The sequence below is a fragment of the Enterobacter dykesii genome (assembly GCF_008364625.2).
In the GTDB taxonomy this organism is placed as follows: domain Bacteria; phylum Pseudomonadota; class Gammaproteobacteria; order Enterobacterales; family Enterobacteriaceae; genus Enterobacter; species Enterobacter dykesii.
Map to the genome: position 1 here is coordinate 3,149,991 of NZ_CP126604.1, position 56,866 is coordinate 3,206,856.

The 56,866-nt window shown below is 54.9% G+C and carries 56 protein-coding genes and 1 pseudogene (2 of these 57 only partly in view); 12 read left to right on the forward strand and 45 right to left on the reverse strand.

Annotated features, from left to right (window positions below; translation table 11 throughout):
* The 12 genes from nuoL to lrhA form a co-directional block, all read right to left on the reverse strand.
* Positions 1 to 835: the beginning of an NADH-quinone oxidoreductase subunit L gene (gene nuoL / locus F0320_RS14980; RefSeq protein ID WP_014884634.1), read on the reverse strand. It extends 1,007 nt beyond the left edge of the window; only the first 835 of its 1,842 coding nucleotides appear in the window; it begins with the start codon at positions 833 to 835; its stop codon lies beyond the left edge, outside the window.
* On the reverse strand, positions 832 to 1,134 hold the full coding sequence (gene nuoK, locus F0320_RS14985; protein ID WP_003861496.1) for an NADH-quinone oxidoreductase subunit NuoK: 303 nt from the start codon (positions 1,132 to 1,134) through the stop codon (positions 832 to 834). The genes nuoL and nuoK overlap by 4 nt, the downstream gene beginning before the upstream one ends.
* On the reverse strand, positions 1,131 to 1,685 hold the full coding sequence (gene nuoJ / locus F0320_RS14990; protein ID WP_023312534.1) for an NADH-quinone oxidoreductase subunit J: 555 nt from the start codon (positions 1,683 to 1,685) through the stop codon (positions 1,131 to 1,133). The genes nuoK and nuoJ overlap by 4 nt, the downstream gene beginning before the upstream one ends.
* Positions 1,686 to 1,695: 10 nt before the next feature.
* The gene (nuoI, locus tag F0320_RS14995) at positions 1,696 to 2,238 is read right to left on the reverse strand and encodes an NADH-quinone oxidoreductase subunit NuoI (RefSeq protein WP_003861491.1); all 543 of its coding nucleotides are present in this window, start codon (positions 2,236 to 2,238) and stop codon (positions 1,696 to 1,698) included.
* A 13-nt stretch (positions 2,239 to 2,251) separates the two neighbouring features.
* Entirely contained in the window at positions 2,252 to 3,229 is a 978-nt protein-coding gene (gene nuoH / locus F0320_RS15000; RefSeq protein WP_008500211.1) for an NADH-quinone oxidoreductase subunit NuoH, read from the reverse strand.
* Positions 3,226 to 5,949: an NADH-quinone oxidoreductase subunit NuoG gene (gene nuoG / locus F0320_RS15005; RefSeq protein WP_126329793.1), complete on the reverse strand. Its 2,724-nt coding sequence runs from the start codon at positions 5,947 to 5,949 to the stop codon at positions 3,226 to 3,228. The genes nuoH and nuoG overlap by 4 nt, the downstream gene beginning before the upstream one ends.
* A gap of 55 nt (positions 5,950 to 6,004) precedes the next feature.
* Positions 6,005 to 7,342 (reverse strand): NADH-quinone oxidoreductase subunit NuoF, encoded by a 1,338-nt coding sequence (gene nuoF / locus F0320_RS15010; protein ID WP_023312536.1) that lies wholly within the window; start codon positions 7,340 to 7,342, stop codon positions 6,005 to 6,007.
* Positions 7,339 to 7,839 carry an NADH-quinone oxidoreductase subunit NuoE gene (gene nuoE, locus F0320_RS15015; RefSeq protein ID WP_006176513.1) on the reverse strand — a complete coding sequence of 167 codons (501 nt, stop codon included), beginning with the start codon at positions 7,837 to 7,839 and terminating at the stop codon, positions 7,339 to 7,341. The genes nuoF and nuoE overlap by 4 nt, the downstream gene beginning before the upstream one ends.
* Positions 7,840 to 7,841: 2 nt before the next feature.
* Complete coding sequence (gene nuoC, locus F0320_RS15020) at positions 7,842 to 9,644, reverse strand: NADH-quinone oxidoreductase subunit C/D (protein ID WP_126329795.1); 1,803 nt, start codon at positions 9,642 to 9,644, stop codon at positions 7,842 to 7,844.
* Between the two features lie 89 nt (positions 9,645 to 9,733).
* The gene (nuoB, locus tag F0320_RS15025; protein WP_003861482.1) at positions 9,734 to 10,408 is read right to left on the reverse strand and encodes an NADH-quinone oxidoreductase subunit NuoB; all 675 of its coding nucleotides are present in this window, start codon (positions 10,406 to 10,408) and stop codon (positions 9,734 to 9,736) included.
* A gap of 15 nt (positions 10,409 to 10,423) precedes the next feature.
* Positions 10,424 to 10,864 (reverse strand): NADH-quinone oxidoreductase subunit NuoA, encoded by a 441-nt coding sequence (gene nuoA, locus F0320_RS15030; protein WP_006176516.1) that lies wholly within the window; start codon positions 10,862 to 10,864, stop codon positions 10,424 to 10,426.
* Positions 10,865 to 11,495: 631 nt separating this feature from the next.
* The gene (gene lrhA, locus F0320_RS15035) at positions 11,496 to 12,434 is read right to left on the reverse strand and encodes a transcriptional regulator LrhA (protein WP_047174162.1); all 939 of its coding nucleotides are present in this window, start codon (positions 12,432 to 12,434) and stop codon (positions 11,496 to 11,498) included.
* Between the two features lie 937 nt (positions 12,435 to 13,371).
* Here lrhA and alaA point away from each other — a divergent pair.
* Entirely contained in the window at positions 13,372 to 14,586 is a 1,215-nt protein-coding gene (alaA, locus tag F0320_RS15040) for an alanine transaminase AlaA (protein WP_008500204.1), read from the forward strand.
* A gap of 94 nt (positions 14,587 to 14,680) precedes the next feature.
* On the forward strand, positions 14,681 to 15,280 hold the full coding sequence (yfbR, locus tag F0320_RS15045; protein WP_126329797.1) for a 5'-deoxynucleotidase: 600 nt from the start codon (positions 14,681 to 14,683) through the stop codon (positions 15,278 to 15,280).
* A 40-nt stretch (positions 15,281 to 15,320) separates the two neighbouring features.
* Here the strand turns inward: yfbR and F0320_RS15050 are convergent, their stop codons facing one another.
* The 4 genes from F0320_RS15050 to yfbV all read right to left on the reverse strand — a co-directional run bounded on the left by F0320_RS15050 (position 15,321) and on the right by yfbV (position 18,941).
* Positions 15,321 to 17,153 (reverse strand): SLC13 family permease, encoded by a 1,833-nt coding sequence (locus F0320_RS15050; RefSeq protein WP_126329799.1) that lies wholly within the window; start codon positions 17,151 to 17,153, stop codon positions 15,321 to 15,323.
* A gap of 75 nt (positions 17,154 to 17,228) precedes the next feature.
* Complete coding sequence (locus F0320_RS15055) at positions 17,229 to 17,888, reverse strand: sugar phosphatase (RefSeq protein WP_126329801.1); 660 nt, start codon at positions 17,886 to 17,888, stop codon at positions 17,229 to 17,231.
* 11 nt (positions 17,889 to 17,899) lie between these two features.
* Entirely contained in the window at positions 17,900 to 18,394 is a 495-nt protein-coding gene (locus tag F0320_RS15060; RefSeq protein WP_059446224.1) for a YfbU family protein, read from the reverse strand.
* Positions 18,395 to 18,485: 91 nt separating this feature from the next.
* Positions 18,486 to 18,941: a terminus macrodomain insulation protein YfbV gene (gene yfbV, locus F0320_RS15065; protein ID WP_023312543.1), complete on the reverse strand. Its 456-nt coding sequence runs from the start codon at positions 18,939 to 18,941 to the stop codon at positions 18,486 to 18,488.
* A 337-nt stretch (positions 18,942 to 19,278) separates the two neighbouring features.
* Here yfbV and ackA point away from each other — a divergent pair, with 337 nt between their 5' ends.
* Entirely contained in the window at positions 19,279 to 20,481 is a 1,203-nt protein-coding gene (gene ackA, locus F0320_RS15070) for an acetate kinase (RefSeq protein WP_023312544.1), read from the forward strand.
* Positions 20,482 to 20,557: 76 nt separating this feature from the next.
* A complete protein-coding gene (gene pta / locus F0320_RS15075; protein ID WP_047652569.1) occupies positions 20,558 to 22,699 on the forward strand; it encodes a phosphate acetyltransferase in 2,142 nt (713 codons plus the stop codon).
* 74 nt (positions 22,700 to 22,773) lie between these two features.
* On the opposite strand, the gene F0320_RS15080 is transcribed toward pta, so the two are convergent.
* The 5 genes from F0320_RS15080 to F0320_RS15100 form a co-directional block, all read right to left on the reverse strand.
* Positions 22,774 to 23,727 (reverse strand): transketolase family protein, encoded by a 954-nt coding sequence (locus tag F0320_RS15080; RefSeq protein WP_023312546.1) that lies wholly within the window; start codon positions 23,725 to 23,727, stop codon positions 22,774 to 22,776.
* A complete protein-coding gene (locus F0320_RS15085; RefSeq protein ID WP_045354309.1) occupies positions 23,720 to 24,550 on the reverse strand; it encodes a transketolase in 831 nt (276 codons plus the stop codon). The genes F0320_RS15080 and F0320_RS15085 overlap by 8 nt, the downstream gene beginning before the upstream one ends.
* On the reverse strand, positions 24,547 to 25,938 hold the full coding sequence (locus tag F0320_RS15090; protein WP_023312548.1) for a PTS ascorbate transporter subunit IIC: 1,392 nt from the start codon (positions 25,936 to 25,938) through the stop codon (positions 24,547 to 24,549). Before F0320_RS15090 ends, F0320_RS15085 begins: the two co-directional genes overlap by 4 nt.
* Positions 25,939 to 25,959: 21 nt before the next feature.
* Complete coding sequence (locus F0320_RS15095; RefSeq protein WP_023336413.1) at positions 25,960 to 26,232, reverse strand: PTS sugar transporter subunit IIB; 273 nt, start codon at positions 26,230 to 26,232, stop codon at positions 25,960 to 25,962.
* Positions 26,233 to 26,312: 80 nt separating this feature from the next.
* Positions 26,313 to 26,756: a PTS sugar transporter subunit IIA gene (locus tag F0320_RS15100; protein WP_047060619.1), complete on the reverse strand. Its 444-nt coding sequence runs from the start codon at positions 26,754 to 26,756 to the stop codon at positions 26,313 to 26,315.
* A gap of 234 nt (positions 26,757 to 26,990) precedes the next feature.
* Here F0320_RS15100 and F0320_RS15105 point away from each other — a divergent pair, with 234 nt between their 5' ends.
* Positions 26,991 to 28,010 (forward strand): LacI family DNA-binding transcriptional regulator, encoded by a 1,020-nt coding sequence (locus F0320_RS15105; RefSeq protein ID WP_126329804.1) that lies wholly within the window; start codon positions 26,991 to 26,993, stop codon positions 28,008 to 28,010.
* Positions 28,011 to 28,013: 3 nt separating this feature from the next.
* On the opposite strand, the gene yfcD is transcribed toward F0320_RS15105, so the two are convergent.
* From yfcD to yfcF, 3 genes are read right to left on the reverse strand one after another with little or no spacing between them, the layout of a single operon-like run.
* Complete coding sequence (gene yfcD / locus F0320_RS15110; RefSeq protein WP_023312551.1) at positions 28,014 to 28,568, reverse strand: NUDIX hydrolase YfcD; 555 nt, start codon at positions 28,566 to 28,568, stop codon at positions 28,014 to 28,016.
* A 55-nt stretch (positions 28,569 to 28,623) separates the two neighbouring features.
* Positions 28,624 to 29,175, reverse strand: a complete 552-nt coding sequence (gene yfcE / locus F0320_RS15115) for a phosphodiesterase (protein WP_045354313.1) — start codon at positions 29,173 to 29,175, stop codon at positions 28,624 to 28,626.
* A 56-nt stretch (positions 29,176 to 29,231) separates the two neighbouring features.
* Entirely contained in the window at positions 29,232 to 29,876 is a 645-nt protein-coding gene (gene yfcF, locus F0320_RS15120; RefSeq protein ID WP_028016228.1) for a glutathione transferase, read from the reverse strand.
* Positions 29,877 to 30,016: 140 nt separating this feature from the next.
* Between yfcF and yfcG the strand changes: the two genes are divergently transcribed.
* The 3 genes from yfcG (at position 30,017) to F0320_RS15135 (ending at position 32,003) form a co-directional block, all read left to right on the forward strand.
* Positions 30,017 to 30,646, forward strand: a complete 630-nt coding sequence (yfcG, locus tag F0320_RS15125) for a GSH-dependent disulfide bond oxidoreductase (protein ID WP_126329806.1) — start codon at positions 30,017 to 30,019, stop codon at positions 30,644 to 30,646.
* Positions 30,647 to 30,721: 75 nt separating this feature from the next.
* On the forward strand, positions 30,722 to 31,090 hold the full coding sequence (gene folX / locus F0320_RS15130; protein WP_023312555.1) for a dihydroneopterin triphosphate 2'-epimerase: 369 nt from the start codon (positions 30,722 to 30,724) through the stop codon (positions 31,088 to 31,090).
* Between the two features lie 13 nt (positions 31,091 to 31,103).
* Positions 31,104 to 32,003 carry a TIGR01777 family oxidoreductase gene (locus F0320_RS15135; protein WP_126329808.1) on the forward strand — a complete coding sequence of 300 codons (900 nt, stop codon included), beginning with the start codon at positions 31,104 to 31,106 and terminating at the stop codon, positions 32,001 to 32,003.
* Between the two features lie 33 nt (positions 32,004 to 32,036).
* Here F0320_RS15135 and F0320_RS15140 read toward each other — a convergent pair whose 3' ends face one another.
* Both F0320_RS15140 and F0320_RS15145 read right to left on the reverse strand, forming a co-directional pair.
* A complete protein-coding gene (locus tag F0320_RS15140) occupies positions 32,037 to 34,787 on the reverse strand; it encodes an HD domain-containing protein (RefSeq protein ID WP_149323829.1) in 2,751 nt (916 codons plus the stop codon).
* A gap of 34 nt (positions 34,788 to 34,821) precedes the next feature.
* Positions 34,822 to 35,067 carry a helix-turn-helix transcriptional regulator gene (locus tag F0320_RS15145; protein WP_126329812.1) on the reverse strand — a complete coding sequence of 82 codons (246 nt, stop codon included), beginning with the start codon at positions 35,065 to 35,067 and terminating at the stop codon, positions 34,822 to 34,824.
* 122 nt (positions 35,068 to 35,189) lie between these two features.
* Between F0320_RS15145 and F0320_RS15150 the strand changes: the two are divergent.
* Together F0320_RS15150 and F0320_RS15155 are read left to right on the forward strand one after the other, a co-directional pair.
* Positions 35,190 to 35,378 (forward strand): annotated as a pseudogene (locus F0320_RS15150) (helix-turn-helix domain-containing protein); the annotation flags it as partial.
* 155 nt (positions 35,379 to 35,533) lie between these two features.
* Complete coding sequence (locus F0320_RS15155; RefSeq protein ID WP_126329814.1) at positions 35,534 to 36,043, forward strand: GNAT family N-acetyltransferase; 510 nt, start codon at positions 35,534 to 35,536, stop codon at positions 36,041 to 36,043.
* Positions 36,044 to 36,079: 36 nt separating this feature from the next.
* Here F0320_RS15155 and hisP read toward each other — a convergent pair whose 3' ends face one another.
* The 15 genes from hisP to pdxB all read right to left on the reverse strand — a co-directional run bounded on the left by hisP (position 36,080) and on the right by pdxB (position 50,101).
* Positions 36,080 to 36,853, reverse strand: a complete 774-nt coding sequence (gene hisP / locus F0320_RS15160) for a histidine ABC transporter ATP-binding protein HisP (protein ID WP_023312558.1) — start codon at positions 36,851 to 36,853, stop codon at positions 36,080 to 36,082.
* Between the two features lie 8 nt (positions 36,854 to 36,861).
* Positions 36,862 to 37,578 (reverse strand): ABC transporter permease, encoded by a 717-nt coding sequence (locus tag F0320_RS15165; protein ID WP_008502590.1) that lies wholly within the window; start codon positions 37,576 to 37,578, stop codon positions 36,862 to 36,864.
* Positions 37,575 to 38,261, reverse strand: a complete 687-nt coding sequence (locus F0320_RS15170; protein ID WP_023336422.1) for a histidine ABC transporter permease HisQ — start codon at positions 38,259 to 38,261, stop codon at positions 37,575 to 37,577. Before F0320_RS15170 ends, F0320_RS15165 begins: the two co-directional genes overlap by 4 nt.
* An 88-nt stretch (positions 38,262 to 38,349) precedes the next feature.
* A complete protein-coding gene (gene hisJ / locus F0320_RS15175; protein ID WP_023336423.1) occupies positions 38,350 to 39,132 on the reverse strand; it encodes a histidine ABC transporter substrate-binding protein HisJ in 783 nt (260 codons plus the stop codon).
* A gap of 226 nt (positions 39,133 to 39,358) precedes the next feature.
* Complete coding sequence (gene argT / locus F0320_RS15180) at positions 39,359 to 40,141, reverse strand: lysine/arginine/ornithine ABC transporter substrate-binding protein ArgT (RefSeq protein ID WP_126329816.1); 783 nt, start codon at positions 40,139 to 40,141, stop codon at positions 39,359 to 39,361.
* Positions 40,142 to 40,432: 291 nt separating this feature from the next.
* Positions 40,433 to 41,002: a UbiX family flavin prenyltransferase gene (locus F0320_RS15185; RefSeq protein WP_126329818.1), complete on the reverse strand. Its 570-nt coding sequence runs from the start codon at positions 41,000 to 41,002 to the stop codon at positions 40,433 to 40,435.
* Positions 41,003 to 41,091: 89 nt separating this feature from the next.
* Positions 41,092 to 42,609 (reverse strand): amidophosphoribosyltransferase, encoded by a 1,518-nt coding sequence (purF, locus tag F0320_RS15190; protein ID WP_021241570.1) that lies wholly within the window; start codon positions 42,607 to 42,609, stop codon positions 41,092 to 41,094.
* 33 nt (positions 42,610 to 42,642) lie between these two features.
* A complete protein-coding gene (gene cvpA, locus F0320_RS15195; RefSeq protein ID WP_000262116.1) occupies positions 42,643 to 43,131 on the reverse strand; it encodes a colicin V production protein in 489 nt (162 codons plus the stop codon).
* A gap of 165 nt (positions 43,132 to 43,296) precedes the next feature.
* Positions 43,297 to 43,995: a cell division protein DedD gene (dedD, locus tag F0320_RS15200; RefSeq protein WP_047652580.1), complete on the reverse strand. Its 699-nt coding sequence runs from the start codon at positions 43,993 to 43,995 to the stop codon at positions 43,297 to 43,299.
* Positions 43,985 to 45,253, reverse strand: coding sequence for a bifunctional tetrahydrofolate synthase/dihydrofolate synthase (gene folC / locus F0320_RS15205; protein ID WP_126329820.1), 1,269 nt, complete (start codon positions 45,251 to 45,253; stop codon positions 43,985 to 43,987). Before folC ends, dedD begins: the two co-directional genes overlap by 11 nt.
* Before the next feature lie 70 nt (positions 45,254 to 45,323).
* A complete protein-coding gene (gene accD, locus F0320_RS15210; protein WP_003861408.1) occupies positions 45,324 to 46,229 on the reverse strand; it encodes an acetyl-CoA carboxylase, carboxyltransferase subunit beta in 906 nt (301 codons plus the stop codon).
* Between the two features lie 154 nt (positions 46,230 to 46,383).
* Positions 46,384 to 47,043, reverse strand: a complete 660-nt coding sequence (locus F0320_RS15215) for a DedA family protein (protein WP_039263236.1) — start codon at positions 47,041 to 47,043, stop codon at positions 46,384 to 46,386.
* Positions 47,044 to 47,071: 28 nt separating this feature from the next.
* Positions 47,072 to 47,884 carry a tRNA pseudouridine(38-40) synthase TruA gene (gene truA, locus F0320_RS15220; protein ID WP_008502600.1) on the reverse strand — a complete coding sequence of 271 codons (813 nt, stop codon included), beginning with the start codon at positions 47,882 to 47,884 and terminating at the stop codon, positions 47,072 to 47,074.
* Entirely contained in the window at positions 47,884 to 48,897 is a 1,014-nt protein-coding gene (locus F0320_RS15225) for an aspartate-semialdehyde dehydrogenase (RefSeq protein WP_126329824.1), read from the reverse strand. Before F0320_RS15225 ends, truA begins: the two co-directional genes overlap by 1 nt.
* 67 nt (positions 48,898 to 48,964) lie before the next feature.
* Entirely contained in the window at positions 48,965 to 50,101 is a 1,137-nt protein-coding gene (gene pdxB / locus F0320_RS15230) for a 4-phosphoerythronate dehydrogenase PdxB (RefSeq protein ID WP_126329826.1), read from the reverse strand.
* A gap of 113 nt (positions 50,102 to 50,214) precedes the next feature.
* On the opposite strand from pdxB, the gene flk reads away from it, so the two are divergent.
* Complete coding sequence (flk, locus tag F0320_RS15235) at positions 50,215 to 51,219, forward strand: flagella biosynthesis regulator Flk (RefSeq protein WP_126329828.1); 1,005 nt, start codon at positions 50,215 to 50,217, stop codon at positions 51,217 to 51,219.
* A 42-nt stretch (positions 51,220 to 51,261) separates the two neighbouring features.
* On the opposite strand, the gene F0320_RS15240 is transcribed toward flk, so the two are convergent.
* Together F0320_RS15240 and fabB are read right to left on the reverse strand one after the other, a co-directional pair.
* Positions 51,262 to 52,440 carry an MFS transporter gene (locus F0320_RS15240; protein ID WP_126329830.1) on the reverse strand — a complete coding sequence of 393 codons (1,179 nt, stop codon included), beginning with the start codon at positions 52,438 to 52,440 and terminating at the stop codon, positions 51,262 to 51,264.
* A 207-nt stretch (positions 52,441 to 52,647) separates the two neighbouring features.
* On the reverse strand, positions 52,648 to 53,865 hold the full coding sequence (fabB, locus tag F0320_RS15245) for a beta-ketoacyl-ACP synthase I (RefSeq protein ID WP_126329832.1): 1,218 nt from the start codon (positions 53,863 to 53,865) through the stop codon (positions 52,648 to 52,650).
* 158 nt (positions 53,866 to 54,023) lie between these two features.
* Here fabB and mnmC point away from each other — a divergent pair, with 158 nt between their 5' ends.
* Positions 54,024 to 56,021, forward strand: a complete 1,998-nt coding sequence (gene mnmC, locus F0320_RS15250) for a bifunctional tRNA (5-methylaminomethyl-2-thiouridine)(34)-methyltransferase MnmD/FAD-dependent 5-carboxymethylaminomethyl-2-thiouridine(34) oxidoreductase MnmC (protein ID WP_126329834.1) — start codon at positions 54,024 to 54,026, stop codon at positions 56,019 to 56,021.
* A gap of 56 nt (positions 56,022 to 56,077) precedes the next feature.
* Here mnmC and F0320_RS15255 read toward each other — a convergent pair whose 3' ends face one another.
* Together F0320_RS15255 and F0320_RS15260 are read right to left on the reverse strand one after the other, a co-directional pair.
* Positions 56,078 to 56,356 carry a YfcL family protein gene (locus F0320_RS15255; protein ID WP_047652588.1) on the reverse strand — a complete coding sequence of 93 codons (279 nt, stop codon included), beginning with the start codon at positions 56,354 to 56,356 and terminating at the stop codon, positions 56,078 to 56,080.
* Positions 56,357 to 56,369: 13 nt separating this feature from the next.
* A protein-coding gene (locus F0320_RS15260; RefSeq protein ID WP_033146101.1) for an elongation factor P hydroxylase crosses the window boundary here: on the reverse strand, positions 56,370 to 56,866 show its 3' portion. It continues 49 nt past the right edge of the window; only the last 497 of its 546 coding nucleotides appear in the window; its start codon lies off the right edge, out of view; the stop codon is at positions 56,370 to 56,372.

Genomic DNA, 56,866 nt, shown 5'->3' on the forward strand with positions numbered 1-56,866 from the left:
TTTCCGGGGTCATCAGGAACAGGCCATGGGTACGCGCAATCAGGTAAACACCGGCGGTTACCATGGTCGCGGCGTGGATCAGCGCGGAGACAGGGGTTGGACCCGCCATCGCGTCGGCCAGCCACGTCTGCAACGGCAGCTGCGCGGATTTACCCACGGCACCACCCAGCAGCATCAGCGTTGCCCACCACAGCATATTGTTGCCTGCAGCGAAGTGTGCCGGCGCCAGTTCCACCATTTCGCGGAAGTTCAGCGTGCCCAGTTCGTTGTAAAGAATGAACAGCGCGAAAGCGAGGAAGACGTCACCCACGCGGGTCACGACGAACGCTTTCATGGCCGCTGCGCCATTCTTCGGATCGGTGTAGTAGAAACCGATCAGCAGGTAAGAACACAGACCTACGCCTTCCCAGCCCAGATACATCAGCAGCAGGTTATCGGCCAGCACCAGAACCACCATGCTGGCGATAAACAGGTTGGTATAGGCGAAGAAGCGGGAGTAACCCTCTTCACCGCGCATATACCAGGAGGCGAACATGTGGATCAGGAAGCCAACGCCGGTGACCACGGAGAGCATGGTCAGCGAGAGGCCGTCCAGCACCAGGTTGAAGCCGATGTTGAAATCACCGACCGACATCCAGGTCCACAGCGGCACGCTGAAAGGCTGACGCCCGTTGTTAAAGAAGTCGATACCTGCATACGCTGTTACCAGCGCAGCCAGGCCGATGGAGCCAATGCCCACGGTCGCAGACAGATTCTCAGACCAGCGGCCGCGAGAAAACGCCAGCAGCACGAAGCCAATCAGCGGAAAAATAATGGTTAAGGCAAGCATGTTCATCCACGCAACTCACTTACTGAATCGATGTTCAGGTTCTGGCGGCGACGATGGAGCTGCAGCAACAGCGCCAGGCCAATACTCGCTTCGGCAGCCGCGAGGCTGATGGCAAGAATGTACATCACCTGACCATCGGTCTGGCCCCAGTAGCTTCCGGCGACCACGAAGGCCAGCGCGGAGGCATTAATCATGATTTCCAGACCGATCAGCATAAACAGCAGATTGCGGCGGATAACCAGACCGGTCAGACCCAGAACGAATAAAATCGCAGCGAGGATCAGTCCATGTGTTAAGGGGATCATGCGCGCTCCTCCGTTTTTCTTTTCGCGCGGTCGTCAGTGCGGTTGCTCAGCACCTCGCCAGCACGCTCTTCGCGGCCAACGTGGAAAGCAACAACCAGACCAGCCAGCAGCAGCATTGAGGCCAGTTCAACCGCCAGAACGTATGGGCCAAAGAGGGTAATACCGACCTCTTTAGCGCCGATCGGCGTGCCGTCGATGCCCTGATCGTTGACGCCCAGAATGGCGTAAACAATCACCGCCAGCATGATGGCCGACAAAATTGCCGGGCCGATCCACACCTGCGGTTTTAACCACTGACGTTCCTGTTCAATCTCAGAGCCGCCCAGGTTCAGCATCATCACCACGAACACGAACAGCACCATAATGGCCCCGGCGTAGACGATGATTTCCAGCGCACCGGCGAAGTGTGCGCCCAGTGCGAAGAACACTCCGGAAATAGCCAGCAGGGAAATGATTAAGTACAGCAGCGCATGCACCGGATTGGTGTGCGTAATCACTCGCAGCGTAGCCAGGATGGCGATAAGGCCACAGATATAAAAAGCGAATTCCATTGCCCTCTCCTTACGGTAACAGGCTCTTGACGTCGATAGGCTTAGCTTCGTTCTCTGCTTCGCCCTTATCTTTGCCGTCGATTGCCATACCCGCCATCCGGTAGAAGTTATATTCCGGGTATTTGCCCGGACCGGAAATCAGCAGATCCTCTTTCTCGTACACCAGGTCCTGACGCTTGTACTCACCCAGCTCGAAGTCTGGAGTCAGCTGAATCGCCGTGGTTGGGCACGCTTCTTCACACAGACCGCAGAAGATGCAGCGTGAGAAGTTGATGCGGAAGAACTCAGGGTACCAGCGGCCGTCTACCGTCTCTGCTTTCTGCAGAGAGATACAGCCTACCGGACACGCTACCGCACACAGGTTACAGGCAACGCAGCGCTCGGAACCGTCCGGGTCGCGCGTCAGCACGATACGGCCACGGTAGCGCGGCGGCAGATATACCGGCTCTTCCGGGTACATCCGGGTTTCGCGTTTGGCAAACGCGTGCAGGCCGATCATCCAGATACTGCGTACCTGGGTACCGAAGCCTACCAGTAATTCTTTTAAGGTCATGGTCTATAGCCCCTTATGGCTGCTGCCAGAGAATGACAGCGGCCGTTACCAACAAGTTGACGAGCGTCAGCGGCAGGCACACTTTCCAGCCGAAGGACATTACCTGGTCGTAACGCGGACGCGGTAACGCTGCGCGAATCAAAATGAACATCATCATGAAGAACGCGGTTTTCAGCGCGAACCAGATGAACGGCGGTAAGAACGGGCCATGCCAGCCACCGAAGAACAGCGTTACCATCAACGCGGAAATGGTGACGATACCGATGTACTCGCCCACGAAGAACAGACCGAATTTCATACCGGAATATTCAATGTGGTAACCGTCGGCCAGTTCCTGTTCGGCTTCTGGCTGGTCAAACGGGTGACGGTGACACACCGCCACGCCCGCGATAGCAAAGGTAATAAACCCAAAGAACTGCGGGATAACGTTCCAGATGTCGGCCTGGTTGTTGACGATGTCGGTCATGTTGAATGAACCGGCCTGCGCCACCACGCCCATCAGGGAGAGCCCCAGGAACACTTCGTAGCTCAGCGTCTGCGCGGAAGCACGCATCGCACCCAGCAGCGAGTATTTGTTGTTACTGGACCAGCCTGCGAACAGCACCGCGTAAACCGCGAGGCCTGCCATCATCAGGAAGAACAGAATGCCGATGTTCAGATCGGCGACCACCCAGGTCGGGCTGACCGGAACGATAGCAAACGCCAGCAGAAGCGAGGTGAAGGCGATCATCGGTGCCAGAGTAAAGATCACGCGGTCCGAGAAGCGCGGGATCCAGTCCTCTTTAAAGAACATCTTGATCATGTCCGCGACCAGCTGGAGTGAACCACCCCAGCCCACGCGGTTCGGTCCGTAACGGTTCTGGAACAGACCGAGCAGACGACGTTCACCAAAGCTCATGAACGCGCCGCAGGTGACCACCACCAGCAGGATAACAATCGCTTTCAGAATGCTCAGCAGGATGTCGATAAGATCCGGCGTTAACCAACTCATGCTTTTGCCTCCTGCAGATTATCAAGACGCGCGCCCGCCAGAACAGGCGCGATGCCAGGCATACCCATCGGCAGACCGACCTGCCCTGCTGTCAGACTTTCAGAAATAATCAGCGGCAGGCTGATGGTCTGGCCGTCATAGCTAAAGGCAATGTTCGCGCCCGCGTTAACGCCAAGCTTCGCGGCATCCGCCGGGTTGAGCTTGATGTACGGCTGCGGCATACGGGTCTGGAAGACCGGGGAACGCTGGGACAGCTCGTCGCTACCGAACAGATGGTAGTACGGCGCGATACGCCAGTTACCTTCCTGCGCCTGGAAGCTCGCCGGTACGGTGGTGAAGAAGTCCAGACCGGTTTCGGAGGCTTCAATCAGACGCACGCCCGGATCGCCGTGGCGCAGGGAGCCACCCACTTCAGCCTGGAACTTGTTCCATGCCTGCGGGGAGTTCCAGCCTGGCGCCCATGCGAATGGGATTTGCGAACGCGGCGCAGACGGCTGGTTGTTCCCTTCCATAGAGAAGGCGAACATGGTGTCTTTATCCTGCGGCTGGCGCGGTTCGTGCACGCTGATATTGGCGCGCATCGCGGTACGGCCGCTGTAGCGGTGCGGTTCACGCGCCAGTTTCTGGCCGCGAATGCGGAAGCTTGCTTCAGGTGCGGCATCTTTAATGCCTGCCAGCTGAGGCAGTTTTTCGACTACCGCGTCGATAACGTGGTCGAGCTGCGTCCAGTCCACTTCACGGCTCTGCACGGTGCTGTGCAGGGAGTGCAGCCAGCGCCAGCTTTCCAGCATCACGGTGTTGCTGTCGTAGTACGCCGGGTCATAAACCTGGAAGAAACGCTGGGCGCGACCTTCGTTGTTGATAACGGTACCGTCGCTTTCTGCGAAGCTTGCCGCAGAGAGCACCAGGTGCGCTTTATCCATAATCGCGGTGCGCTGATGGTCAATGACCATTACCAGCGGCGCTTTGGAGAGCGCGGCGTCAACGCGAGCGGCAGAGGCGTGGCGATGCAGATCGTTTTCCAGCACCACAACGGCGTCAGCGGAACCGGATTCCAGTTCGCTTAACGCTGCTTCCAGCGAGCCGCCGCCAATCATACCCAGACCGATGCTGTTCACCGCACGGGCAATCATGGTCACACCGACGTCCACACCGCGGCCTTTCAGGGCTTTGGCAACGTTGGCTGCCGCCTGAATGATCTCCGCGCTACCGGCGTTGGTACCGGAAATAATCAGCGGTTTCTTCGCACCCGCCAGGGCCTGAACAATCACGTCAACCTTGTTTTGCAGGTCGCGATCCAGTTCAACGGCCGGCGAGCTGCTGTCCAGCGCGTGGGCAATGGCAAAGCCGAGGCGCGCCTGATCTTCAACCGGCGCGCAGTAGGTCCACGCGGCGATATCGTCCAGACGGGTGTTGTCGACGTTGGTCACAAACAGAGGATGCTTCGCGCGCTGGCCGATGTTGAGGATCGCCGCAATCTGCCAGTCAGCCACTTTCTGCGCCGCTGCCATTTCACGTGCTTTCCCCTTCACCGCCTGGCGAACCGCCAGAGCCGCACGTGCGCCCGTCTGCGTCAGGTCTTCACCCAGCACCAGGACCGCATCATAAGATTCGATTTCGCGCAGCGCAGGAGTGTGGACACCGCCTTCACGCAGCACTTTCAGTACCAGCTGCAGACGTTCCTGCTCGCCCTGAGCGATACCGGTATAGAAGTTTTCCGCTCCAACCAGCTCGCGCAGCGCGAAGTTGCTTTCAATGCTGGCGCGCGGGGAGCCGATACCGATCACTTTCTTCGACTGGCGCAGAATATCTGCCGCGCCCTGCATCGCCTGCTCGGCGTTCAGGGTAATGAAGTCGTCGCCACGGCGCTGAACCGGCTGACGCGGACGGTCTTTCAGGTTCACATAGCCATAGCCGAAACGACCGCGGTCGCAGAGGAAGTAGTGGTTAACGGTACCGTTGTAACGGTTTTCGATACGACGCAGTTCGCCGTAACGCTCACCCGGGCTGGTGTTACAGCCGAGGGAACACTGCTGGCAGATGCTTGGCGCAAACTGCATGTCCCATTTACGGTTGTAACGCTCGGAGTGAGTTTTATCCGTGAATACGCCGGTCGGGCAGATTTCTACCAGGTTACCGGAGAATTCGCTTTCCAGCGTACCGTCTTCCGGACGACCGAAGTAGACGTTATCGTGCGCGCCATACACGCCCAGATCCTGACCGTCTGCGTAGTCTTTGTAGTAACGCACGCAGCGGTAGCAGGCGATGCAGCGGTTCATTTCGTGAGAGATGAACGGCCCCAGGTCCTGGTTACGGTGGGTACGCTTGGTAAAGCGATAGCGACGGAAGCTGTGGCCGGTCATCACGGTCATATCCTGAAGGTGGCAGTTACCGCCCTCTTCACAGACCGGACAGTCGTGCGGGTGGTTGGTCATCAACCATTCCACAACGCTTTCGCGGAACTGTTTGGCTTCTTCGTCATCAATCGAAATAAAAGTGCCTTCGGTGGCTGGCGTCATACAGGACATCACCAGGCGACCACGCGTGTCTTCCGCGTTTTGATATTGCTTCACCGCACACTGGCGGCAAGCACCGACGCTGCCCAGCGCCGGATGCCAGCAAAAGTACGGAATATCGAGGCCAAGAGACAGACAAGCTTCCAGCAGGTTGTCCGCCCCGTTGACTTCGTATTCTTTGCCGTCTACATGAATCGTAGCCATTAGCATGCTTCCAGTTGGCTCGGTCGAAACCGAGCGTTAATCAAAATTCTTGTCGTTACCAGCGCGCTTTAAGCAGGTTCGGCTGAATCCCATTGATGGCATGGGTATTGCTGAACGGCTGCTTGATGCCTGCTTCGAACTCGTCGCGGAAATATTTGATCGCGCTCTGCAGAGGTTCGACGGCACCCGGTGCGTGGGCACAGAAGGTTTTACCCGGGCCTAAGAATCGACACAGTTGCTCAAGCGTCTCGATATCCCCAGGCTGGCCTTCGCCACGTTCGATTGCACGCAGGATCTTCACGCTCCACGGCAGACCATCACGGCACGGTGTACACCAGCCGCAGGACTCACGGGCGAAGAACTCTTCCAGGTTACGCACCAGCGAGACCATGCCGATCTCGTGGTCGACGGCCATCGCCAGCGCCGTACCCAGACGGCTGCCTGCTTTACCAATACTTTCGAATTCCATTGGCAGATCAAGGTGGGCTTCGGTCAGGAAGTCTGTCCCTGCCCCACCCGGCTGCCAGGCTTTGAATTTCAGGCCATCGCGCATGCCGCCAGCGTAGTCCTCAAGAATTTCACGTGCGGTGGTACCGAACGGCAGTTCCCAGACGCCAGGATTTTTAACGCGACCAGAGAAGCCCATCAGCTTGGTACCAGCATCTTTGCTTGAGGAGATGCCCTGATACCACTCCACGCCGTTGGCGAGGATAGCCGGAACGTTACACAGGGTTTCAACGTTGTTTACGCAGGTCGGTTTACCCCATACGCCGGAGCTTGCCGGGAACGGTGGCTTGGAACGCGGGTTCGCGCGGCGGCCTTCCAGGGAGTTAATCAGCGCGGTTTCTTCACCGCAGATATAACGCCCTGCGCCGGTGTGCACGAACAGTTCAAAGTCAAACCCGGTTCCCAGGATGTTTTTACCCAGCAGGCCCGCTTCGGTGGCTTCGGCAATCGCGCGACGCAGGTTTTCCGCCGCTTCAATGTACTCACCGCGCAGGAAGATGTAGCCACGGTAGGCTTTCAGCGCGAACGCGGAGATCAGCATGCCTTCCACCAGCAGGTGCGGCAGCTGTTCCATCAGCAGGCGGTCTTTATAGGTGCCCGGCTCCATTTCATCGGCGTTACACAGCAGGTAACGGATGTTCATGGATTCGTCTTTCGGCATCAGGCTCCACTTCAGACCGGTGGAGAAGCCCGCACCGCCGCGCCCTTTCAGGCCGGAGTCTTTCACCGCGTTAACGATGTCGTCCGGCGCCATGCCGCCAAGGGCTTTACGCGCGCCGGCATAGCCGTTTTTGCTCTGGTATTCGTCGAGCCATACCGGCTGTTTGTCATCGCGCAGACGCCAGGTCAGCGGATGCGTCTCAGCAGTACGAATTACAGTTTTCATTTGTACTGCTCCAGCAGGTCAGGAATCGCTTCCGGCGTCAGATGGCTGTGAGTGTCCTCATCAATCATCATGGTCGGCCCCTTGTCGCAGTTACCCAGGCAGCAGGTTGGCAGCAGGGTAAAGCGTCCATCGAACGTGGTCTGGCCCGGCTTGATATTGAGCTTCTTCTCAATCGCAGCCTGAATGCCCTGGTAACCGGTGATGTGGCAGACCACGCTGTCACAGTAGCGGATCACATGGCGGCCAACCGGCTGACGGAAGATCTGGCTGTAGAAGGTGGCCACGCCCTCTACGTCACTTGCCGGAATACCCAGCACTTTCGCGATCTCATAGATCGCCCCATCCGGCACCCAACCACGCTGTTTCTGTACGATTTTCAGCGCTTCAATGGACGCCGCACGCGGGTCTTCGTAGTGGTGCATCTCGTGCTCAATGGCGGCACGTTCTGCTTCACTCAGCTCAAAAGCCTCGGTTTGTGGTTGTTGATTCTCGTGCATAATTAGCGGTCCACATCTGACATAACAAAATCGATACTACCCAGATACACAATCAGGTCGGAGACCAGACTGCCGCGGATGGCGGACGGGATCTGCTGCAGGTGCGCAAAGCTCGGCGTACGCACGCGGGTACGGTAGCTCATGGTGCTGCCGTCACTGGTCAGGTAGTAACTGTTAATACCCTTGGTCGCTTCAATCATCTGGAAGGATTCTTGCGCCGGCATGACCGGACCCCAGGAAACCTGCAGGAAGTGGGTGATCAGGGTTTCGATATGTTGCAGCGTGCGCTCTTTCGGTGGCGGCGTCGTCAGCGGGTGATCCGCCTTGAACGGGCCTTCCGGCATGTTGTTGAGGCACTGCTCAAGGATGCGCAGACTCTGGCGCAGCTCTTCTACTTTCAGCATCACGCGGGTGTAGCAGTCGGACACGCCGCCGCCCACCGGGACTTCAAAGTCGAAGTTCTCGTAGCCAGAGTAAGGACGGGCTTTACGCACGTCGAAATCAATACCGGTCGCACGCAGACCTGCACCTGTTGTCCCCCACTCCAGCGCTTCTTTCGCGCCGTAGGCAGCAACGCCCTGGGAACGGCCTTTCAGGATGGTGTTACGCAGCGCGGCTTTCTCGTATGACGCCAGACGTTTTGGCATCCAGTCGAGGAACTCACGCAGCAGACGGTCCCAGCCGCGCGGCAGATCGTGTGCCACGCCGCCGATACGGAACCAGGCCGGGTGCATACGGAAACCGGTAATCGCTTCCACCAGATCGTAGATTTTCTGACGGTCGGTAAAGGCGAAGAAGACCGGGGTCATCGCGCCGACGTCCTGAATGAACGTGGAGATGTACAGCAGGTGGCTGTTGATACGGAACAGTTCTGAGAGCATAACGCGAATCACGTTAACGCGATCCGGCGTAACGATACCCGCCAGTTTCTCAACGGCCAGCACGTATGGCATTTCGTTGACGCAGCCGCCGAGGTACTCGATACGGTCGGTATACGGAATGTAGCTGTGCCAGGACTGACGCTCGCCCATCTTCTCAGCGCCACGGTGGTGGTAGCCGATGTCAGGCACGCAGTCGACAATCTCTTCGCCATCAAGCTGAAGAATAATACGGAATGCACCGTGCGCTGACGGGTGGTTTGGACCGAGGTTGAGGAACATGAAGTCCTCGTTGTCGGTACCGCGCTTCATACCCCAGTCTTCCGGTTTGAAGGTCAGCGCTTCCATCTCCAGATCCTGCTTGGCTTTTGTCAGCTCAAACGGATCGAATTCGGTTGCACGTGCCGGGTAGTCTTTACGCAGCGGGTGGCCGGTCCAGGTCTGCGGCATCATAATGCGCGTCAGATGCGGGTGGCCGTCGAAGGTCATGCCGAACATTTCCCAGGTTTCACGCTCATACCAGTTGGCGTTCGGGAAAAATTTGGTGATCGTCGGCAGATGCATGTCGTTTTCAGACAATGCCACCTTGAGCATGATATCCGTATTACGGTCTATTGAGATCAGGTGGTAGAAAACGGAAAAATCCGCAGCAGGGAGACCCTGGCGGTGGGTACGCAGACGTTCATCCATGCCGTGTAAGTCAAACAGCATGACGTACGGTTTTGGCAATTTCTTGAGGAAATCGACAACTTCCAGCAATTGCTCACGCTTCACCCAAACAACGGGTACCCCGGTGCGGGTAGCCTGAACAGTAAAGGCATCCGGCCCAAAACGGTTGCGCAGTTCGCCAATGACTGGGTCATCCAGATGATCCCGGGTCTGCCAGGCGGCTTCTTGCGCGGTTAAGTCGGTCATATTGTTCACCATTGCAAATGGTCCGTGGTGACTGTTGAGCCTGGCTTCGCGCTATTTGAGTAGTGATATGCGAAGGTGTTCTCCAGGCCTACAGGCGCAAATTAAATTTCGTCAGGCGTACGCAGGTTGGTGACGGCAATACGTTCACCACGTTTACGCTCGCGCTCAGACTGCATGTTCGCGCGATACACACCCTGATCGCCAACCACCCACGACAGTGGGCGACGTTCTTTACCGATAGACTCCTGCAGCAGCATCAATGCCTGCATGTAGGCTTCCGGACGTGGCGGACAACCCGGGATGTACACATCCACTGGGATAAATTTATCTACGCCCTGCACGACGGAATAAATGTCGTACATACCGCCAGAGTTTGCACATGCGCCCATGGAGATAACCCATTTTGGCTCCAGCATCTGGTCATAAAGACGCTGAATAACAGGTGCCATCTTGGTAAAGCACGTACCGGCAACCACCATCAGGTCAGCCTGACGCGGGGAAGCACGGAGTACCTCGGCCCCAAAACGCGCAACGTCATGCACCGCAGTGAATGACGTCACCATTTCAACGTAGCAGCAAGAAAGGCCAAAGTTGTAAGGCCAGATGGAGTTCTTACGACCCCAGTTGACCATATCGTGCATGGCATGTTCGAGTTTGCCCATGTACACGCTTTTATTGACTTCTTGCTCCAGGGGGTCGGTTACGATCTCCTGTTTTTGCAGGGGGTAACGGTCATTCTCACCGTTAGGATCTATGCGGGTGAGCGTATAATCCATCTTATTGCCTCGCTGTTACTGCTGACGATTAGAGATACTGTTTTCCGGGTTGATGTGTTCACGACGTGAACGCGCAGGCGTCCAGTCAAGCGCGCCAATACGCACCAGATAAACCAGACCGGCCAGTAGCACTAAAATGAAAATTGCGGCCTCGACAAAGCCCACCCAACCACTTTCGCGGATGGACGTTGACCATGCGAAAAGGTAAAGCGCTTCCACGTCGAAGATGACGAAGAACATGGCTACCAGATAGAACTTGGCAGACAGGCGTAAGCGAGCGGTACCTACCGAATCAATACCTGATTCGAAAGGGGTGTTTTTGTGCCTTGCACGGGCGCGACCGCCCAGGAACCAGCCGCCGACTAACATCAGGCAGCACAGGCCAATGGCTACAATAAGAAAGATTGCGAATGCCCAGTGATGAGCGATGACTTCTGTGGATGTTGACATACTCATTGCTTACTCATCAAAAGTGATACCTACGACACTGCTCTTGCTGGCAGATGGGCATCACATCGATTCATGGGGAGGAACAAATAACCTTACACTAACTGTCAGAAATGAGACGTAGACAGCAAAATGATGGGGTTTTTTACTCCTTTCTATAACCTATTGTCAACTTTAACAAAGGTTTCTTCACATTAAATTACATCGAGCGATTCTCATTAACATTTGGTGCCCTTTAACCCTGGTGGGTGCATGACTTTCCGTCAAATGTATGTTGTTGAATCGTGTCCGTTTCGGAAGTAAAAAAAATAACCCTCCTATTTTGACAGGATTTGCCAACGATTCCTCCCCCCAAATAGGAGTATTTTCTTGATCTGCGACACGCTTTTGTTAATTCGACATGGAAAACGGCAACATATTTCCTGTTTTTTTAACATGAGAGGGATATGGTTGAAGTTAGAACGGAAAGTGGACAAGTTTTAAGCCAAAGCATCCAACTCATTGATAAGTAAGATAACACCCTGAAAATCCATGTCCCTTAAGCGGGTATTGTTGTTTAAAAAAAGCCACTGCATGTGAAAATCACACGAGTGGCTTTTTTTTACACTTACATTTTGTTACCAGAATATTGAGCTATCGATCACTCAAAATCCCCTTCAACGATCAGGGAGTCATCCCCCCCTTCGGAGGTAATGCGCTCAAACTGCCACGGGTTATGGTAGTTTTCCATCGCCTCGAACACCACTTTGGCCAACTCGTTATGGCTGGACGAATTGTGGCAGAGCAGATATTCCGTATCCGGCAGCGCAGGGAGACCATCGGATTTCCCCAGGACGCGCAGATCGGGACTCATCATCTCTACCGGACGGGCCGTTACGCCCAGACCGGCCTTCACGGCGGCACGAACCGCTGGCAGCGTGGAAGCCACATACGCCAGTCGCCAAGGAATGTTGGCCTCATTCAGCGCCGTAAGCACCATATCGCGGAACGGGCTCGGGTCATCCAGTAAGACCAGCGGAACCGGCTCCCCTTTTTGCAGCACGTACTCGGCTGCGCAATACCAGTGCGTAGGTGATGTGCGCAACGTCAGGCAATCAAACTGCCCGGGACGATGCGTAGTCACTACAAGGTCGACTTTATGCTCATTTAACATCTCAACCATAAAGGCATTACGTTTTACGCTAACGTCCAGCGCAAGCTTCGGATAAACCGAACTAATACGGTTGAGAAGAAACGGCAATATTGTATCCGCTGACTCATCAGATGCGCCTAACGTTAGCACCCCTTGAAGGTTGCTAAACATTAATGACATACATGCTTCATCATTAAAGCGAAGTATTTTCCTGGCATAACCCAGTAGCTGAATACCGTGTTCCGTTAAGAGCTTATTACGCCCGTGACGTGCAAAAAGCTCTTTACCAACCAGTTGCTCCAGCCGCTGCATTTGCTGGCTAACGGCGGACTGAGTTCGGCAAACGGCGGCAGCAGCTGCTGCAAAAGTGTTGAGATCGGCGACCGCAACAAACGTTCTCAGCAGATCGAGGTCGAGATTCATTATCGGACGATTTGCATTTATCATATCTATTCACTTTCAGGTTGCTCGTGCGGAGCTGCCCGGGTTGAAGCTGTGTGTAACAGTTAAGCAATTCCCTCTGAAGGTTTTCCCTCGCATCCCGGCCCGGCAGACTGCCTGACAGATAGTTATTGTGCTGCTTTATATCAACAGTCAGAAAGCACGTTTCATGACGTTATTTTTATTCTCTTAAACGTTAAGGATATTTAGATGTTCGCAGGTTTATGTAAATTACATTAAAGGTATAACACCTTTTCTGCCATCTTTATCGCAGCGCTGTCAACGTAGCAGGAGATGTTCGACACACTCCAGCCAGAGATAATTCCAACAATAACAATCAATTAATTCGAAAAGCCAGTGCCAGATATACAAAATTTTTGCATCTGTCCTCTGCTTTCCTGAAAGACATCTTAACCCAAATCCACTTTATTTATAAGTATTATTGCAATATTGAGGATTAAAGAAGAATGTTAAGCTTCTAAACTAATTTTATTAAAATTAACTAAAGTTGCATTTTATAGGTTAATAATAAATAAATTTTAATTTAGATTAAGACCATTCATTAATGGCACTTAACATTAATTTCACATGAGTAACTTTTAGCCACATTATGCTTTTACAGGCACATGTATCAAGCATTCAGGTTTTACGAAAAGTCACTCAGGGTGATTGCTACCCTTGTCAGGTTCACCACTTATTTTCACCAGCACAATATACAGAATTTTGTCAAAGTAATAGCATATTTAACCTGTCATATCGCGATGAGCACAACTTTAAGACAGTGAAAAAGCTAACGCACAGCGAAAAAGATTTATCAAAATTTTGCTTCCGGCACAAAATCTTCTACTGCACACCCTTCAAAACGAAGCGAGGGGGGAGTACATTATTCCGTGCTGACTTCCACGGCAGGGAGTGGCAATAATAGCGAAAAGGTTAAAGGTTCATGTCCCCTATCGAAAAATCCAGCAAGCTAGATAACGTCTGTTATGACATCCGCGGCCCGGTTCTGAAAGAGGCAAAACGCCTTGAAGAGGAAGGCAACAAGGTTCTGAAACTCAACATTGGTAACCCTGCGCCATTTGGTTTTGAAGCGCCGGATGAAATTCTGGTTGACGTGATCCGCAACCTTCCTACTGCGCAAGGCTATTGCGATTCCAAAGGCCTTTACTCCGCACGTAAAGCCATCATGCAGCATTATCAGGCACGCGGTATGCGCGATGTTACCGTTGAAGATATTTATATCGGCAACGGCGTCTCTGAACTGATCGTGCAGGCGATGCAGGCGCTGCTGAACAGCGGGGACGAAATGCTGGTTCCCGCGCCGGACTATCCGCTGTGGACGGCTGCCGTATCACTGTCGAGCGGGAAAGCCGTGCACTATCTGTGCGACGAGTCCTCCGACTGGTTCCCGGACCTCGATGATATTCGCGCAAAAATCACCCCCCGCACGCGCGGCATCGTGATCATTAACCCGAACAACCCAACGGGCGCAGTGTACTCAAAAGAGCTGCTGATGGAGATCGTCGAGCTCGCCCGCCAGCACAACCTGATCATCTTTGCCGACGAAATTTACGACAAGATCCTGTACGACGCGGCACAGCACCACTCCATCGCCGCGCTGGCCCCGGATCTGCTGACCGTCACCTTTAACGGCCTGTCTAAAACCTACCGCGTGGCCGGTTTCCGTCAGGGCTGGATGGTCTTAAACGGTCCGAAAAAGCACGCCAAAGGCTATATTGAAGGGCTGGAGATGCTGGCCTCCATGCGTTTATGTGCCAACGTTCCGGCGCAGCACGCGATCCAGACGGCTCTCGGCGGTTATCAGAGCATTAGCGAGTTCATCGTTCCCGGTGGTCGCCTGTACGAACAGCGCAACCGCGCGTGGGAACTGATCAACGATATTCCGGGCGTCTCCTGCGTGAAGCCGAATGGCGCGCTCTATATGTTCCCGAAAATTGACGCAAAGCGCTTTAATATTCATGACGACCAGAAAATGGTGCTGGATTTCCTGCTGCAGGAAAAAGTGCTGCTGGTTCAGGGGACGGCGTTTAACTGGCCGTGGCCGGATCACGTGCGTATCGTGACGCTGCCGCGCGAAGATGACCTCGAAATGGCCATCAGCCGCTTCGGGCGCTTCCTCTCCGGGTACCATCAGTAATCTTAAAATCAGGCTACTTCGGTAGCCTGATTTGCATCTTCCCTCCCCTCCCCGCACAATGAACGCCTGTCGCAGTGAAGACAAAAGGTAACCTATGAGTCAGAGTCATTTCTTCGCCCACCTCTCCCGCCTAAAACTCATCAACCGCTGGCCGCTGATGCGCAACGTGCGCACGGAAAATGTGTCAGAGCACAGTCTGCAGGTTGCCATGGTCGCTCACGCGCTGGCCGCCATTAAAAACCGCAAATTCAACGGACAGGTCAACGCGGAACGCATTGCCCTGCTGGCGATGTACCACGATGCGTCGGAGGTGCTGACCGGCGACCTGCCCACGCCGGTGAAATATTTCAACTCGCAAATTGCGCAGGAATATAAGGCTATCGAGAAGATTGCCCAGCAGAAGCTGATTGACATGGTGCCGGATGAGTTGCGCGACATTTTTGAGCCGCTCATCGATGAGCATCAGTACACGGAAGATGAAAAGTCGCTGGTCAAGCAGGCCGACGCGCTCTGCGCCTACCTGAAGTGTCTGGAAGAGCTGTCCGCGGGGAATAACGAATTTTTACTGGCGAAAACGCGTCTGGAAAAAACGCTGGAATCCCGTCGCAGCGCAGAGATGGATTACTTTATGCAGGTGTTTGTGCCGAGCTTCCATCTTTCGCTGGACGAGATTAGCCAGGATTCACCGTTGTAATTTTTGCCGGGTAAGGCGAAGCCGCCACCCGGCAAAATGCTCAGAACGGGAACAGGACCGGTATCAATATCACGCACACCACCATCACCAGCACGGTGAACGGCACGCCCAGCTTCACGAAATCACTGAACCTATAATTCCCGGGCCCCAGCACCAGCGTGTTAACCGGTGAAGAGACCGGCGTCATAAATGCCGCGGAAGCAGCCATCGCCACCATCATCGCAAAGGGATACGGCGACACGCCCATGGATTTGGCCATCGCCAGCGCAATCGGCGCCATCAGTACCGCCGTCGCGGTGTTGGAGATAAACAGACCGATGGTGGCGCACATGATAAACAGACAGACCAACATCATGTACGGCCCATACCCGCCGCCAATGTCCATTAAGCCTTTAACGATCAGATCCACCCCGCCGGTTTTTTGCAGCGCCAGAGCGAAGGGCATCATCCCGACGATGAGAATAATGCTCGGCCAGTGAATGGCTTTATAAGCGCTTTCGGCGTCAATGCAGCGGAATTTCCCCATCAACAGGCAGGCGATGATTGCCGCGACCGGATTGGGAATTTCATCGGTCAGCATCAGCGCCACCATCAGCACCAGACAAAAAATAGCATGGGGCGCCTGGCTGTGCGCCGGCGATGCGTCGCTCTCCTCGACAGGCATGTTAAGCACCACAAAATCGCGCCCTTTTTGCCCGAGCTGGCTAATCAGCTTCCAGTTACCGACAACGAGGAAGATATCGCCCAGCAGGATCGGCTCATCCACCACCGCCCCTTCCATCGCCACGCCATCGCGCTTCAGCCCCACGACATTGAGGCCATAGCGGGTTCGGAATCCCATTTCCCGCACGGTTTTACCCAACAGTTCCGATTCCGGGATCAGCGATACTTCGGCCATACCGACATCCAGCGCCTGATCGGAGAAATACTCCCCGCGCAGCACCATCGGTTCCAGCAGCTGTTCGCTGCAAAACTCGCGCAGATCCACGTCCGCGGTGGACATATCAATCAGCAGGACGTCCCGCGCGCGGAATTCCGACACCCCGTTGACGTTGACGATCACCCGACGAAAACGACGCCAGCGCTCTACGCCGATCACGTTCGCGCCATAGCGCTCACGCAGCTTCAGGTCGTCAAGACGCTGTCCCACCATCGGCGAACCGGGACGAATAGCCAGACGGCGCGCGCGCCCGGTGAGACGGTACTCTTTAATCAGATCGCGGAAGGTGCGCCGTTTCCACCCTTCTTTATTTTTGTCCTGTTTTTCACCTTTCAGGGCAAACCGGGTCAGCAGCATGTAGACCACGCCCACCACCAGAATGACCAGCCCAAGCGGGGTGACGCTGAAAAAACTGAAGCCCTGGAATCCTTCCCGGATAAGCTCGCTGTTGACGACCAGGTTCGGCGGCGTTGCCACCAGCGTCATCATGCCGCTGATCAAACCGGCAAAACTCAGGGGCATCATCAGGCGCGACGGCGAGATCTGCATCCGCATGGAGACGCTCAGCACCACCGGGATAAAGATGGCGACCACGCCCGTTGAGCTCATAAACGCTCCCAGCCCGGCAACGGTCACCATCAGGTAGATCAGCATTTTGGTTTCGCTGCTGCCCGCCACCTTCACCAGCCACGATCCCATGATGGTTGCCACGCCGGTACGCACAAGCCCATCACCGATAATAAACAGGGCGGCAATCAGGATAACGTTAGGATCGCTAAACCCGGAAAACGCTTCCGGTAGCGTGAGCGTTCCGCTCAGCACAAACGCGACGATGACAAACAAGGCGACGGCGTCCATGCGTACCTTGCCCGTTGCAAAAAGAAGGATGGCGATTAAAAGCAGGCTCAGGACCCAAATCAGTTCACCGTTCACAACATGTCCTTGTCAGTGGGAGATGAGGAATTGTGCCATAAAAAAGCCCCAGCAATGTGGGGCTGTATCATGGGATTACAGTTTTAGCGAGACGGTTACCACTCCGTCAGAGGCTTTCGAAACAGCCAGTGCCGTCAGTGAATTCAGCACAAAGTCTGCCTCCTCCAGGCGGGGAGATCCCGCCGGAACGTTAACGGCGATAACGTGACTTCCGGCGTTCAGCCCGGCCAGTACGCCAGCGGCCGCATCTTCCACCACCACGCACTCTGCGGGCGCGAGGCCAAGCAGTTCAGCGCCCAGTAAAAACGCGTCGGGCTCCGGTTTACCGCGCTTTACGCGCTCCGCAGTAATAAACACTTCCGGCTTCGGTAAACCTGCCGCCTTATGACGGGCGTGGGCGACGGGAATGGAGCCTGAGGTGACGATAGCCCACGGGATCTGCGCCTCGTTCAGATGCTCAAGCAGTTCGCGCGCGCCCGGTAAGGCTGTGATGCCGTCCGTATCCGTGGCTTCAATGTGTTCCAGGTATTTGAACTCCGCCTGAATTTCGTCCTCAGAGCGTCCGGCCAGGAAGTGCCGTAGCGAGGTAATGGCCTGTTTGCCATGGATAAAATTCAGCACGTCCTGATGGTCGATGCCATGTCGGTCAGCCCAATGGCACCATGAACGCTCCACAACCGGCAGCGAATCCACCAGCGTACCGTCCAGATCAAACAGAAAACCTTTACACTGCACACGCACCTCCGTCAGGCATTAATGATTTGTTGAATTTCGTTGCTGCTTAAATGGTACTGGCGCGGGCAGGCGTGCCACGCGCTTAGCATACGCTGATATTTCTCCCACATAGGAGTCTGCGCGTTGAAGCCGTGGGTGCCCGCGTCAAAGTGGGTATAGCGCCCTTCTGTATTCACCATAAAGCGAACATAGCTCAGATAACGCGCTTCCGTTGCGGCATCAAAGCCTAAGAAGGTCACGCGGCGCTCGTCAATGGACTGCCGATCTTTGAGATTCGTCCAGGACACGTGCAGGGCGTGATACATCTCCATAATGTCGATCACGATGCGACAGGTTTCTTCTTTCAACTCGCCAAACTCGCGGTCCAGTTCGCGCATTTGCAAACCAAAACCGCGTTCGACGATGGTTTGCAGGCGGCTGTAGCGCGCAGCGTTATCGGGATCAAGCATAGTCATCATCTTGTACTGGTTAGACAAAATCAGACGTTGAGCATGGGTCATTTCCATCTTTCGACTCCTGTAGCGCATTGCACTTAAAAAAAAGACACGGTAACTGATTGTTACTGTGCCTTCTTTTCGTCGTCGTTTCGATGATCAATCACAAGTCATCGAGGAATGTTTTATCCAGTTGCTTAAAAGCACGCTTTAACGTGTCCGCCAGCGCCTGGTAATCCGGCTTGCCTTCAACCGGGGCGAGCGCCTGCCCGGCCTCCTCCAGTTTTCCGCGCACTTCATAAAACCAGTGTAAAATAGAAGGGGGAAGTGGGGTGATGGAGCGTTTACCTAACCACCACAGGCCCTGCATCGGCAGGCTTAAGGCGAAGAGCGCCGTCGCGACGGCAGGGCCAAGCTGGCCGCCCAACGCAATCTGCCAGCACAGCGTAAAGACAGCGACAGGCGGCATAAAGCGAATCGCATAGCGCGTGGCGCGGATAGTGCGATTCTCAATGAACATCGGCGCAAGGCGCTTTTCCATCGGCCACGTCTTTGCGTAATGCTGTCCCCGACGAAACAGACTAAAAAAATTTACGGACGGGTTCTCTGGTGTCGACATGGCTGTACCTCAACTTCACATATAAAAATTAAAATTTTCGTGCAAAACCACAACAAGCTATGACAACGTTCAAAATATTTTGTCATCTCTACCCCGTATCGGGTATCCTGTGCCAGCCTGATAGGGCCATAGACGAGAATCATTAACTCGTCAAATTATTGCACATTATGCCATTGGCTGAAAATTGTGCAAAATGGCATAAAATCATAGTTATTTCTTCCATCATGCCACAATGTTTGTTTGGCATGATGTTAATCATAAATGTCCGAGTCCTCATGCGTTACGCTGTTAGACTCACTGACGTTTTTTTAGCCACGTATCAATAATAGGTACTTCCATGTCGAGTAAGTTAGTACTGGTTCTGAACTGCGGTAGCTCCTCACTGAAATTCGCCATCATCGATGCGCTCAACGGTGACGAATACCTCTCTGGTTTGGCCGAATGTTTCCATCTGCCTGAAGCACGTATCAAGTGGAAGATGGACGGCAGCAAACAAGAAGCGGCTTTAGGTGCAGGCGCCGCTCACAGTGAAGCGCTGAACTTTATCGTTAACACTATTCTGGCACAAAAACCAGAACTGTCTGCTCAGCTGACTGCGATTGGTCACCGTATCGTCCACGGCGGCGAAAAATACACCAGCTCCGTCGTGATCGACGAATCTGTGATCCAGGGCATCAAGGACTCTGCGTCCTTCGCACCGCTGCACAACCCGGCTCACCTGATCGGTATCGCTGAAGCGCTGAAATCCTTCCCGAATCTGAAAGACAAAAACGTGGCCGTATTCGACACCGCGTTCCATCAGACCATGCCGGAAGAGTCTTACCTCTATGCCCTGCCATACAGCCTGTACAAAGAACACGGCGTACGTCGCTACGGCGCACACGGCACCAGCCACTTCTATGTGACTCAGGAAGCCGCTAAAGTCCTGAACAAGCCTGTTGAAGAACTGAACATCATCACCTGCCACCTGGGCAACGGTGGTTCTGTTTCTGCTATCCGCAACGGTAAATGTGTAGATACTTCCATGGGTCTGACCCCGCTGGAAGGTCTGGTGATGGGTACCCGTTCCGGTGACATCGACCCGGCGATCATCTTCCACCTGCACGACACCCTGGGCATGAGCGTTGACCAGATCAACAAAATGCTGACCAAAGAGTCTGGCCTGCTGGGTCTGACCGAAGTCACCAGCGACTGCCGTTACGTTGAAGACAACTACGCAGAGAAAGAAGACGCTAAACGTGCGATGGACGTTTACTGCCACCGTCTGGCGAAGTACATCGGCTCTTACACTGCGCTGATGGAAGGCCGTCTGGACGCGGTTATCTTCACCGGTGGTATCGGTGAGAACGCGGCAATGGTTCGTGAACTGTCCCTGGGCAAACTGGGCGTTCTGGGCTTCGACGTTGATCACGAGCGTAACCTGGCTGCCCGCTTCGGCAAGTCTGGCTTCATCAACAAAGAAGGCACCCGCCCTGCTCTCGTTATCCCAACTAACGAAGAACTGGTCATTGCGCAAGACGCGCACCGCCTGACTGCCTGATTCCACACCGCCAGCAATGCTGGCGGTGCTGTTTTGTAACCCGCCCAATTGCGGCGGTAACGAAAGAGGATAAACCGTGTCCCGTACTATTATGCTGATCCCTACCGGAACCAGCGTCGGCCTGACCAGCGTCAGCCTTGGCGTTATCCGTGCTATGGAACGCAAAGGCGTTCGTCTGAGCGTCTTTAAGCCAATCGCCCAGCCACGTGCCGGTGGCGATGCGCCAGACCAGACCACCACCATCGTTCGCAAGAACTCCAATCTGCCGGCGGCTGAACCGCTGAAGATGAGCCACGTTGAGTCTCTGCTGTCCAGCAACCAGAAAGACGTGCTGATGGAAGAGATCATCGCCAACTACCATGCTAACGCGCAAGACGCGGAAGTGGTGCTGGTTGAAGGTCTGGTCCCGACGCGCAAACACCAGTTTGCCCAGTCTCTGAACTTTGAAATCGCGAAAACCCTGAACGCAGAGATCGTTTTCGTGATGTCTCAGGGCACCGACACCCCAGAGCAGCTGAACGAGCGTATCGAACTGACGCGCAGCAGCTTCGGCGGCGCGAAAAACACCAACATCACCGGCGTGATCGTGAACAAGCTGAACGCACCGGTGGATGAGCAGGGCCGTACTCGCCCTGACCTGTCCGAGATCTTCGACGACTCTTCCAAAGCGAAAGTTATCAAAGTTGACCCGGCTAAGCTGCAGGGATCCAGCCCACTTCCGGTTCTGGGCGCGGTGCCATGGAGCTTCGATCTGATTGCCACCCGTGCAATCGATATGGCGCGTCACCTGAACGCTACCATCGTTAACGAAGGCGACATCAACACCCGCCGCGTGAAGTCCGTGACCTTCTGTGCGCGCAGCATTCCGCACATGCTGGAACACTTCCGTGCAGGTTCCCTGCTGGTGACCTCCGCAGATCGTCCTGACGTGCTGGTTGCAGCCTGCCTGGCCGCGATGAACGGCGTGGAAATCGGTGCGATCCTGCTGACCGGTGCCTACGAGATGGACCCACGCGTTAGCAAGCTGTGCGAGCGCGCGTTCGCGACCGGCCTGCCGGTCTTCATGGTGAACACTAACACCTGGCAGACCTCCCTGAGCCTGCAGAGCTTCAACCTGGAAGTGCCGGTTGATGACCACGAGCGTATCGAGAAAGTTCAGGAATACGTAGCGGGCTATATCAACGCAGACTGGATCGAATCCCTGACTGCGACCTCCGAGCGCAGCCGCCGTCTGTCTCCTCCAGCATTCCGTTACCAGCTGACCGAGCTGGCGCGTAAAGCGGGCAAACGCGTTGTTCTGCCTGAAGGCGACGAACCACGCACCGTTAAAGCAGCTGCTATCTGTGCAGAGCGCGGCATCGCGACCTGCGTGCTGCTGGGTAACCCGGATGAGATCACCCGCGTTGCGGCCTCTCAGGGCGTTGAGCTGGGCGCTGGCATCGAAATCGTTGACCCGGAAGTGGTTCGCGAAAGCTACGTTGCCCGTCTGGTCGAGCTGCGTAAGAGCAAGGGCATGACCGAAGCCGTGGCGCGCGAACAGCTGGAAGACAACGTGGTGCTGGGCACGCTGATGCTTGAGCAGGACGAAGTTGACGGTCTGGTTTCCGGTGCGGTTCACACCACGGCGAACACCATCCGTCCACCGCTGCAGCTGATCAAAACCGCGCCAGGCAGCTCTCTGGTTTCTTCCGTGTTCTTCATGCTGCTGCCTGAACAGGTTTACGTTTACGGCGACTGCGCGATCAACCCGGATCCAACCGCAGAACAGCTGGCTGAAATCGCTATCCAGTCCGCGGACTCCGCGATTGCCTTCGGTATCGAACCGCGCGTAGCGATGCTCTCCTACTCCACCGGTACCTCTGGTGCAGGTAGTGACGTAGAGAAAGTGCGTGAAGCGACCCGTCTGGCGCAGGAAAAACGTCCTGACCTGATGATCGACGGCCCGCTGCAGTACGACGCCGCCGTGATGGCCGACGTTGCGAAATCCAAAGCGCCGAACTCGCCGGTTGCAGGTCGCGCTACCGTGTTCATCTTCCCGGATCTGAACACCGGTAACACCACCTATAAAGCGGTGCAGCGTTCAGCAGACCTGATCTCCATCGGGCCAATGCTGCAGGGCATGCGCAAACCTGTGAACGACCTGTCTCGTGGCGCGCTGGTTGACGATATCGTCTACACCATCGCGCTGACCGCGATCCAGTCTTCACAGCAGCAGTAATGTTAAAAAGCCCGGTGGCGCTAGCGCTTACCGGGCAACAAAAAGGCGACCACTTAATTGGTCGCCTTTTTTATTTACAGCAGCTCTCTCGCCGCCGACACAATGTCATGCGCCGTCAGGCCATACTCCTTCTGCAGGAAATCCTGCGTCCCCACCTGGCCGTAACGCTCCTTGACGCCCACCCGCCGCATCGGCACCGGGCAGGTTTCCACCAGCACCTCCGCCACTGCCGATCCCAGGCCGTTGTGAATGCTGTGGTTTTCACAGGTGACGATGCGACCGGTTTTCTCGGCGTAGTTTTTCACCAGCATCCTGTCGATAGGCTTCAGGGTAAACATGTCGATGACCGCCGCGCTTACCCCCTCCTGCTCAAGCTGGCGCGCCGCCTCCAGCGCTTCCGCCACCATGATGCCGTTGGCAATCAGTGTGATATCGGTTCCTTCGCGCAGCACGTTACCTTTACCAATGGTGAAGGTTGAGCCCGGCGCATACACGCTCGGCGCCTGCTTACGGATGGTGCGTACCCAGTAGAAGCCTTCGAGGTCGATAAGCTGGCGCAGCACGTCCTCAAACATCACCGCGTCGGTCACTTCCAGCACCACCGAATGCGCCAGCCCGCGTACGATGCCCATATCCTCAAACGACATATGCGTTCCGCCGTTATGGCAGGCCGTCACGCCCGCATCCGAGGCAATAACCTTCACGTTGTTACGCTGATAGTCCAGGGACATAAACAGCTGATCAAAGCAGCGACGGCTGGCAAACGCGGTGAAGGTGTGAACGAACGGCTTGCGTCCGGTAAGCGACAGCCCGGCTGCCGTGCCGATGACGTTGGCTTCCATAATGCCGCAGTTAATCACGTGCTGCGGATAATCGCGCGCCACGCCGTCCATCGCCATCGAGCTCATCAGATCCGCTTCCAGGGCGATAATCTCGCTTCCCGCCTCAATCTGCTTTGCCACAAAGCCCGCGTAGACCTTACGCATCTCAACGGCGTCTTTCTCTCCTGCCGGTGCAACCTTAATCATGTGAAGCCTCCAGTTGGCGAATCGTCTCATTGAGGGCCGCTTTGCTTTCCGCGGTCAACCGCAGGTGGTGCGAGTTGCTGAGCTGTTCCAGGTACGGCACCCCCTGCCCTTTGATGCTGTCGAGGATGACGACTAACGGACGCGCGTCGGCAGCCGGGACCCGCGACGTCACCGCCAGCAGACCCGGAATGTCGTCGCCCTTCACCGTCGCCACGTCAAAGCCAAAGGCGCGGAATTTCCCCTCCAGGTCGAACGCGCTGATGATCTCGTCCAGTTCGCCGTCGAGCTGCTGTTTGTTCCAGTCCACGAACACTGTCAGGTTGTTCAGGCGATGGTGGGCAATAAACTGGAAGGCTTCCCAGCACTGCCCCTCGTTCAGCTCGCCGTCACCAACGATGCAGAAGACGCGATTCGGTCGCCCGGCCAGCCTGTGCGAGAGCGCCATGCCGCCGGCGATGGAGATCCCCTGCCCCAGCGAACCGGTGGTGGCGTCCACGCCGCGCGTTTTCAGGCGGTCCGGGTGGCTTGGCAGACGCGTGCCGTTCTGGTTCAGGGTGCTCAGCTCTTCCACCGGGAAGTAGCCCTTGATCGCCAGCGTGCTGTAGAGCGCCGGGCCCGCATGACCTTTTGACAGGACAAAATAGTCTCGCTCCGGCCAGTCCGGATCCGCCGGGTCGATTTTCATCACCGCGCCGTACAGCACGGCCAGGGTTTCAACCACCGACATACTGCCACCGTAGTGCCCAAAGCCCAGCTGCGTCAGGGATTTCAGCGTCTCAAGACGGATCTGACGCGCGAGTTCGGTTATCTCTTTCTCATTCATGATTTGGCTCCGGTGTTTTCCTGCGCGTTACCGCCCGCAGGTTTGTTTTTCGCGAAGACGTTGTACGCCACCAGCAGCGCGAACAGCGCCACGACCAGCCCGGTGATGGCGAGCGGCGAAAGGAAGCGCGCCAGGTTGCCGAGCACAATCCCGACCGCGCCAAAGTCGGCGTCCGAGAAGGTGGTGTTGGCAAAGCCAATGGCGCCCAGTACCGGCAGCAGCAGGACCGGCAGGAAGGTGATCAGCAGGCCGTTAGCAAAGGCGCCAATCATTGCCCCGCGGCGTCCGCCGGTGGCGTTACCGAACACGCCAGCGGTTGCGCCGGTGAAGAAGTGCGGCACCACACCCGGGAGGATCAGCACCCAGCTAAACTGACCGCAGATGAACAACCCTACAATCCCGCCGAGGAAGCTGAACAGGAAGCCAATCAGCACCGCGTTTGGCGCATAGGGATACACCACCGGGCAGTCCAGCGCAGGACGCGCGTTCGGCACCAGTTTCTCCGAGAAGCCGGTAAAGGCCGGAACGATTTCCGCCAGAATCAGGCGCACGCCCTGCAGGATGATGAACACGCCCGCCGCGAAGGTGATCGCCATGATGATGGCGTAGACCAGGTAGTTCTGACCGCCGCTGAAGGTGGCCTCCACGTACTCGCGCCCGGCGCTCACTGCCATGATCAGGTAGATAATCATCATGGTCAGGGAGATGGAGATCGAGCTGTCGCGCAGGAAGCTCAGGTTCTTCGGCAGGTTCATCTCTTCGGTTGAGCGGGAGCCTTTGCCGACCTTGCTGCCAATCCAGCCGGACAGCACGTAGCCCAGCGTGCCGAAGTGGCCGAAGGCAATTTCATCGTTGCCGGTAATGCGCTTCATGTAGCGCTGCGCAATCGCCGGGAAGAAAGCCATGATCAGGCCGAGGATCAGCGAGCCGGTAAAGACCAGCCCCACGCCCTCAAAGCCCGCCACCGTCAGGATCACGCCAATCATGCACGCCATATAAAACGTGTGGTGTCCAGTCAGGAAGATATACTTCAGGCGGGTAAAGCGCGCGACGATAATATTCGCCACCATGCCGAAAGCCATAATCAGCGCGGTCGCTGCACCGTATTTTTCGAGCGCAATGGACACAATGGCTTCATTGTTTGGAATAATGCCCTGAATCGTAAAGGCGTGTTCAAACATACCGCCCAAAGGATTTAATGACCCCACCAGCACCGTGGCGCCGCCGCCCAGCACAATAAAGCCGAGAATGGTTTTAATCGTTCCTTTCACCACGTCCGAAAACGCTTTCTTCTGCGCAACCAGACCAATAAGCGCAATTAAACCGACCAGCACCGAAGGGACTTTTAAAATATCAACAACGAAATTCAGCGTTTCAAGGATAAACATATCCACCTCGCCTTATCAGGGTTATTGTCTGTCGAACCAGGCGCGCAGCTGCGCTTCAAGTTCGTTGATGTCGATGATGTTGTTGATCACCACCAGCTGGCTTTCCGGCACGCTGGCGCTGGCCGCAATGTCTTTTGCCATCACGAAAAGATCGGCTGCGCCCGGCGTGGCTGAGGAGAGATCGGAATGTTCAACCTCAGCCTCAATCTCCAGTTTTTTAAGCACCTTTTTAATATTCATTTCGACCATAAAACTGCTGCCCAAGCCGGAGCCGCAAATAGCCATGATTTTCATTGTTGTCCCCTTATTTTGAGTAGAGCACGCCCCATCACGCTGTCGCGTAATGTTGTGAATAATCGGATTAAAGAATTAAATCAGAAGCGGTCAATAATCGTTTTAATTTCCTCCAGGGTATTCGCCTGATGCAGTTTCTCCATATCCTCGTCGCTGGAAAATAATTCTGCGAGTGCGGATATCATTTCGATATGGCTATGTTTGTCCGGTGCCGCGAGCATAATAATGACATCGACAGGGTCAAACTCACCGGCACCAAACGAGACACCCTGTTTTAGTTTTAATAACGACAACCCCAGTCCTTTGGCACCTTCCTCCGGCCGCGCATGCGGCATTGCCAGCCCTGGTGCCAGCACATAATAGGGTCCTAACGTGTGATGCTGCTGGATGATGGCCGTGACGTATTCAGGCTCAATCACCTGCAAATCAAGAAGCGGCTTCGCGCACAGCTCCAGCGCCTGCGGCCAGTTTTCCACGCTATCCTGCAGCGTGATGGTTGTATCATATATCCATTTTTTGAGCACTTTTCACTCCCGCTACACGCTAAAGATGAGCAAACTTTATTCAACACATCGCTGGATGACTGCGATCGCGATCACAAAGATAGCGCTACCAATAGCTAACATGCAGAAATGTGATAGCGCTATCAAATTGCAATCACGGCGCTAAATCACAGCAAAAAAAGGGATTTAAGGCGTATACTGCCTGTCACGTGAAGCGAAGGAAAAGAAGAACGCGTCTGGTCAGCAGGAAGGTGTATGTCTCTAACCCGAAAACGGCGCAGTACCGGTAAAGTGACACTCGCCGATGTCGCACAGCTTGCCGGTGTGGGCACGATGACCGTGTCCCGTGCACTCCGCACGCCCGAACAGGTTTCCGATAAACTACGAGAAAAAATTGAAGCTGCCGTGCAGGAGCTGGGTTATATGCCTAATCTTGCCGCCAGCGCGCTGGCCTCTGCGTCGTCATGGACGATCGCTATGGTGGTGCCTAATCTCTCCGAAGCCGGATGCTCGGAGATGTTCGCCGGGCTACAGCAGGTGCTACAGCCTGCCGGGTATCAGATCATGCTGGCAGAATCCCAGCATCGCCTGGAGCAGGAGGAGAAATTACTGGAAACGCTGCTGGCGTCAAATATTGCCGCCGCTATCCTGCTCAGCGTTGAACATACCGACACCGTTCGCCACTGGCTGAAAAATGCCTCTATTCCGGTGATGGAGATGGGTGCCATGCGTGCCGACCCGATCGATATGAATATCGGGATTGATAACGTAGCGGCCATGTATGAACTCACGGAAATGGTGATTAAGCGCGGCTATCAAAATATTGGCCTGCTGTGCGCCAACCAGGAGCAGTGGATTTTCCAGCAGCATCTGCAGGGCTGGTACAAAGCCATGCTTCGCCACCATATGTCGCCGAACCGGGTGATTAACGCGGCGATGCCGCCGAGCTTCTCGACCGGCGCGGCACAGCTGCCAGAATTCCTGCTGGCATGGCCTGAGCTGGATGCGCTGGTCTGCGTCTCAGACGAGCTGGCCTGCGGGGCGCTGTACGAGTGTCAGCGCAGGCGAATCAAGGTGCCGGACGATCTGGCGGTGGTAGGCTTTGGCGATAGCGACGTGAGCCGCGTCTGTCAGCCGCCGCTGACGACGATGGCGGTGCCGCATCGTAAGATTGGCGTTGAAGCCGGGAAAGCGCTACTGGAGCGTCTGAATGACGGGGACTGGCGCGATCAAAAGCCCATCGCGTCCAGTCTGTGTCTGAGAGAGAGTTGCTGACGCTTACTCAGCCTCTTCCTCTTTCTCTGATTTGGTCGATTCGTTTTTGGCGTTGCGGGTCATCCACAGCGCCAGCGCTTTTAACGAATCCGGCGTGAACTCGTCGCAGCGCGCGGTGATCTCTTCCGGGGTCATCCAGCTGACTTCACTCACCTCTTCTTCCTGCAGAGCGAACGGCCCGTGGGAGACGCAGCTAAACAGCCCGCCCCAGACGCGGCAGTTTTCGTCTTCGAAATAGAACTGGCCGTGCTCGGCAAACGGCACGCCGGCGATGCCTAACTCTTCTTCTGCTTCTCGACGCGCGGAATCCAGCAGCACTTCATCAGCCTGGACAACACCGCCTGCGGTGGCATCCAGCATACCCGGGAGAAAATCTTTGGTGTCCGTGCGGCGCTGGACCAGAATTTTGCCCATCCCGTCATGCACAACGATATACGTTGCGCGGTGACGTAAACGCTCCGCACGCATTTGTTCGCGGCTGGCCTGCGCGATCACTTCATTCTCTTCGCTGACAATGTCAACCCACTCTGTACTTGCCAAATGACTCTGCTCCACCATCGGGAAACCTTCTCTTCTAAGCGCTCTTTCGGCGCGTTTGCAGTTGAGGTGTAACTTACGGATTAATCGCTACCTGCGCAATAACTTGCTGATCATTAAGTGCGATAACGCGCAGGGTATTTCCATCCAGCATGCCATAGCTCGCTGGATAACCGCCTTTCGGTATGCTGACCGAACCCGGGTTAAAGTGATAAATCTCACCGCGCTTTTCAGCAACCGGAATATGAGTATGACCGTAAACCAGGACATCGCCAGCCGCGAGCGCCGGGAGATTATCCGGGCTAAAAAGATGCCCGTGCGTCAGGAACAGGCGGCTTTGTTCCAGCAGCACCTGCTGCCATGGTGCGGTAAGGGGAAAATGCAGCAGCATCTGGTCCACTTCGCTGTCGCAGTTGCCGCGAACGGCGATGATGCGCGAGGCGTACGGGTTGAGCTTTTCCGCGACCTGCGCCGGAGCGTAGCCCTCCGGCAGCGCGTTGCGCGGGCCGTGGTTGAGCACATCCCCCAGAATAATCAGCCACTGCGCGCCGCTTTGTGCAAACAGGGAAAGGACACGCTCGGTAGCGGGCAGCGATCCATGGATATCCGACGCAAACATCAGTTTCATCAGTCACTCCTCGGGAAAACAGACTGCCCCCATCATACCTGAAGCGTCAGGGCTTATCAGCCCGCGCGCTTAGCCGAGAGTGCCACATAGCGCTGCACGGAGGCGCGCTGCCACTGAAACGCGGCATAATCAACCAGCAGCTGCGGCACCTCGTCGCCGTTGAGGATCAGGCGGTTTAGCATCAACGCCAGATCGGCGTCGGCAATGCACCACTCGCCGAACAGGTTCGGGTTGCCGTGGGCGAGCAGCGAGGTGGCGGTTTCAATGAGTTTTTGGGCGCTTTCTGTGCCTTCTGCGCTCAGCGCTGGCTTTTTCACCCCGGCAAACACAACGTCCGTCGAGCGTTCCACGCGAATCGGCACCAGATCGCTACGCAGCCACGCCTGGATCTGCCGCGCCCGCGCGCGTTTCTGCAGGTCGTGAGGATAAATACGCTCCCACTCGGGCGGCGCAAACCGATCTTCCAGATATTCATCGATCGCCGACGATTCGCTCAGGGCAAAACCATCAATTTCCAGCACCGGCACGCGTCGGGTCAGGTCGTAGCCCTGCCACTGCGGTTTAAGATGTTCACCGCCGTCGAGATCGACGGTCTTCAGCGTAAAAGTAAGCCCTTTTTCGGCCAGCGCAACGTATACGCTCATAACATAGGGAGAAAAGAAATTCGCATCGGACCACAACGTGATGACGGGCTGGTTCATAACATCCTCATAGGCTGATCGGTTTTTACTCAACATATAATCTCTTTGCCTCGCTGTCACTTGATGAAAACTCACGATTTACAACAACCACCTATACTCATTTGTCATAGCACCACTCTTCGCATGGACAGGAGTTGAGAATGATCGACCTTTATTACGCCCCTACCGCAAACGGCCATAAGATCACCCTCTTTCTTGAAGAAGCCGAGCTGGATTACAGGATCATTCGCGTGGATATCAGCAAAGGCGAACAGTTCAGCCCTCTTTTTCTGGCTATCTCGCCGAATAACAAAATCCCGGCCATTATTGATAACCAGCCGGCGGACGGGGGCAGGCCGCTGAGCCTGTTTGAATCCGGTGAAATTTTGCTCTACCTGGCGGAGAAAACCGGCAAACTGCTGAGCGGCGAACTGCGCGAGCGTCACCATACCCTGCAATGGCTCTTCTGGCAGGCGAGCGGGCTGGGGCCCATGCTGGGTCAAAATCATCACTTTACCGCATACGCCCCGCAGCCCATTCCTTACGCGATAGAGCGCTATCAGGTCGAGACGCAGCGGCTCTATGACGTTCTGAACCGTCGGCTGGAGAAAACGCCGTGGCTCGGGGGCGATCATTACAGTATTGCCGACATCGCCTGCTGGCCGTGGGTGAATACGCATGAAAAACACCGAATTGACCTGGCCGCTTACCCGGCGGTGAACAACTGGTTTGAGCGCATCCGGACCCGGCCGGCCACCGAGCGGGCAATGCAAAAAATCCAGCAGATTTAACCCGCTATGAGGCTGGGTGCCTGCGAGCCTCTCATGTATTATGAGCAGGAAATACTGACACGGAGAAGACCTGCAATGTCACAGCCAGACGCCATTATTCGTATAAAAAATTTACGCTTGCGTACCTTCATCGGTATTAAAGAGGAAGAGATCGCCAACCGTCAGGATATTGTCATTAACGTGGTGATTCACTACCCCGCAGACAAAGCGCGGGCCAGCGAAGACATCAACGACGCGCTGAACTATCGCACCATCACCAAAAATATCATCCAGTACGTGGAAAATAACCGCTTCTCTCTGCTGGAAAAATTAACTCAGGATGTGCTCGATATCGCACGCGAACATCACTGGGTCACTTATGCTGAAGTTGAGATCGATAAACTTCACGCCCTGCGCTACGCCGATTCCGTCTCCATGACGCTAAGCTGGCGACGCCAGGCGTAACCCTGGAGGTTGTATGAAGATTTTGCTGACCGGCGGCACGGGCCTGATTGGTCGTCACCTCATTGCGCGTCTGCAGGCCCTGCATCACGACATTACCGTGGTCACGCGCAGCCCGGAGAAAGCGCGCCAGGTGCTGGGGGCGGGTGTCGATATCTGGAAAAATCTTGCCGAGCAGCAAAATCTGGACGGCTTCGACGCCGTCATTAACCTCGCGGGTGAACCCATCGCCGATAAGCGCTGGACGGAAGAGCAAAAACAGCTGTTATGCAGCAGCCGGTGGAACATTACCGAAAAGCTGGTCGAGCTGATCCGCAATAGCCACACGCCGCCTTCGGTACTGATTTCAGGTTCAGCGGTAGGCTATTACGGCGATCTCGGCGAGGTGGTAGTGACCGAGGAAGAGCCGCCGCATAATGAGTTTACCCATAAGCTCTGCGCCCAGTGGGAGCGTATCGCCTGCGCGGCGCAGAGCGATCGCACCCGCGTCTGCCTGTTGCGGACCGGCGTCGTGCTTGCGCCGAAAGGCGGCATTCTGGCGAAGATGCTTCCCCCTTTCCGGCTCGGGCTCGGCGGCCCCATCGGCAATGGTCGTCAGTACCTGGCGTGGATCCATATCGACGATATGGTCAACGGGATTCTCTGGCTGCTGGATAACGATCTGCGCGGGCCGTTTAACATGGTAGCTCCCTATCCGGTGCGTAACGAACAGTTTGCCCACGCGCTGGGGCATGCCCTGCACCGCCCGGCGATATTACGCGTGCCTGCCACGGTGATTCGCCTGATGATGGGTGAAGCGTCTGTGCTGGTATTAGGCGGACAGCGAGCGCTGCCAAAACGGCTGGAAGCGGCCGGCTTTGCGTTCCGCTGGTATGAATTAGAAGAGGCGCTGGGGGATGTGGTGACAACAAAATAATCAGGGCTGAGGATAAATCAGCCCATTCATTCCCTAAATTAGACCTAAACGCCTCCAACATTCTTTATATTTCTCAACAAAAATTTTCTTTGGCAAATTTCTGTTGCAGACGTTTTTATAATATTCATATATAACGTCTAACTCCTCATTCAAGTTATTTTTATCTCTCAACACGACCAGCATATCATCTGACCATAGATTATATGATTTTGCTGTAAAAACATTGCTAGGTAACAAACTATGCTTGAGTGAAATTTGTTTAAATTTTTTATCGAAGCATGGAACAACCCATCTCCCTGGATTTTGCCTCATTAATGGCAACATATCCTCAATAATCTTAATATCAATATTCGTATTTTGTTCACCATCAGGGAAGAAATTAATCTCATGAATACCAATTTTGAAGTTTCTAATACCAACCTTCTCTTCTCTTAAAAATGAAACATTAAATGATATCTTTTCTCTTTTAATTATATCACCGAGGCATTCAAAAACAAAATCATCGACAGTGAGATAGTTAATATTTTTAATGTTTGACTTGGTGTCAGAAATTAAAAGACTCTTCCCATCAAACAAATAACTAGAAATGAGTTGCTCATTTAGAATAAAGTTTTTCCAAATACCATTGATGGAATTATTATATTTTGCATAGAATAAGAAATCAGTTTCTTCTGGAGAAGGTGAGCTTTTTCTTATTTCAGAAAGATTTTTTTCAATTAACTTATCATATAGTTCATTCAGATTCTGTATTCTATCCGTTCTTCCTTTGGTTCTATCTATTGTAAGCCAATATCCTGCATTTTCAGAAAAAATATTAATTTCCCCTGAGATACCTTTATAGGGTGTTTTTAAATCAAAAGGAACACCCTTGAACAAAAAATCAGGTGGGGTATTATCATTAAGCTGAACATACAAATCGTAGTCAACTTCGATATCATAATCGCTTTCCCAACGTTTAAAATTTCTACTTGAGATAGCATTAATATACTCGCCATTAAATTCTATCATTGCTTTTGATGTTCTAAACTCATCCGTTACAAGTGATTTGAATAGTGCTGACATAGCTTGACCCTTATCATCCATAAAAGGATCAAATGATATTTCATTTCCATTTTTATCCACACCAATTTTCAACGGTGCATCAGGCACATCAAAAAAGGATGTGATTTTTGTACCTGCAAATCTTGCATCTTCAATCTTACGAATTTCAAAAGAAAAGTCTTTTCCTTTTGTATTATTAACTATCATTTCGTAGCATGGTGAATTTATCTTTTTAGTTTTTATAATCACTTTATTGCAAAACTTAAAAGCAGCTTGGAGGCCAATTCCAAAATAACCACTAGGACGAGCCCATGCAGGCATAGTATTAAGTAAATTACTTCTAAATGCGCTTGTAACAGAGCCAACCTCCAAGATCTTCTGAAAATCTAAAAGATCCATTCCAGTTCCATGATCTTTAATTTCTAATTTATAATGCGCATCATTAATATCCAAGATTTCTCTTTCATTATCATTTAGTTGGGTAAATGTCAGTGAAACAGGATGTGCTTGCAATTCACTATTAAATACCCCCCTTAGAATTTGATGATCAACATGAATATTAATGCTTTCGTTATAAAGAATATCTTCCCATATTTTATAATAAGTCGCATCAATTGCATTCTGTACCAACTCTCTTATAAATGGATACTTCTCACTATAAATTTGTGAACCTGTCAGATATTCATAGACTCTTTTAGTGTCCAAACTAAGTCTTGGTACCTTTCCTTTTAGAGCAATCAGACCATCAATTCTACAATCTATTTTTTCAATTGTAGGAAGTGGCCTATAATTGCTATTTGGAACTATTTTATTCCAAATGCTTTTTTGATATGAGAATTCATCACGTATATACTCAAACCAAGATTGCTGAGCCTGGAAATCACCATAACCAGAGCAAACAGCCTCAATTTCGATAATATCACTATCAATATATAAATGTTTTATAGATGCATGTTTCTTTTGATGATCATGTGAAGAACAAGGAACATCACCTATATTAGAAAGAAGAGTGGGACAAAAGCGCCCATCATCTATATCAAGTAAGTCACCAATTCTAAGCAAAGCAGCAATATAACGCGGATGTGCATAATCTCCAGCATCCATACCGTCGTTACTTTTAGGTAAAGTCAAGATTTCCTCTCTACTCTCCCCATGACATCTAACTATGCTCGCGATAAATTCAAAAAGTCGCTTAGGGATTAAAATAGTTCTTGGGGAATCAATCTTGACCTGTGTAGGATCTAGTACAAAAGTTCCTGAACGTTCAGCATGTTTAGTACGAAAATAATCTGCGATAATAAAAGTCAATGAGTTCGACATAAGCAATACTTTATGAATATCGCCATTTTTCTTTTCGTCAATGATGATATTTGCATGTTGAGATAATTCTCCATTTGAACGCGAAAGGTGTTTTAAGTACGATATAAACCCTTCATCCCTTAGGAGAGACTCTTTATCTTTATGCGTAATAAGCATACCGGCATCGTGCCAATAACAAGACTCTAATATTAACCAGCAATCAGTAGCTGATAGATGTTCAATATTTGGCGCTATAACTTTTTCTATCTGTGTAACAATAGTTGATGAATGAGATGCATCATGAAGACTATAATGTGGAAAATCGCGAGAAACAGTATTCAATGCTCGTGATAATAACTTTTTGTCAAACTCCCATTGTGCCCATAGTAGTGAGTAATTAGGGTTTTGCTCCGCAAGTTGCTTGAGTCTTTTTTCAATTTGCATAAACAATCACAGCCTTAAAGTTAGAATTTATAGTTTATTTTTTATAATAGTGAAATATAATTTCAGCCAAATCATCCTCAACAGTATAAAAATAACAGGCCGGTATATTAAGCACCTCCGCCAACTTGCACGCCAGCGCAAAGTCAGGCGTATGAATGCTCTTCTCATACTGGTTCATACGTGCGCTCGCCGTCGCTTCATCAATCCCCGCGAGGATCCCAAGTTTTTGCTGTGATAGTCCGGCCTTCAGTCGAGCCGCTTTTAGTCGATGGGGAAGCATGATGACTCTTCAAAATCTGGAAGTAGAGTCATGATTCTGGTATCACGTTATTGAAATTGTACTAAGTATTACTTAGTATTTATGTCTACAATTTGAACAAAATCATATATAAAGGAAAATGTATGAATAGAGATCAGGACATGCACCCAGCGGATATCATCGCCATGCTCCACAAGCGCAAGCTCTCACTAGCCGCTCTTTCACGCCAGGCGGGTTTGAGTTCTTCTACGCTTGCAAACGCGCTCTCCAGGCCGTGGCCCAAGGGGGAAAAGATCATCGCGGAGGCACTAGAAAAAGATGCGGCGTCGATCTGACCCAGTCGCTACTACGATCAATATGGCAACTATGTTGATCGTTCTAAGTTGATGAGGACCAAACGCTAACCTCCATCACCAAAATCCATTCTGTTCGCCAGTTCCATTCCGGTGTTAAGGTAATAAGCCAAATTCATCGGAATGGCGTAACAATGGCAACGATAACCACTCCCCGGCTTCACCTCACTCCTTTCGAACCCACTGACTGGGCCTTCTTCCGCTCGCTGCGAGAAGATCGCCGCATCATGCGCTACATGGCCGCCATCGCGCCGGAAAAAGAGACCCGCCGCGTGTTTGCTGCACGCCTGATGGCGGAGCATGTCTTTGTGATCCGCTCTCTTGAGGACGATACGCCGCTGGGCGATATTGGCCTGCAAATCAGCCCTGAGAATCGTGAAGAGGCCGATATCGGCTACACGGTTGTGCCTGCCGCGCAGGGGAAAGGTATCGCCAGCGAGGCGCTGCGCGCGGTGTGTGATTACGCGTTTAACCAGACCTGCGTGAAAGCGATTAACGCGTACGTGCTGGCAGATAACGGCGGTTCGGTGCGGGTGCTGGAGAAAGCCGGGTTTGTGCGCACGCAGGTGCTGGAAAAAGCGTATGAGATTGACGGCGTGCGCTATGACGACTGGGTGTATCGGCTGGAGTGCGGTGCGGCTTGATGCCCTCTCCCACAGGGAGAGGGGGAAAGTTAAAACCTACTTCAACGACCCTTTCAGGAACTGCTGCAGGCGCGGGCTTTGCGGGTTCGCCAGCACCTCGTCCGGGTGCCCCTGCTCTTCAATTTTCCCCTGATGCAGGAAGATAACGTGGTTCGAGACGTTACGGGCGAAGCCCATCTCGTGCGTCACCACCACCATCGTTTTGCCCTCTTCGGCCAGCTTCTGCATGATGCGCAGCACTTCGCCAACGAGTTCAGGGTCCAGCGCGGAAGTCGGTTCGTCGAACAGCAGCACTTCGGGCTCCATCGCCAGCGCGCGCGCAATAGAGACACGCTGCTGCTGACCGCCGGAGAGATGCACCGGATATTTCATCTGCTGGCGCTCGTCGATACCCACTTTCGCCAGGTATTTCACCGCGCGCTCGCGGGCTTCCTGCTTGCTCAGGCCCAGCACCTGAATCGGTGCTTCCATCACGTTCTCCAGCACCGTCATGTGGCTCCAGAGGTTGAAGTGCTGGAACACCATCGTCAGGCGCGTACGCAGCAGGCGCAGCTGGTGTTTATCCGCAACCTTCAGCTGGCCGTCTTTGTCACGGACCAGGTTAATATTCTGCCCGCTCACCACAATCGAGCCTTCGCTCGGCTTTTCGAGGAAGTTAATGCAGCGCAGGAAGGTACTTTTACCCGAGCCGGATGAGCCGATGATACTGATCACGTCGCCCGCATTCGCCTGCAGCGACACCCCTTTCAGCACTTCATGTTCGCCGTAGCGTTTGTGCAAATCAATAACGTTTAATTTGTTCTCAGCCATCATCTTTCTCAGTGCGTCGAAGAAGGTTTTATATGCTGCAACCAGCGTTTTTCAGCCTTACGGAACAGGCTAATCAGAACATAAGAGATAATTAAATAGAGCACCGCCGCAATGCCAAACGCGGTAAACGGCTGATAGGTCGCGGAGTTAATATCGCGCGCGATTTTGAGCAGATCCGGCACCGTCGCGGTAAAGGCGAGCGCGGTGGAGTGCAGCATCAAAATCACTTCGTTACTGTACGCCGGTAACGCTATACGCAGTGCCGACGGTAGAATAATACAGCGATAAAGTTTCACCGAGGAAAAGCCGTACGCGCGCGCCGCTTCAATCTCGCCGTAAGGAACAGAGCGAATTGCCCCGGCGAAAATCTCGGTGGTGTAGGCGCAGGTGTTGAGCGTCAACGCCAGCACCGTACAGTTCAGGCCGCTGCGGAAGAACGCGTTCAGCATCTCAGTGCCTTTTACGATCTCAAGCGTGTACATCCCCGAATAGAACACCAGCAGCTGCACGTACAGCGGCGTACCGCGAAACACGTAGGTGAACAGCCAGATCGGGAACTGGATAAATTTATTGTTCGACACGCGGCCAATGGCAAGAAACACCGCCAGAATACCGCCCATCACCACGGAGGAGATCAGCAGCCAGAGGGTAATCGCCACGCCGGTAAAGCGGTAGCCATCCGTCCACAGCAGCGATTTCCAGTATTCCTGAATAATCTCAATCACAGGTCAGCCCTCTTCACACCCACGGAGTAGCGACGCTCGAGCAGAAGCAGCACACCATTGGAGGCGGTCGTAAAGACCAGATAAATCACGCCACAGACCACCGCAAAGTAGAACGGCTCCCAGGTGCTCTTACCCGCCAGCTGAGTCGCTTTCACGACGTCTTCCAGGCCGAGCAGCGAGACCAGCGCTGTCGCTTTGAGGATAACCTGCCAGTTGTTGCCGATACCCGGCAGCGCATAGCGCATCATGGCCGGGAACATAATTCGACGAAACGTTTGTGAAGAGGTAAAACCAAATGCGGTTGCCGCCTCAATGTGGCCTTTCGGCACGGCCATGTAGGCACCGCGGAAGGTTTCGGTGAAGTAGGCACCGTAGATAAAACCGAGGGTAATAATACCGGCCACCATCGGGTCGATATCAATTTGTCCCATGCCCATCGCGTCCGTTACGCTGTTCAGCGCAATCTGCAGACCGTAAAAGATAAGCAGCATTAGCACCAGATCGGGAACGCCGCGAATAAGCGTGGTGTAGCCTTCAAATATGAGCGCCAGCGGTTTGTTAGCTGAAAGCTTCGCCCCTGCGCCTGCCAGACCTATCAGCACCGCCAGCACCACGGAGCTGATAGCCAGCTCAAGGGTGACAAGCGCGCCCTGTAAAATAACGCCAGAAAATCCGTACAGCATACCGCGAGCCCTGTCGTATCGTGAGTGGTGGAACCGTGTCTTTTCCCCTCCCGCAGCGGGAGGGGCCGCACGTTATATGACGGGGCGATTAGCCACCGTAAACATTAAAATCAAAGTACTTTTTCGCCAGTTTGTCGTAGGTACCGTCAGCGCGCATTTCAGCGAACGCTTTGTTCAGCGCTTCACGCAGCTCGTTGTCTTCTTTGCGCAGGCCCATACCGGTGCCCACACCAAACAACTTCACGTCCTTAATTGACGGGCCGCCAAACTTGTAATCTTTACCCACCGGCGTTTTCAGGAAGCCTTCGCTTGCCGCGACTTCATCCTGGAATGCCGCATCAATTCGGCCTGCCGTCAGGTCAGCGTAGATATTTTCCTGGCCCTGATAGGAGACGATTTCAATCCCCTTCGGCGCCCAGTGTTCGTTGCCGTAGGTTTCCTGCGTGGTGCCCTGCAGCACGCCGACGCGTTTGCCTTTCAGCGACTCCAGCGTTGGCTGAATGTCAGAAGCTTTAGCCACTACAAGACGAGAATCGGCCGCGTAGAGTTTGTCGGTGAAGGCAATCTCCTGCTGGCGTTTTTCGGTGATGGAGAGTGAGGACATAATTACGTCGATTTTTTTCGCTTTCAGGGACGGGATCAGCGCATCCAGGGGGTTCTCAACGTAGGTACACTGTGCTTTGATGCGTTTGCACAGCTCATTGGCCAGATCGATGTCAAAACCGACAAGTTCCCCCTTTGAATTCTTCGATTCGAACGGCGCATAGGTTGGATCGGTACCAATTCGGATTTTCTGCGGAATGGCTGCGAATGCCGCGGTGGCGCTGGAAAAGGCCAGTACCAGAGATAGTGACAACACGAGTTTTTTCATATTTATCCTCAACAAACTGTCTTCATACGGGATTTTTACGACGACGGGCTGGTGCTAATGTGCCATTAATCCCCTCTGTCAGGCAAAGACTAATGCCCTTCAGGCGGGAATTTTTGCATTATAAATGCGTAAGTATGCACAAAGCGATCCAATACGGTGCAACACATGCACCGTACTGGGTCAACCGCTCCCGTAACGCACCTTTTCGGTGCGTTAGCGTCAGGTATTATTCACCGTATACGTTGAAGTCGAAGTATTTCTTCGCCAGTTTGTCGTAAGTACCGTCTTTACGCAGCTCTGCAAAGGCTTTGTCGAAGGCGGCTTTCAGCTCGGTATCATCCTTGCGCAGGCCAATACCGGTGCCGTCACCAAAGTATTTTTTGTCTTTTACCGACGGGCCAGCAAATGCATAGCTTTTACCCGCAGGCTGCTTCAGGAAGCCTTCGCTCGCGGCGACTTCATCCTGGAATGCCGCATCCAGACGGCCTGCGGCCAGGTCAGAGTAAATCAGATCCTGGTTCTGGTAAGCCACCACGTCTACGCCCTTCTCACGCCAGGTCGCATTGGCATAACCTTCCTGCGTCGATCCCTGAAGCACGCCGACGTGTTTGCCTTTCAGCGAGTCGATGGTGGGCTTAATCGGGGAACCTTTCGCGGCAATCAGACGCGAATCCGCAGCGTAGAGCTTGTCAGAGAAGGCAATCTCCTGCTGGCGTTTTTCAGTGATGGAGAGAGAAGAGATAATGGCATCGATTTTCTTGGCTTTCAGCGACGGGATTAACGCGTCAAAGTCGCTGCCCACCCATGTGCATTTCACCGCAATGCGTTTGCACATTTCATTTCCCAGATCGATATCAAACCCCACGAAATCGCCTTTCGCATCCTTGGAAGAGAATGGCGCGTAGGTTGCGTCTGTACCGATACGAACCGTCTGTGGAAGCGCTGCGTAGCTACCTGCCGCCGCACTTAACCCCACGAGCAAAGACAGAGCCAGAACCGTCTTCTTCATACATTTACCCTCAAGTACCGTGATTTTATTATGTATTGTGTTGTGTGTTGTGTTGCAGGCTTCATCTTGCAGGTCTTATGCCACATTGCCGTCTGGTCAAAACTTCGACGTTAAATATGTTAATAAAACGTTGCGATATTGCCTTAATGGTGAAAGATAGCAGGTCTGCCGAACGAACCGGAAAGAGAAAAAGGGAAAAAACGAATTAAATGTCGAGGATATGATCGCCGTTGCATAATTGCCCTGAAACAGGGCAACGTCTCTTTTCATGCACTCTGTTTGTGCACAGATTCAGGCCCCTTGCCAGCGGGTGAAGAGATCTTCAGGCAGGTCGATGTCAAACTGATCCAGCACGCGGTTAACGGTCTGATTAATCACGTCATCCAGCGAGGTCGGGCGATGATAAAACGCCGGTACCGGCGGCATGATGACGGCCCCAAGCTCGGCGGCCTGGGTCATTAAACGCAGATGGCCGAGGTGCAGCGGCGTTTCCCGCACGCAGAGCACCAGAGGACGACGCTCCTTCAGCACCACATCCGCCGCGCGCGTCACCAGGGTGTCGGTATAGCTGTTCACAATGCCGGAGAGCGTTTTAATGGAACAGGGCAGGATAACCATGCCGGCCGTTTTAAACGAGCCTGAGGAGATGCTGGCGGCGATATCACGGGCATCGTGAACCACGTCCGCCAGCGCCTGGACATCGCGCAGGGAGAGTTCGGTTTCCAGAGAGAGGGTCTGCCGCGCCGCCTGGCTCATCACCAGATGGGTCTCGACTTCCGCCACGTTACGTAGAACCTGTAACAGACGTACGCCGTAAATCGCGCCGCTGGCGCCGCTGAGCCCAACAATGAGTCGTTTCATGATTTTCGCCCTTACTGATTTCAGGGCAGACTGTGCAGGATTTTGCGGGGAGTTGCAAGTGAGGGCATTCGCCCTCACCTGCCGGAGCATCAACCTTCGTTATGCATCTCTAAGCTTTCGAGATCGTTCTGCAGCTGGACGGCTTTCGCATCGTCGTTGCGCAGCGAATCAAGATAGTCGAGGTACTGCTGGTCAACGTCTTTGGTCACGTAAATACCGTTGAACACGGAGCATTCGAACTGCTGAATTTCCGGGTTCTCGGCACGCACCGCGTCGATGAGGTCGTTCAGATCCTGGAAAATCAGGCCGTCGGCACCGATGATCTGGCGAATCTCATCCACTTCACGGCCGTGAGCGATCAGCTCGTTGGCGGTTGGCATATCGATGCCGTACACGTTCGGGAAGCGAATCTCCGGCGCAGCAGAGGCCAGGTAGACTTTCTTCGCGCCCGCTTCGCGCGCCATCTCGATGATCTGCTCAGAGGTGGTGCCGCGAACGATGGAGTCATCCACCAGCAGAACGTTCTTGTCGCGGAATTCAGCGCGGTTGGCGTTCAGCTTGCGGCGCACGGACTTACGGCGCAGGTGCTGGCCCGGCATGATAAAGGTGCGGCCAACGTAGCGGTTCTTCACGAAGCCCTGACGGTATGGCTTGTCCAGAATGCGGGCGATTTCCAGCGCGATATCGCAGGAGGTTTCCGGGATAGGAATCACCACGTCGATGTCGAGATCGTCCCACTCGCGGGCAATCTTCTCGCCCAGCTTGGTGCCCATGTTCACGCGCGCGCTGTAGACGGAAATCTTGTCGATGAAGGAGTCCGGACGGGCAAAGTAAACGTATTCAAACAGGCACGGGTTGCTGACCGGGTTGTCGGCACACTGACGGGTAAACAGCTGGCCCTTCTCGGTGATATAAACCGCTTCGCCCGGCGCAACGTCGCGCAGGAACTCAAAGCCCAGGGTATCCAGCGCCACGCTCTCAGAGGCAACCATATATTCGGTACGGCCATCGCCGAGGTCGCGTTTGCCGAGCACCAGCGGACGAATGCCGTTTGGATCGCGGAAGGCCACCATGCCGTGACCGATAATCATCGCCACGCAGGCGTACGCGCCGCGGATCTGGCGGTTGGTCGCGGCAATCGCAGCAAAGATGTTGTCTGCTTCCAGCGGGTAATGACGGAAGTTATCCAGCTCGCTGGCGAACACATTGAGCAGGATTTCAGAATCAGAGGTGGTGTTAATGTGGCGACGTTTCTCTTCGAACAGCTTTTTACGCAGCTCATGCGCGTTGGTCAGGTTGCCGTTATGAGCAAGGGTGATGCCATACGGTGAGTTGACGTAGAAAGGCTGTGCCTCAGAGGCGCTGGAACTGCCAGCAGTTGGATAACGAACGTGACCGATCCCCATATTACCTTGCAGACGCTGCATATGGCGGGCTTCAAACACATCGTTTACCAGGCCATTCGCCTTGCGTAAACGGAAGCAGTTGTTTGCATCAATGGTGATGATACCCGCAGCATCCTGCCCACGGTGCTGAAGCACCGTTAACGCGTCATAAATCGACTGGTTTACCGGCATGAAACCGGCGATACCGACAATACCGCACATTCGTCTTTTCCTCGTTAAGCCACATCTCAGGGTTTATGCCCTGGGCAAAAAACTCGACGAGCTTTGCAGATAGTCAAAGAACCATCTGATGATGAAGCTGAACTCTGGAATGAGCTGCGATTTCTGCCAGTCTTCACTTTTGGAGAACCCGGTAAAGGTATCCAGGAAGAACAGGATCGCGGCCACAATCAGCACGCCTCGCAACGCCCCGAAACAGATCCCGAGTACCCTGTCCGTTCCTGACAGACCGGTTTTCTCGACCAGCTGACCTATCACGTAATTCACGATAGCGCCGACAATCAGCGTTGCGATAAACAGCACCGCGATAGCGATTCCATTTCGGACCAGTTCATCTTCAAAGCCCGTGAACCAGACAGACAGGTAAGTGTAGTAATGACTGGCGACAAAGAAAGCACAACCCCAAGTCACCAGCGATAACGCTTCACGAACAAAGCCACGGATCAGGCTAACCAGACAGGAAAAACCAATCACCGCAATGATGGCGTAATCAATCCAGACCATATGTGTCCCACGATTAAACGCCCTGTCATCCAGTTCGGGGCGAATTCTAACAGAAAAAGAAAACGTTTGCGTAGGGATTTCCTTCCCGCGCGTAAATAAAAAAGGCGCTGAAAAAATGTTCAACGCCGTGGCTTATCGCCTCTCTCTTTAAGGAGCAGGTCGTACTTAGTTCGCGCTGTAGCCCATCACCACGCCGCTCAGGCCGGAGATCTGCTTCAGCTCGCCCAGCGAACCTTTAAGCTTATCTTTGGACGCTTCTGGCCCCACGAGGATGCGGGTAATTTTACCCTGCACCGGCGTGGAAGGTGAAGTGTAAACACGATATCCCGCACTGCGCAGTTTGCTCACGACCTCGTTGACCTTATCGGCGTTTTTCAGCGCGCCGAGCTGCACAACGTACGCTTTTCCGGTCGGTGCCGCGTCCTGTTTTGCCGGCGGAGGGGTTTCTGATGCGGCAGCCAGCTGCTCCGCTGCTTTATCCCGCTGTGGCTGTTGCTGGGGTTTCGGCTGCGGCTTCTCAACCGGCTTCGGTTTTTCCACAGGTTTAGGCTGCTCTACCGGCACCGGATCGATATCGCTGCTGCTCGCTGCCGCCAGGCGAGACGGATCGAGTGACGGTGCGGCGGCATCGCCTGCCCGCACCTCTTCCGCCGCCCCTTCCGGCGGCTGGGCAGGCAGCGCCTGCGTCGCCGCGGGCAGCATATCCGGCTCATCGCGGTCACCCGGCTTCGGCACCAGCGGAATAGCGGCAAACTCATCCTGATAATGCTTTTTCTGCCCGTCGAGCAGCCCGGGGAGAATAATCACCCCGAGCGCGACCAGCACAATGGTTCCTGTTAAACGGTTCTGAAACTTACTCGCCACCGGTTCTCCCCGCGTCCATCACTTCCATGACATGTGCCACCGTGTGGAATGAACCACACACCAGCACGGTATCTTCTGGTTTAGCATCCGCCATCGCGGCATGCCAGGCATGAGCCACGCTACTATAGATTGCGCCTTTGCCGAGATGTTCCATCAACTGCTCAGCCGTCGCGCCGCGCGGCCCTTCCAGAGGAGCACAATACCAGCTATCGACCACAGTCTCCATGCAGGCCAGCGTCCCGCCGATATCTTTATCATGAAGCATACCGATAACCGCCAGCACGCGCCCGGTTTTTGGTAACGATTTGAGACGTCCCGCGAGATACGCCGCCGCATGCGGGTTATGCGCCACGTCCAGAATCAGGCGCGGTGATTCGCTGACAATCTGGAAACGCCCGGGCAGAATTGCGCTCTGAATGCCGTCGCGGATCGCCTGCTCGCTGACCGCTAATCCGCTGGCGCGCAGTGCCGCCAGCGCGGTTGCCGCGTTCGGCTGCGGCACCTGCGGCAGCGGCAGGTGGTCAAGCGTGCCCTGCGCATCGCTAAAGCGCCAGCCGTTATCCTGAACCTCATATTGCCAGTCAACGCCGCGGCGCAGCAGACGCGCGCCCTTCTCGTTTGCCACGTCAGCAATGGTGTGCGGCATGTCCGGATCGCCGACCACGGCAGGTTTATTCGCCCGGAAAATACCGGCCTTCTCGCGGCCAATGCTTTCACGATCCGGCCCCAGCCAGTCGATATGGTCCAGCGCGATGCTGGTGACCACCGCCACGTCCGCATCCACCATATTGGTCGCATCAAGACGTCCGCCGAGGCCAACCTCAAGGATCAGCACATCCAGCTGCGCCTGCCTAAACAGCCACAGCGCGGAAAGCGTACCGTATTCAAAATAGGTTAATGAGATCTCACCGCGCGCGGCTTCAATTTCCGCGAACGACGCCGTATGCGCCGATTCCGGCAGCTCGCTGTTCTGCACGCGAACCCGCTCGGTGTAGCGGACCAGGTGTGGAGAGCTGTACACGCCTACTCTGTAACCCGCAGCCATCAGGACAGATTCCAGCGTGCGGCAGGTGGTGCCTTTACCGTTGGTGCCCGCGACGGTAAACACAAAAGGTGCCGGTTTGAGCACATCAAGACGCGCGGCGACCTGGCTTACGCGCTCAAGCCCCATATCGATGGTTTTACTGTGCAGGTTTTCCAGATAAGAAAGCCACGCGGCCAGGGGCGACGTGGCTTGGGGAATGCTTTTATTTTCCATAATGCCCGGTTGTCATTAACAGATTAGAAAGCAAAAGGGCAGCGCCAACCGGCCCTGCCCTTTTCAGTTATCAGGCCTCGGGTTCCTGATCCGGTACCACCACGCCTTCGCGCGGCTCATCCGGGTTCGGCGCTGGCAGATTCATCAGCTTCGCCAGGATGCTCGCCAGCTTCAGGCGCATTTCCGGACGGCGGACGATCATATCGATAGCGCCTTTCTCAATGAGGAACTCACTGCGCTGGAAGCCCGGCGGCAGCTTTTCACGAACGGTTTGCTCGATAACGCGAGGACCCGCAAAGCCGATCAGCGCTTTTGGCTCAGCGATGTTCAGGTCGCCCAGCATCGCGAAGCTCGCGGAGACGCCGCCCATGGTTGGGTCGGTCAGCACGGAGATGTACGGAAGACCGCGCTCCTGCATTTTCGCCAGCGCAGCAGAGGTTTTCGCCATCTGCATCAGCGACATCAGCGCTTCCTGCATACGCGCGCCGCCGGAGGCAGAGAAGCAGATCAGCGGACAGTTGTCTTCCAGCGCCTGCTCAACGGCACGCACGAAGCGCGCACCGACCACGGAGCCCATTGAGCCGCCCATAAAGGAGAACTCAAAGGCAGCGGCGACAACCGGCATCTCATGCAGGGTGCCTTTCATGACGATCAGCGCGTCTTTCTCGCCGGTCTCTTTCTGTGCAGAGGCCAGACGATCTTTGTATTTTTTGGAATCGCGGAACTTCAGCACGTCTTTTGGCTCGAGTTCGCTACCCAGCTCTACCAGAGAGCCTTCGTCCAGCAGGCTATGCAGGCGGTTGCGCGCCGACATACGCATATGGTGGTCACACTTCGGACACACCTCAAGGTTGCGCTCCAGCTCTGCGCGATAAAGAACCTGACCGCAGCTATCACACTTCGTCCATACCCCTTCAGGAATGCTCGCTTTGCGCGTTGGGGTAATGTTGCTTTTAATTCGTTCAATCCAGCTCATTGATAACCTTTCTGCCTGAACCTGGTCGTATGCCAGTTTTGCTATAAGAGGCGAATAATGCCATTTTTGCCTCCAACAGACCATGAATGTTGCACATTAAAACATAACAGCCCGAAACTTTGGATAAAAAAGTGGTCGAACCGCCAGTGTGCATTTACTTCGCTTGTTTTGCCGCCGCACGTTTGTGACGAATGATTTCGATAACGCCAGGCAGTACGGAAAGCACAATAATCGCTACAATCAGTAACTTAAGGTTTTCCTGCACCACCGGGAGATCGCCAAACAGATAGCCTGCGTAGGTAAACAGCAGTACCCACAGCAGCGCGCCAACCACGTTGTATGCCGCAAAATGACGATAGGACATATGCCCCATTCCCGCCACAAACGGTGCAAATGTGCGCACAATAGGCACAAAACGCGCAAGGATAATGGTTTTACCGCCATGGCGTTCATAAAACGCATGGGTTTTATCTAAATAGCTGCGACGGAAAATTTTGGAATCAGGATTGCTGAAAAGCCGTTCACCGAACACTCGTCCAATCGTATAGTTGACCGCATCACCGACAATGGCGGCAATCACCATCAGCACAACCATAAGATGCACGTTCAGATCGTTAGTGGGCAGCGCCGATAACGCCCCGGCCACGAACAGCAGTGAATCTCCTGGCAGGAATGGGGTAACGACCAGACCGGTTTCACAAAACAGAATGAGGAACAGTATGGCGTAAACCCAGACGCCATACTGCGCGACCAGCTCCGCCAGGTGAACATCAATATGCAGAATGAAATCAATCAGAAAACGTATTACGTCCATATTGTCTAAGCCCTAATTGCACCTTTGTTTAGTCCGCTAAAAACAGCGGACCCATTGGCGGTTTCGGCAGGTCAAATCGATCCGGATAGTCTACTGAGACCAGATACAATCCTTCCGCTTTCGCCGTGGCTGCCGCAAGCGTTCTGTCCTTCGCTGCCAGCAGGTCTGCAATCCAGCTCTCCGGCTGGTGTCCGGCACCCACTTCCATCAGGCTGCCCACAATATTCCGAACCATATGATGTACAAAGGCATTGGCTTTGATATCCACCACCACATACGCGCCAAAACGGCTGACGTTTATGTGCATGACGTTGCGCCACGGCGTGCGGGACTGACACTGCACCGCACGAAACGACGTAAAGTCATTTTCACCAATCAGACACTGCGCCGCGCGATGCATACGTTCTGCATCAAGCGGTTCATAAAAATGCGTCACGCCCTGGCTTAACACCGCAGGACGCAGGCGCTGGTTGTAGATGACATAACGGTAGCGACGCGCCGTGGCGCTGAAGCGCGCGTGAAAATCATCCGGCACAGCTTTTACCCAACGCACCGCAATGTCACCAGGCAAATTCGCATTTACACCCAGCGTCCAGGCGGCATCCTTACGCACGGCGGTGGTTTCAAAGTGCACCACCTGTCCGGTGCCGTGAACTCCCGCGTCCGTACGTCCCGCGCACAGGACGTTAATCGGCTCGTTTGCCACCTGAGAGAGCGCTTTCTCCAGCTTCTCCTGGACGCTGCGCACCTCATTCTGACGCTGCCAGCCATAATATTTACTGCCATCGTACTCAATACCGAGGGCAATTTTATGAACTGGCTTTTGTTCCACGTCTGACATCAGTACAGGTACTCCTGCACCAGTTTTTCAGCGATTTTGACCGCCATCAGCGCGCCGCCGAAGCGAACGTTATCGGCAACGGACCAGAACTGAACCTGCTCCGGCATCCCGTAATCGTTACGCACGCAGCCAACGGAAAGATGCGCGCTACCGGTGGCATCACCAACCTGCGTCGGGAACTCGCTCTCTTCAGAGAGCACGATGTCTTCACCGCGGCCAAACGCGTCGCGCGCCTCTTCTGCCGCCAGCGGACGGAGAGCTTCAAAGCCGACCATCTGCGCGTGGCCGTAGAAGACCGGAGACTGCACGACGCTCGCGGAGATCGTCAGGCCATCGTCCTGCAGAATTTTACGCACTTCATCGACGATACGGCGCTCTTCGCGCACGGAGCCCTCGCGATCCGGCAGCAGCGGCAGCATGTTGAACGCCAGCTGGCGGCCAAAAAAATCATCTTCGTCAATCGGGATACCGTTCAGCAGCTTCGCGCTCTGCCCGGCCAGCGCGTCAACGGCCTTTTTACCGTTCGCGGACGCGGACAGCAGGCTGGTCACGGAAATGCGCGACAGGCCGCCGTCATCGATTAGCGGTTTCAGGGCGGTCAGCAGCTGGCTGGTGAGGCTGTTCGGCACCGCAATGACGTTACGGTTGCGGTAGTCAGCCAGCACAAACGGGTTCACGTCCGGCACCACCAGCGGCACATCCGGCTCCATTGAGAACAGACCGCTCAGGTCGATCACCAGGCAGCCTGCGTTAGTCGCCTCTTCAACGTACGCCGCAGTGGCTTCAGCGCCCGCGGCGAAAAACGCCAGCTGCGCCTGCGTCCAGTCGAACGCGGCCGCGTCCTGAACCATGACGGATTTACAGTTAAAACGCAGATGCTCACCTGCGCTGTCGGTACGCGCCAGCGCATAGATATCGCCCACCGGGAACTGACGCTCAGCAAGGGTTTCGAGCAGGGCTTCGCCCACGGCACCCGTGGCACCTAAAATGGCAATGTTCCAGCCTTCAGACATGGTGGTTTACTCCAGAAATAAAAAAGCGTCCCTGTCGGAGTATCCGACAGGGAGCATTAAGAAGACATTAATGCGCCGGGTGATGAACGGCGTTAAACCCCAGCTTGTGCAGCAGCGTCGCCGCCGGGGCGTCGTCGCATATTACATACAGGGAAGACCACTCGCGGCGCTCAACGTAGTTCTTGCGCAGCTTATCAAACTCACCCGGGCTCCCCGCCACTTTACGCAGCAGCGCATCATCGCGGCGCACATCATACACCAAATGCACCAGCCTTTTCAGCGTTGCCTGATCGAGCGGGCCGTGCAGGGTAATGCGGCCAAATTCAGGCGCGGGGAGTAAGGTATCCAGCGCCACCTGCTGCGGATGGCCAATAAAAGCGCTGAAGGCTTCGAAGACCTGCGTCGTGCCGCGCGCTTTCCCCTCGAGGGTGTAACCAGCGATATGCGCCGTGCCCACGTCCACCTTGTTAAGCAGTTCAACGTTGAGATCCGGCTCCGGCTCCCAGACGTCCAGCACCACCCTGATGTCTTGTCCTTCGTTCAGACACGTCAGCAGCGCGGCGTTATCTACCACCGGACCACGGCAGGCATTTATCAGAATAGTGCCAGCCTTCAGACGACGGATCAGCGCCTCGTCAGCAAGATGCAGCGACTTATACGGCCCCTCTTTAAACAGCGGCGTGTGGAAAGTCAGCACGTCACACTGTTCGACCAGCTCATCCAGCGAGCGGAAATCGCCGTCATCACCGTTGTCTTTACGCGGCGGATCGCACAGCAGCGTGCGGATCCCTAAGGCTTCAAGGCGCTTTTGCAGGCGCCCGCCGACGTTACCCACGCCGACAATCCCCACGGTGCGGTCTTTTAGGGCAAAACCGTCGCGCTCGGCCAGCATCAGCAGCGAGGAGAAGACGTATTCCACGACGGCTATGGCGTTACAGCCCGGCGCGGCGGAAAAACCGATTCCGGCCAGCTTCAGCCATTGCTCATCCACATGATCGGTCCCTGCCGTTGCGGTCCCGACGAACTTAACCGCCTTACCGGCGAGCAACGCCTCATTTACTTTGGTCACCGAGCGCACCATCAGCGCGTCGGCGTCATCCAGTTCGTTGACCGGGATCGGGCGACCAGGGACAGCCTTAACGTTACCCAGGCGGCTAAACAGCTCACGGGCATAAGGCATATTTTCATCAACGAGGATTTTCACGTCTGAGTACCTGTTTGAGAGGAAGAAAACCTGCCAAGTGTGCCATAATCTGGCCGCCAGGCATATACGTTCGCCAGGTTTACGCTGAGTTTTGACTTTAAGGATTTTTGACGATGCAGCCCATTTCAGGTACGCCGCCACGCCCTCCGGGTGAAGGCCCCGTCACGCCAAACGTTGCCGGTGAACAACCGCTATCCACGCAACAGCGCACCGTGCTGGAGCGACTGATTACGCGCCTGATTGCGCTGACTTCGCAGCAAAACGCGGAAGTCTGGGCCGGGGTAAAGCATGATTTAGGCGTGAGGAACGACGCACCGCTGCAGTCGCGCCATTTCCCTGCGGCCGAACAAAACCTGAACCAGCGTATTACGACCGCGCAGCAGAATCACACCACGCGCCAGATTGTTTCTCAGCTGACGGAGCTGCTGGGCCAGGGCAATAACCGCCAGGCGGTGAGTGATTTTATTCGCCAGCAGTATGGTCAGACCGCGCTGGGCCAGCTGACGCCCGACCAGCTCAAAACCGTGCTGACCCTGCTGCAGAACAACGAGCTGTCTATTCCGCAGCCTCAGGTGCGCCCGGCGACCGAGCGTCCGCTGCTGCCTGCCGAGCACAACACGCTCAAGCAGATGGTGACGAAGCTGGCTGCGGCCACCGGCGAACCGACGAAGCTTATCTGGCAATCCATGCTGGAGCTGTCCGGCGTGAAGGCGGGTGAGCTGATCCCGGCCAAACAGTTTACGCATCTGGTGACCTGGCTTCAGGCGCGCCAGACGCTCAGCACCCAGAATGCCCCTACCCTACATACCGTCCAGGCGGCACTGAAGCAGCCGCTTGAGCCGCACGAATTTGAAGTTATCCGGGATTACGCCCAGCAAAACTGGCAGGCCACGCCGCAAACGGTACTGACCACCGCGCAGGTGCAGGATCTGCTCAATCAAATCTTCGTTCGCCGCGCCGAGCGCGAGGGCGGCGTGCCGGAGGTGAGAAACATTCAGCCGATCTACAGCCCGCTGTTTTCGCCGGTCGTCGAGACGTTCAGAACGCTCTCTGCGCGTCCGGGGTTGATGTTTATTGCGCTACTGATTGCGCTGGCGATTTTCTGGCTGGTTGCCTGAGCTTTTGCCCGGTGGCGCTACGCTTACCGGGCCTACAGCGGCTCAAGCCCTGCGAAATGCCACCAGCGTCACCACGATCCCCACCACCGCAGAAACCGCACCGGCCAGGAAGACGGACGGATAACCAAACGAGGTAGCTAAAACCCCGGCCAGCGGCCCGGTTACCCCGTATGAGATATCCTGAAACGCCGCATAACCGCCCAGCGCCGTGCCGCGCACCTGCGGGGCCACGCGCTTCACGACTTCAACACCGAGCGCCGGGAAGATCAGTGAACAGCCACAGCCGGTCAGCGCCGCGCCAAGCAGCGCAACGGAGGCCACGGGTGCATTCCACAGCAGCAGCAGACCCACGGTCTCTATCATCAGCGACGCGACCGCGACCTTCACGCCGCCGAAGCGATCCGGCATCCAGCCGAAGAAGACGCGCATTAGCACAAACGCGCCGCCAAACGCGGTGAGCGTAAAACCGGCCATCGCCCAGCCGCGGCTCATAAAATAGAGCGAGACGAAGGTACCAATCACCGCAAAACCCACGCCCTGCAGCGCCAGGCCAAGACCCGGCTGCCAGATCTGGCCGACCACGCTCCACAGGGAAGGACGCTCGCCCTTGTGCGCGGGCACCTTACGCACCGAGCCGTTAAACGCCCATGCCAGCAGGGGTAAAACCATGGTGGTGGCAGCCAGCGCCGCAAACCCAAACTGGCTATTGATCAGCAGCCCAAGCGGTGCGCCTGCGGCCAGCGCGCCATAGATGGCCATACCGTTCCAGGACATCACCTTGCCGGAGCGTGCGGGCCCCACCAGCCCCATTCCCCACGTCAGGGTGCCGGTCAGCAGCTGGCTTTCACCAAAGCCAAGGATTAAACGGCCCAGCACCAGCAGCGCAAACTTATACGCGGCATCTACCGGCAGAAGAGCCGCCAGCAGCCATGCGCCGCCCGCGAGCCCACAGGCAAACATTCCCTGTAACGCCGAGCGTTTTGCACCGTGCTGATCCGCCAGTCGTCCGGCGTAACCGCGGGTTAATACCGTGGCTAAAAACTGAATGCCCACGGCAATGCCGACCATGGTGTTGCCATAGCCCAGCTCCTGATGAACGAACAGCGGGATCACCGGCAGCGGCAGGCCAACGGTCATATAGGTCAAAAATACCGCAAAAGCGATACGGAACAGCGAGACGTTCGCTGAAGGGGTTGTTTCTGTTTGAGTTACTGCAGTCATGCTTTACTCCGAAATGAAGAGTAAGGCGGGGAAATGCCACGCCCCCTCTACCTGATAATCAGGATTAAGGTGCGTTGGTTGACGTTAAACGCTTACGCATTATCGTGAGGATAATGTTGAGTGGTGAAGTTTGCCTGTGAGATCAGCCGCTTGTCAATGCATAAAAAAAGGGAGCCTTATGGCTCCCTTCCGGAATCAAACTAAAACTTATGCTTTCAGCTTACGCATAACCAGCGTGGCGTTGGTGCCACCGAAGCCGAAGCTGTTTGACATGACGGTAGTCAGCGTCGCGTCCGTTGGGTTGGTCACGATGTTCAGGCCTGCAGCCTGCTCGTCCATCTCATCAATGTTGATGCTTGGCGCGATAAAGCCGTTTTCCAGCATCAGCAGAGAGTAGATCGCTTCCTGCACGCCAGCCGCACCCAGAGAGTGACCGGTCATGGCTTTGGTCGCGGAGATTGCCGGGCTGTTGTCGCCGAAGACTTCACGGATCGCACCCAGCTCTTTCACGTCGCCTACCGGAGTAGAGGTACCGTGGGAGTTCAGGTAGTCGATTGGGGTGTCAACGCCGTGCATCGCCATTTTCATGCAGCGCACCGCGCCTTCGCCGGATGGCGCAACCATGTCGGCGCCGTCAGACGTTGCGCCGTAGCCCACGATTTCAGCGTAGATGTGCGCGCCACGTGCCAGGGCATGCTCCAGCTCTTCAACCACAACCATACCGCCGCCGCCAGCGATAACGAAACCGTCACGGTGCGCATCATAGGTACGGGAGGCTTTATCCGGGGTTTCATTGTATTTGGTGGACAGTGCGCCCATCGCGTCGAATTCACAGGCCATTTCCCAGCCCAGCTCTTCGCCGCCGCCAGCAAATACGATGTCCTGTTTACCCAGTTGGATCTGCTCAACAGCATTACCGATGCAGTGTGCGGAGGTCGCACACGCGGAGCTGATGGAGTAGTTCACACCGTGGATTTTGAATGGGGTCGCCAGGCACGCGGAAACCGCAGAACCCATGGCTTTGGTTACCACGTACGGACCTACTGCTTTCAGACCACGCGGGCTTCGCATTGCGTCAGCGCCGAATACCTGCGCTTTTGATGAGCCGCCGGAACCGGCGATCAGACCCACGCGCGGGTTGTTCTGATAAACCTCTTCGCTCAGGCCGGAATCTTTGATCGCTTCCTGCATGGAGAGATAAGCATAAATAGAGGCATCGTTCATGAAACGAACCACTTTGCGGTCAATCAAACCGGTGGTGTCCAGTTTGACGTTACCCCATACGTGGCTACGCATACCTGAATCTTTAAACTCTTCAGAGAAAGTGATCCCGGAGCGTCCTTCACGCAGAGATGCCAGGACTTCCTGCTGGTTATTACCGATGCTGGAAACAATGCCCAGGCCAGTAATCACTGCACGTTTCATTCAATACCTCTGTAAGTCGCACTATAGTAAGTTTCGAGTCGCACAATAGCGTACACTTGTACGCCGAACAAGTCCGATCAGACATTTTCTGCGGAAATTTGCACCGATGGACTCACATCGTTAAGATCGTGCCACTGCCTGTCAGACGAGTAACTTACGTGAAACAAAACGCTATACAACCCGCCAACCTCGAATTCAACGCTGAGGGTACACCTGTTTCCCGAGATTTTGATGACGTCTATTTTTCTAATGATAACGGACTCGAAGAAACTCGCTATGTTTTCCTCGACGGAAACCAGCTCAGCACCCGCTTCCCGGAGCATCCGCGGAGCCTGTTTGTGGTCGCGGAAAGTGGATTCGGCACCGGGCTGAATTTTTTAACCCTCTGGCAGGCGTTTAACCAGTTTCACGCTGCCCACCCTGAGGCTACGCTACAAAGATTACATTTCATCAGTTTCGAAAAATTCCCGCTGACCGCGCACGATCTGCGGCTCGCCCATCAGCGCTGGCCAGAGCTTGCTGCCTGGGCGGAGCAGCTTCAGGCGCAGTGGCCGCCCCACATCGGCGGCTGCCATCGTCTGATTCTGGACGATGGACGCGTGACGCTGGATTTATGGCTTGGCGACATCAATGACCTGACCGATACCCTCGACGATTCGATGAATCAGACGGTGGACGCGTGGTTCCTTGACGGCTTTGCCCCCGCCAAAAACCCGGACATGTGGAGCCAGCATCTGTTTAGCGCGATGGCGCGGCTGGCGCGTCCTGGCGCGACGCTTGCCACCTTCACCTCGGCAGGCTTTGTCCGCCGCGGGCTGCAGGAGGCGGGCTTTACCATGCAGAAGACCAAAGGTTTTGGCCGCAAGCGCGACATGCTGGTCGGCAGAATGGAGCAGACGCTGGACATCCCCGCACAGGCGCCCTGGTTTGCGCGCCGCGCCAGCGCATCCCGTGAGGTGGCGATAGTCGGCGGGGGGATCGCCAGCGCTCTGCTGTCCCTCGCGCTTCTCCACCGCGGCTGGCAGGTCACGCTCTACTGCGCTGACGACGCACCCGCCTGTGGAGCGTCCGGTAACCGTCAGGGGGCGCTCTACCCGCTTTTAAGCGCGCACGATCCGGCCCTGTTCCAGTTTTTCCCCGCGGCGTTTACCTTCGCTCGTCGCCTGTACGACGCCCTGCCGGTGGCGTTCGATCATGACTGGTGCGGCGTCACGCAGCTCGGCTGGGATGAAAAGAGCCAGCAAAAAATCACGCAGATGCTGTCGCTGGGTCTGCCTGACGAGATTGCCCGCGCGGTAAGTGCGCAAGAGGTGGCAGACACCGCTGGCGTGGAAACCGGATGTGGGGGCATTCAGTATCCGCTCGGCGGCTGGCTGTGCCCGGCTGAACTGACAGCGGCGGTCATTGCGCTGGCGCAGTCGCGCGGGCTGACGACGCATTATGCTCACAAGGTTGAATCGTTGAGCCGGACAGAACGCTGGAATCTGCGTTTTGCCGATGGCAAAGAGGCGAGCCATGCCAGCATTGTGCTGGCAAACGGGCATAACATCAGCCAGTTTATCCAGACAGAGACGTTGCCGGTTTATTCGGTCGGAGGCCAGGTAAGCCATATTCCTTCCGCGCCCGAACTGAGCAAACTGCGTCAGGTGCTGTGCTATGACGGCTATCTGACGCCGCAAAATCCGTCTAACGGCCATCACTGCATCGGGGCCAGCTATCATCGTGGCGAAACGGATATGCGCTACAGCGACGCGGATCAGGCCCAGAACCGCCAGCGCCTGATTGACTGTTTCCCGGATGCGGCGTGGGCGAAAGAGGTTGACGTCAGCGAGGGTGACGCGCGCTGCGGCGTGCGCTGCGCCACCCGCGATCATCTGCCGATGGCGGGAAATGTGCCGGACTACGACGCGACGCTTGAGGCCTATCAGGATCTGGCTGATAACCGGGATAACGCGGTAAGCGCGCCGGTTTATCCCGAGCTGTATATGCTGGGTGGATTAGGGTCTCGTGGGCTCTGTTCTGCGCCGCTGCTGGCAGAAGCGTTAGCCGCGCAAATGAGCGGCGAGCCGATCCCGCTGGACAGGGTTACGCTTGCAGGGCTGAATCCGAATCGCTTGTGGGTACGGAAACTGCTGAAGGGGAAGAAGGTTAAGTAGGTGCGGCCTGGTGCCCTCACCCGTCCCTCTCCCACAGGGAGAGGGTGGTGAAACACTTACTTCGCTTTCGCCTGCTGGAACAATTTGTCCCACATGCCCAGCACCAGTGACTGGTCGCGCGGAGAGAGCTCCCCGGCCAGAATGGCTTTCTCCAGGCTGCGAGTGACTTCAGCGTGAACGGCATCAGCAGAGTGATCGTCCCCCGCTTCCAGCTCGGCTACCGCGAGCGTCAGGTGACCACGCAGATAACCGCTGGCGAACAGCTCATCATCGCTGGCATGTTCCACCATGTCATCAATTAACGCCAGAATGCGTGATTCAAATTCTGCGATCATCTTCTTTCCTCTGTTAAAGATCTTCCGGCCAAGGGAAGCATTCCGCCGTGATAACCGGCGTGTGGTAATAATTCTGTAAGGCCTCGATCAGACGTGCCGGACGTTCCGGGATGCCTTTCTCAAGATATTCCATCACCTGCGCGTGAACGCGGCGCTGGAAGACGATACGGTCTGGCTCGAAGTCGCCTTCGAGGTTGTCACAGCTGACGTTGAACGGGAAACCCGCCGCGACGCAGAATAGCCATTCCAGCGCCTGCGGCTTCACTTCCACATCTTCAAACTGGCCCTGAGTGGCGGCATCACGTCCGTCCGGGCAGTACCAGTAACCGAAGTCCACCAGCTCGCGCCGCGCTTTACCCGCAATGCACCAGTGCGAAATCTCGTGCAAGCCGCTGGCATAAAAGCCGTGGGCAAAGACGATGCGGTTATACGGAACCTCCGCATCAGCAGGAAGATAGATCGGTTCGTCGTCGCCTTTAATCAGACGGGTATTAAAATCGTCAGCAAAAC

Excerpts from the sequence above, each read along its gene's own strand:
- nuoE (WP_006176513.1), bottom strand. The coding sequence starts at position 7,839 with ATGCACGAGAATCAACAACCACAAACCGAGGCTTTTGAGCTGAGTGAA.
- ackA (WP_023312544.1), top strand. The coding sequence starts at position 19,279 with ATGTCGAGTAAGTTAGTACTGGTTCTGAACTGCGGTAGCTCCTCACTG.
- nuoJ (WP_023312534.1), bottom strand. The coding sequence starts at position 1,685 with ATGGAATTCGCTTTTTATATCTGTGGCCTTATCGCCATCCTGGCTACG.
- F0320_RS15145 (WP_126329812.1), bottom strand. The coding sequence starts at position 35,067 with ATGCTTCCCCATCGACTAAAAGCGGCTCGACTGAAGGCCGGACTATCA.
- truA (WP_008502600.1), bottom strand. The coding sequence starts at position 47,884 with ATGTCAGACGTGGAACAAAAGCCAGTTCATAAAATTGCCCTCGGTATT.
- F0320_RS15105 (WP_126329804.1), top strand. The coding sequence starts at position 26,991 with ATGTCTCTAACCCGAAAACGGCGCAGTACCGGTAAAGTGACACTCGCC.
- nuoB (WP_003861482.1), bottom strand. The coding sequence starts at position 10,408 with ATGGATTATACGCTCACCCGCATAGATCCTAACGGTGAGAATGACCGT.
- F0320_RS15090 (WP_023312548.1), bottom strand. The coding sequence starts at position 25,938 with ATGTTTATCCTTGAAACGCTGAATTTCGTTGTTGATATTTTAAAAGTC.
- nuoC (WP_126329795.1), bottom strand. The coding sequence starts at position 9,644 with ATGGTGAACAATATGACCGACTTAACCGCGCAAGAAGCCGCCTGGCAG.
- F0320_RS15185 (WP_126329818.1), bottom strand. The coding sequence starts at position 41,002 with ATGAAACGACTCATTGTTGGGCTCAGCGGCGCCAGCGGCGCGATTTAC.
- F0320_RS15060 (WP_059446224.1), bottom strand. The coding sequence starts at position 18,394 with ATGGAAATGACCCATGCTCAACGTCTGATTTTGTCTAACCAGTACAAG.
- F0320_RS15085 (WP_045354309.1), bottom strand. The coding sequence starts at position 24,550 with ATGAATGAGAAAGAGATAACCGAACTCGCGCGTCAGATCCGTCTTGAG.
- F0320_RS15225 (WP_126329824.1), bottom strand. The coding sequence starts at position 48,897 with ATGTCTGAAGGCTGGAACATTGCCATTTTAGGTGCCACGGGTGCCGTG.
- F0320_RS15240 (WP_126329830.1), bottom strand. The coding sequence starts at position 52,440 with ATGACTGCAGTAACTCAAACAGAAACAACCCCTTCAGCGAACGTCTCG.
- yfcE (WP_045354313.1), bottom strand. The coding sequence starts at position 29,175 with ATGAAACTGATGTTTGCGTCGGATATCCATGGATCGCTGCCCGCTACC.
- F0320_RS15135 (WP_126329808.1), top strand. The coding sequence starts at position 31,104 with ATGAAGATTTTGCTGACCGGCGGCACGGGCCTGATTGGTCGTCACCTC.
- F0320_RS15215 (WP_039263236.1), bottom strand. The coding sequence starts at position 47,043 with ATGGACGTAATACGTTTTCTGATTGATTTCATTCTGCATATTGATGTT.
- folC (WP_126329820.1), bottom strand. The coding sequence starts at position 45,253 with ATGGAAAATAAAAGCATTCCCCAAGCCACGTCGCCCCTGGCCGCGTGG.
- cvpA (WP_000262116.1), bottom strand. The coding sequence starts at position 43,131 with ATGGTCTGGATTGATTACGCCATCATTGCGGTGATTGGTTTTTCCTGT.
- nuoF (WP_023312536.1), bottom strand. The coding sequence starts at position 7,342 with ATGAAAACTGTAATTCGTACTGCTGAGACGCATCCGCTGACCTGGCGT.
- purF (WP_021241570.1), bottom strand. The coding sequence starts at position 42,609 with ATGTGCGGTATTGTCGGTATCGCCGGTTTCATGCCGGTAAACCAGTCG.
- hisP (WP_023312558.1), bottom strand. The coding sequence starts at position 36,853 with ATGGCTGAGAACAAATTAAACGTTATTGATTTGCACAAACGCTACGGC.
- lrhA (WP_047174162.1), bottom strand. The coding sequence starts at position 12,434 with ATGATAAATGCAAATCGTCCGATAATGAATCTCGACCTCGATCTGCTG.
- F0320_RS15095 (WP_023336413.1), bottom strand. The coding sequence starts at position 26,232 with ATGAAAATCATGGCTATTTGCGGCTCCGGCTTGGGCAGCAGTTTTATG.
- nuoG (WP_126329793.1), bottom strand. The coding sequence starts at position 5,949 with ATGGCTACGATTCATGTAGACGGCAAAGAATACGAAGTCAACGGGGCG.
- F0320_RS15255 (WP_047652588.1), bottom strand. The coding sequence starts at position 56,356 with ATGATCGCAGAATTTGAATCACGCATTCTGGCGTTAATTGATGACATG.
- yfcF (WP_028016228.1), bottom strand. The coding sequence starts at position 29,876 with ATGAACCAGCCCGTCATCACGTTGTGGTCCGATGCGAATTTCTTTTCT.
- nuoK (WP_003861496.1), bottom strand. The coding sequence starts at position 1,134 with ATGATCCCCTTAACACATGGACTGATCCTCGCTGCGATTTTATTCGTT.
- alaA (WP_008500204.1), top strand. The coding sequence starts at position 13,372 with ATGTCCCCTATCGAAAAATCCAGCAAGCTAGATAACGTCTGTTATGAC.
- yfbV (WP_023312543.1), bottom strand. The coding sequence starts at position 18,941 with ATGTCGACACCAGAGAACCCGTCCGTAAATTTTTTTAGTCTGTTTCGT.
- fabB (WP_126329832.1), bottom strand. The coding sequence starts at position 53,865 with ATGAAACGTGCAGTGATTACTGGCCTGGGCATTGTTTCCAGCATCGGT.
- F0320_RS15170 (WP_023336422.1), bottom strand. The coding sequence starts at position 38,261 with ATGCTGTACGGATTTTCTGGCGTTATTTTACAGGGCGCGCTTGTCACC.
- yfbR (WP_126329797.1), top strand. The coding sequence starts at position 14,681 with ATGAGTCAGAGTCATTTCTTCGCCCACCTCTCCCGCCTAAAACTCATC.
- yfcD (WP_023312551.1), bottom strand. The coding sequence starts at position 28,568 with ATGGTGGAGCAGAGTCATTTGGCAAGTACAGAGTGGGTTGACATTGTC.
- F0320_RS15080 (WP_023312546.1), bottom strand. The coding sequence starts at position 23,727 with ATGATTAAGGTTGCACCGGCAGGAGAGAAAGACGCCGTTGAGATGCGT.
- nuoH (WP_008500211.1), bottom strand. The coding sequence starts at position 3,229 with ATGAGTTGGTTAACGCCGGATCTTATCGACATCCTGCTGAGCATTCTG.
- accD (WP_003861408.1), bottom strand. The coding sequence starts at position 46,229 with ATGAGCTGGATTGAACGAATTAAAAGCAACATTACCCCAACGCGCAAA.
- nuoA (WP_006176516.1), bottom strand. The coding sequence starts at position 10,864 with ATGAGTATGTCAACATCCACAGAAGTCATCGCTCATCACTGGGCATTC.
- yfcG (WP_126329806.1), top strand. The coding sequence starts at position 30,017 with ATGATCGACCTTTATTACGCCCCTACCGCAAACGGCCATAAGATCACC.
- hisJ (WP_023336423.1), bottom strand. The coding sequence starts at position 39,132 with ATGAAAAAACTCGTGTTGTCACTATCTCTGGTACTGGCCTTTTCCAGC.
- F0320_RS15140 (WP_149323829.1), bottom strand. The coding sequence starts at position 34,787 with ATGCAAATTGAAAAAAGACTCAAGCAACTTGCGGAGCAAAACCCTAAT.
- F0320_RS15155 (WP_126329814.1), top strand. The coding sequence starts at position 35,534 with ATGGCAACGATAACCACTCCCCGGCTTCACCTCACTCCTTTCGAACCC.
- flk (WP_126329828.1), top strand. The coding sequence starts at position 50,215 with ATGCAGCCCATTTCAGGTACGCCGCCACGCCCTCCGGGTGAAGGCCCC.
- folX (WP_023312555.1), top strand. The coding sequence starts at position 30,722 with ATGTCACAGCCAGACGCCATTATTCGTATAAAAAATTTACGCTTGCGT.
- argT (WP_126329816.1), bottom strand. The coding sequence starts at position 40,141 with ATGAAGAAGACGGTTCTGGCTCTGTCTTTGCTCGTGGGGTTAAGTGCG.
- nuoI (WP_003861491.1), bottom strand. The coding sequence starts at position 2,238 with ATGACCTTAAAAGAATTACTGGTAGGCTTCGGTACCCAGGTACGCAGT.